The organism is Pseudomonas batumici (assembly GCF_036585405.1).
Lineage (GTDB): Bacteria > Pseudomonadota > Gammaproteobacteria > Pseudomonadales > Pseudomonadaceae > Aquipseudomonas > Aquipseudomonas batumici.
In genome coordinates this window covers 1-57,671 of record NZ_CP144470.1, presented here as the reverse complement: position 1 = coordinate 57,671, position 57,671 = coordinate 1, and the positions used below count along the sequence as shown (strand labels likewise).

General features: G+C 60.8%; 48 protein-coding genes and 4 pseudogenes (1 of these 52 running past the window's edge). 36 read left to right on the top strand and 16 right to left on the bottom strand.

Annotation, left to right across the window (positions count from 1 at the left end; genetic code table 11):
- The 8 genes from antA to NUH87_RS00225 all read left to right on the top strand — a co-directional run.
- Positions 1 to 429: the end of an anthranilate 1,2-dioxygenase large subunit gene (antA, locus tag NUH87_RS00260; protein WP_338524148.1), read on the top strand. The gene continues 975 nt to the left of window position 1, outside the view; only the last 429 of its 1,404 coding nucleotides appear in the window; the start codon falls outside the window, past its left edge; it ends in the stop codon at positions 427 to 429.
- Positions 430 to 431: 2 nt separating this feature from the next.
- Positions 432 to 923: an anthranilate 1,2-dioxygenase small subunit gene (gene antB, locus NUH87_RS00255; RefSeq protein ID WP_338524147.1), complete on the top strand. Its 492-nt coding sequence runs from the start codon at positions 432 to 434 to the stop codon at positions 921 to 923.
- Between the two features lie 18 nt (positions 924 to 941).
- Entirely contained in the window at positions 942 to 1,973 is a 1,032-nt protein-coding gene (antC, locus tag NUH87_RS00250; protein WP_338524146.1) for an anthranilate 1,2-dioxygenase electron transfer component AntC, read from the top strand.
- Between the two features lie 193 nt (positions 1,974 to 2,166).
- The gene (locus NUH87_RS00245; protein ID WP_338524145.1) at positions 2,167 to 2,988 is read left to right on the top strand and encodes a transporter substrate-binding domain-containing protein; all 822 of its coding nucleotides are present in this window, start codon (positions 2,167 to 2,169) and stop codon (positions 2,986 to 2,988) included.
- Positions 2,985 to 3,830 carry an amino acid ABC transporter permease gene (locus tag NUH87_RS00240; protein ID WP_338524144.1) on the top strand — a complete coding sequence of 282 codons (846 nt, stop codon included), beginning with the start codon at positions 2,985 to 2,987 and terminating at the stop codon, positions 3,828 to 3,830. The genes NUH87_RS00245 and NUH87_RS00240 overlap by 4 nt, the downstream gene beginning before the upstream one ends.
- 35 nt (positions 3,831 to 3,865) lie before the next feature.
- Complete coding sequence (locus NUH87_RS00235; protein WP_338524143.1) at positions 3,866 to 5,251, top strand: LLM class flavin-dependent oxidoreductase; 1,386 nt, start codon at positions 3,866 to 3,868, stop codon at positions 5,249 to 5,251.
- Between the two features lie 33 nt (positions 5,252 to 5,284).
- Positions 5,285 to 6,145, top strand: coding sequence for an AraC family transcriptional regulator (locus tag NUH87_RS00230; RefSeq protein ID WP_338524142.1), 861 nt, complete (start codon positions 5,285 to 5,287; stop codon positions 6,143 to 6,145).
- Between the two features lie 174 nt (positions 6,146 to 6,319).
- Positions 6,320 to 6,931, top strand: coding sequence for a LysE family translocator (locus NUH87_RS00225; protein ID WP_338524141.1), 612 nt, complete (start codon positions 6,320 to 6,322; stop codon positions 6,929 to 6,931).
- A 51-nt stretch (positions 6,932 to 6,982) separates the two neighbouring features.
- On the opposite strand, the gene NUH87_RS00220 is transcribed toward NUH87_RS00225, so the two are convergent.
- On the bottom strand, positions 6,983 to 7,447 hold the full coding sequence (locus NUH87_RS00220; protein WP_338524140.1) for a VOC family protein: 465 nt from the start codon (positions 7,445 to 7,447) through the stop codon (positions 6,983 to 6,985).
- 182 nt (positions 7,448 to 7,629) lie between these two features.
- Here NUH87_RS00220 and NUH87_RS00215 point away from each other — a divergent pair, with 182 nt between their 5' ends.
- The 10 genes and pseudogenes from NUH87_RS00215 (at position 7,630) to NUH87_RS00170 (ending at position 16,131) form a co-directional block, all read left to right on the top strand.
- A complete protein-coding gene (locus NUH87_RS00215; protein ID WP_338524139.1) occupies positions 7,630 to 8,001 on the top strand; it encodes a hypothetical protein in 372 nt (123 codons plus the stop codon).
- A gap of 106 nt (positions 8,002 to 8,107) precedes the next feature.
- Positions 8,108 to 8,218: pseudogene (locus NUH87_RS00210) on the top strand (LysR family transcriptional regulator); the annotation flags it as partial.
- Positions 8,219 to 8,452: 234 nt separating this feature from the next.
- Positions 8,453 to 9,334 (top strand): 4-hydroxy-tetrahydrodipicolinate synthase, encoded by an 882-nt coding sequence (dapA, locus tag NUH87_RS00205; protein WP_338524138.1) that lies wholly within the window; start codon positions 8,453 to 8,455, stop codon positions 9,332 to 9,334.
- Between the two features lie 10 nt (positions 9,335 to 9,344).
- Positions 9,345 to 10,514, top strand: coding sequence for an iron-containing alcohol dehydrogenase (locus tag NUH87_RS00200; protein WP_338524137.1), 1,170 nt, complete (start codon positions 9,345 to 9,347; stop codon positions 10,512 to 10,514).
- Positions 10,515 to 10,525: 11 nt separating this feature from the next.
- The gene (locus NUH87_RS00195) at positions 10,526 to 11,755 is read left to right on the top strand and encodes a four-carbon acid sugar kinase family protein (RefSeq protein ID WP_338524136.1); all 1,230 of its coding nucleotides are present in this window, start codon (positions 10,526 to 10,528) and stop codon (positions 11,753 to 11,755) included.
- A gap of 15 nt (positions 11,756 to 11,770) precedes the next feature.
- Complete coding sequence (gene pdxA / locus NUH87_RS00190; protein WP_040068922.1) at positions 11,771 to 12,784, top strand: 4-hydroxythreonine-4-phosphate dehydrogenase PdxA; 1,014 nt, start codon at positions 11,771 to 11,773, stop codon at positions 12,782 to 12,784.
- 63 nt (positions 12,785 to 12,847) lie between these two features.
- Positions 12,848 to 13,629, top strand: a pseudogene (locus NUH87_RS00185) (phosphoglycerate dehydrogenase); the annotation flags it as partial.
- A 36-nt stretch (positions 13,630 to 13,665) separates the two neighbouring features.
- Positions 13,666 to 13,797, top strand: a complete 132-nt coding sequence (locus NUH87_RS00180; RefSeq protein WP_338524134.1) for a hypothetical protein — start codon at positions 13,666 to 13,668, stop codon at positions 13,795 to 13,797.
- Positions 13,798 to 13,921: 124 nt separating this feature from the next.
- Positions 13,922 to 15,238 carry an MFS transporter gene (locus tag NUH87_RS00175; RefSeq protein WP_338524133.1) on the top strand — a complete coding sequence of 439 codons (1,317 nt, stop codon included), beginning with the start codon at positions 13,922 to 13,924 and terminating at the stop codon, positions 15,236 to 15,238.
- 125 nt (positions 15,239 to 15,363) lie between these two features.
- Positions 15,364 to 16,131, top strand: a complete 768-nt coding sequence (locus NUH87_RS00170) for a DeoR/GlpR family DNA-binding transcription regulator (protein ID WP_338524132.1) — start codon at positions 15,364 to 15,366, stop codon at positions 16,129 to 16,131.
- Between the two features lie 105 nt (positions 16,132 to 16,236).
- Here NUH87_RS00170 and NUH87_RS00165 read toward each other — a convergent pair whose 3' ends face one another.
- Complete coding sequence (locus tag NUH87_RS00165) at positions 16,237 to 16,833, bottom strand: TetR/AcrR family transcriptional regulator (RefSeq protein WP_338527025.1); 597 nt, start codon at positions 16,831 to 16,833, stop codon at positions 16,237 to 16,239.
- 490 nt (positions 16,834 to 17,323) lie between these two features.
- On the opposite strand from NUH87_RS00165, the gene NUH87_RS00160 reads away from it, so the two are divergent.
- A complete protein-coding gene (locus NUH87_RS00160) occupies positions 17,324 to 18,337 on the top strand; it encodes an SDR family oxidoreductase (RefSeq protein ID WP_338524131.1) in 1,014 nt (337 codons plus the stop codon).
- Between the two features lie 94 nt (positions 18,338 to 18,431).
- Positions 18,432 to 19,286, top strand: a pseudogene (locus tag NUH87_RS00155) (AMP-binding protein); the annotation flags it as partial.
- 187 nt (positions 19,287 to 19,473) lie between these two features.
- On the opposite strand, the gene NUH87_RS00150 reads toward NUH87_RS00155, so the two are convergent.
- The 3 genes from NUH87_RS00150 to NUH87_RS00140 all read right to left on the bottom strand — a co-directional run bounded on the left by NUH87_RS00150 (position 19,474) and on the right by NUH87_RS00140 (position 21,607).
- A complete protein-coding gene (locus NUH87_RS00150; RefSeq protein ID WP_338524130.1) occupies positions 19,474 to 19,992 on the bottom strand; it encodes a cupin domain-containing protein in 519 nt (172 codons plus the stop codon).
- A gap of 366 nt (positions 19,993 to 20,358) precedes the next feature.
- Positions 20,359 to 20,526 carry a metallothionein gene (locus tag NUH87_RS00145; protein ID WP_338524129.1) on the bottom strand — a complete coding sequence of 56 codons (168 nt, stop codon included), beginning with the start codon at positions 20,524 to 20,526 and terminating at the stop codon, positions 20,359 to 20,361.
- 139 nt (positions 20,527 to 20,665) lie between these two features.
- On the bottom strand, positions 20,666 to 21,607 hold the full coding sequence (locus NUH87_RS00140) for a LysR substrate-binding domain-containing protein (protein ID WP_338527022.1): 942 nt from the start codon (positions 21,605 to 21,607) through the stop codon (positions 20,666 to 20,668).
- A 336-nt stretch (positions 21,608 to 21,943) separates the two neighbouring features.
- Between NUH87_RS00140 and NUH87_RS00135 the strand changes: the two genes are divergently transcribed.
- The 5 genes from NUH87_RS00135 (at position 21,944) to NUH87_RS00115 (ending at position 27,369) form a co-directional block, all read left to right on the top strand.
- On the top strand, positions 21,944 to 23,290 hold the full coding sequence (locus tag NUH87_RS00135) for an MFS transporter (protein WP_338524128.1): 1,347 nt from the start codon (positions 21,944 to 21,946) through the stop codon (positions 23,288 to 23,290).
- A gap of 81 nt (positions 23,291 to 23,371) precedes the next feature.
- Positions 23,372 to 24,034, top strand: coding sequence for an RraA family protein (locus tag NUH87_RS00130; protein WP_338524127.1), 663 nt, complete (start codon positions 23,372 to 23,374; stop codon positions 24,032 to 24,034).
- Between the two features lie 118 nt (positions 24,035 to 24,152).
- On the top strand, positions 24,153 to 24,692 hold the full coding sequence (locus NUH87_RS00125) for a thiamine pyrophosphate-binding protein (RefSeq protein WP_338524126.1): 540 nt from the start codon (positions 24,153 to 24,155) through the stop codon (positions 24,690 to 24,692).
- Entirely contained in the window at positions 24,680 to 25,276 is a 597-nt protein-coding gene (locus tag NUH87_RS00120) for a thiamine pyrophosphate-dependent enzyme (protein WP_338524125.1), read from the top strand. Before NUH87_RS00125 ends, NUH87_RS00120 begins: the two co-directional genes overlap by 13 nt.
- A 62-nt stretch (positions 25,277 to 25,338) precedes the next feature.
- Positions 25,339 to 27,369: an amidohydrolase gene (locus NUH87_RS00115; protein WP_338524124.1), complete on the top strand. Its 2,031-nt coding sequence runs from the start codon at positions 25,339 to 25,341 to the stop codon at positions 27,367 to 27,369.
- 116 nt (positions 27,370 to 27,485) lie between these two features.
- On the opposite strand, the gene NUH87_RS00110 is transcribed toward NUH87_RS00115, so the two are convergent.
- The gene (locus NUH87_RS00110; RefSeq protein WP_338524123.1) at positions 27,486 to 28,370 is read right to left on the bottom strand and encodes a LysR substrate-binding domain-containing protein; all 885 of its coding nucleotides are present in this window, start codon (positions 28,368 to 28,370) and stop codon (positions 27,486 to 27,488) included.
- A 150-nt stretch (positions 28,371 to 28,520) separates the two neighbouring features.
- Here NUH87_RS00110 and NUH87_RS00105 point away from each other — a divergent pair, with 150 nt between their 5' ends.
- Positions 28,521 to 31,580 carry a D-2-hydroxyglutarate dehydrogenase YdiJ gene (locus NUH87_RS00105; RefSeq protein ID WP_338524122.1) on the top strand — a complete coding sequence of 1,020 codons (3,060 nt, stop codon included), beginning with the start codon at positions 28,521 to 28,523 and terminating at the stop codon, positions 31,578 to 31,580.
- On the opposite strand, the gene NUH87_RS00100 is transcribed toward NUH87_RS00105, so the two are convergent.
- The 5 genes from NUH87_RS00100 to NUH87_RS00080 form a co-directional block, all read right to left on the bottom strand.
- Positions 31,474 to 34,608 carry an efflux RND transporter permease subunit gene (locus NUH87_RS00100; protein WP_338524121.1) on the bottom strand — a complete coding sequence of 1,045 codons (3,135 nt, stop codon included), beginning with the start codon at positions 34,606 to 34,608 and terminating at the stop codon, positions 31,474 to 31,476. The two genes, NUH87_RS00105 and NUH87_RS00100, sit on opposite strands and share 107 nt — an antisense overlap.
- Positions 34,605 to 35,717 (bottom strand): efflux RND transporter periplasmic adaptor subunit, encoded by a 1,113-nt coding sequence (locus tag NUH87_RS00095; protein ID WP_338524120.1) that lies wholly within the window; start codon positions 35,715 to 35,717, stop codon positions 34,605 to 34,607. The genes NUH87_RS00100 and NUH87_RS00095 overlap by 4 nt, the downstream gene beginning before the upstream one ends.
- A 28-nt stretch (positions 35,718 to 35,745) precedes the next feature.
- Positions 35,746 to 37,254: a TolC family protein gene (locus NUH87_RS00090; protein WP_338524119.1), complete on the bottom strand. Its 1,509-nt coding sequence runs from the start codon at positions 37,252 to 37,254 to the stop codon at positions 35,746 to 35,748.
- Positions 37,255 to 37,372: 118 nt separating this feature from the next.
- Complete coding sequence (locus NUH87_RS00085) at positions 37,373 to 37,588, bottom strand: hypothetical protein (RefSeq protein ID WP_338524118.1); 216 nt, start codon at positions 37,586 to 37,588, stop codon at positions 37,373 to 37,375.
- A gap of 140 nt (positions 37,589 to 37,728) precedes the next feature.
- On the bottom strand, positions 37,729 to 40,623 hold the full coding sequence (locus NUH87_RS00080; protein WP_338524117.1) for an ATP-binding protein: 2,895 nt from the start codon (positions 40,621 to 40,623) through the stop codon (positions 37,729 to 37,731).
- Positions 40,624 to 40,803: 180 nt separating this feature from the next.
- On the opposite strand from NUH87_RS00080, the gene NUH87_RS00075 reads away from it, so the two are divergent.
- The 7 genes from NUH87_RS00075 to NUH87_RS00045 all read left to right on the top strand — a co-directional run bounded on the left by NUH87_RS00075 (position 40,804) and on the right by NUH87_RS00045 (position 49,599).
- Entirely contained in the window at positions 40,804 to 42,459 is a 1,656-nt protein-coding gene (locus NUH87_RS00075) for a bifunctional 3-(3-hydroxy-phenyl)propionate/3-hydroxycinnamic acid hydroxylase (RefSeq protein ID WP_338524116.1), read from the top strand.
- Positions 42,460 to 42,461: 2 nt separating this feature from the next.
- A complete protein-coding gene (locus NUH87_RS00070) occupies positions 42,462 to 43,148 on the top strand; it encodes a TetR/AcrR family transcriptional regulator (RefSeq protein WP_338524115.1) in 687 nt (228 codons plus the stop codon).
- Between the two features lie 174 nt (positions 43,149 to 43,322).
- Entirely contained in the window at positions 43,323 to 43,937 is a 615-nt protein-coding gene (locus NUH87_RS00065; protein WP_338524114.1) for a helix-turn-helix domain-containing protein, read from the top strand.
- Positions 43,938 to 44,023: 86 nt separating this feature from the next.
- A complete protein-coding gene (locus NUH87_RS00060) occupies positions 44,024 to 45,115 on the top strand; it encodes a VOC family protein (protein WP_338524113.1) in 1,092 nt (363 codons plus the stop codon).
- Positions 45,116 to 45,251: 136 nt separating this feature from the next.
- Positions 45,252 to 46,208 (top strand): fumarylacetoacetate hydrolase family protein, encoded by a 957-nt coding sequence (locus NUH87_RS00055; RefSeq protein ID WP_338524112.1) that lies wholly within the window; start codon positions 45,252 to 45,254, stop codon positions 46,206 to 46,208.
- The gene (locus NUH87_RS00050; RefSeq protein ID WP_338524111.1) at positions 46,208 to 48,109 is read left to right on the top strand and encodes an acyl-CoA synthetase; all 1,902 of its coding nucleotides are present in this window, start codon (positions 46,208 to 46,210) and stop codon (positions 48,107 to 48,109) included. Before NUH87_RS00055 ends, NUH87_RS00050 begins: the two co-directional genes overlap by 1 nt.
- 170 nt (positions 48,110 to 48,279) lie before the next feature.
- Entirely contained in the window at positions 48,280 to 49,599 is a 1,320-nt protein-coding gene (locus tag NUH87_RS00045) for an outer membrane protein transport protein (protein WP_422393894.1), read from the top strand.
- Positions 49,600 to 49,829: 230 nt separating this feature from the next.
- Here the strand turns inward: NUH87_RS00045 and NUH87_RS00040 are convergent, their stop codons facing one another.
- On the bottom strand, positions 49,830 to 51,188 hold the full coding sequence (locus tag NUH87_RS00040; protein ID WP_338524110.1) for an 8-oxoguanine deaminase: 1,359 nt from the start codon (positions 51,186 to 51,188) through the stop codon (positions 49,830 to 49,832).
- 327 nt (positions 51,189 to 51,515) lie between these two features.
- On the opposite strand from NUH87_RS00040, the gene NUH87_RS00035 reads away from it, so the two are divergent.
- Together NUH87_RS00035 and NUH87_RS00030 are read left to right on the top strand one after the other, a co-directional pair.
- Positions 51,516 to 53,066, top strand: a complete 1,551-nt coding sequence (locus tag NUH87_RS00035) for a nucleobase:cation symporter-2 family protein (protein WP_338524109.1) — start codon at positions 51,516 to 51,518, stop codon at positions 53,064 to 53,066.
- Between the two features lie 245 nt (positions 53,067 to 53,311).
- Complete coding sequence (locus NUH87_RS00030) at positions 53,312 to 54,172, top strand: outer membrane protein OmpK (RefSeq protein WP_338524108.1); 861 nt, start codon at positions 53,312 to 53,314, stop codon at positions 54,170 to 54,172.
- Positions 54,173 to 54,358: 186 nt separating this feature from the next.
- Here the strand turns inward: NUH87_RS00030 and NUH87_RS00025 are convergent, their stop codons facing one another.
- Complete coding sequence (locus NUH87_RS00025) at positions 54,359 to 55,255, bottom strand: aminotransferase class IV (protein ID WP_338524107.1); 897 nt, start codon at positions 55,253 to 55,255, stop codon at positions 54,359 to 54,361.
- 149 nt (positions 55,256 to 55,404) lie between these two features.
- Entirely contained in the window at positions 55,405 to 56,154 is a 750-nt protein-coding gene (locus NUH87_RS00020) for an SDR family NAD(P)-dependent oxidoreductase (protein ID WP_338524106.1), read from the bottom strand.
- 95 nt (positions 56,155 to 56,249) lie between these two features.
- On the opposite strand from NUH87_RS00020, the gene NUH87_RS00015 reads away from it, so the two are divergent.
- A complete protein-coding gene (locus NUH87_RS00015) occupies positions 56,250 to 56,594 on the top strand; it encodes a helix-turn-helix domain-containing protein (RefSeq protein ID WP_338524105.1) in 345 nt (114 codons plus the stop codon).
- On the opposite strand, the pseudogene NUH87_RS00010 reads toward NUH87_RS00015, so the two are convergent.
- Both NUH87_RS00010 and NUH87_RS00005 read right to left on the bottom strand, forming a co-directional pair.
- Positions 56,575 to 56,658, bottom strand: a pseudogene (locus tag NUH87_RS00010) (CopG family transcriptional regulator); the annotation flags it as partial. The gene NUH87_RS00015 and the pseudogene NUH87_RS00010 sit on opposite strands and share 20 nt — an antisense overlap.
- 34 nt (positions 56,659 to 56,692) lie before the next feature.
- Entirely contained in the window at positions 56,693 to 57,613 is a 921-nt protein-coding gene (locus tag NUH87_RS00005) for a LysR family transcriptional regulator (RefSeq protein ID WP_338524104.1), read from the bottom strand.
- Positions 57,614 to 57,671 lie beyond the last annotated feature (58 nt).

The following is a 57,671-nucleotide window of genomic DNA, read 5'->3' as shown; positions in this document are numbered from 1 at the left end:
GACCAGATCAGTTCGCAGTTGCGGATCATCCGTCCGCTGGCCTGGAACAAGACCGAGATCCACAGCTTCTGCCTGGGGGTCAAGGGCGAATCCGACAGCGATCGCGAAAACCGTATCCGCCAGTTCGAAGACTTCTTCAATGTCTCCGGCCTCGGTACTCCCGATGACCTGGTGGAATTCCGTGAAGCCCAGCGTGGCTTCCAGGCCCGTCTGGAGCGCTGGAGCGACATCTCGCGCGGCCATGACAAATGGGTCACAGGTCCGACCCGCAACAGTGAAACCCTGGGCATCCAACCGGCCCTGACCGGAACCGAATTCACCCACGAAGGGCTCTACGTCAACCAGCACGGCAACTGGCAGCGCTTCCTGCTCGAAGGGCTGGCGCGCAAGGCCGCCGAAGAGCAACCCCTGAAACTGCGCGAGGTGTAAGCATGAATTCGCAACTGCAATACCGTGTTGAACAATTTTGCTACCGCAAGGCCGAACTGTGCGATGCCCAGGACTGGGACGCCTACCTCGACCTGTTCAGCGAGGACAGCGAGTTCCACCTGCCGCAATGGGATTCGGAGCACGTCTACACCACTGACCCGAAGAAGGGCATGTCGTTGATCTACTACGCCAACCGGGGCGGCCTGGAGGATCGGGTATTCCGCTTGCGCACCGGCAAGGCCGCCTCGACCATCCCGATGCCGCGCACCCTGCACATGGTCAGCAATATCCGCATCGCGGCGCTGGAGAACGACGAACTGGAGGTCAGGCTCAACTGGCAGACGCTGTACTACCGCATGGCCACCTCCGAGCAATTCTACGGTTACGCCACCTACCGCATGCGGCCTGACGGCGAGAGCTGGAAGATTGCCCGCAAGCATGTGGTCCTGCTCAACGACACGATCAATTCGGTGCTCGACTTCTACCATTTGTAAGCCACGGAGTACGTTGCCATGAACCACAAGGTGGCTTTCAACTTTGCCGATGGCAAGACCGCGTTCTTCGAGGTCAAGCCCAACGAATTATTGCTCGACGCCGCCCTGCGCAACGGCGTGAACATTCCCCTGGATTGTCGCGAAGGCGTCTGCGGTACTTGCCAGGGACGCTGCGAAACAGGCCGGTATACGCAAGACTATGTCGACGACGAGCTGTTCAGCGAAAGCGACCTGGCGCAAGGCAAGATGCTGTCGTGCCAGACGCGCGTGCAGTCCGCGGCGTCCTTCTACTTCGACTTCGATTCAAGCCTGTGCAACGCCGGCGCCACCCAGCTCATGCACGCCGTCATCACCCGGGTTGAACAGGTTTCCAGCACCACCGCGATCCTGCATCTCGACGCCAGTGCCAGCGAGCGGCTGTTGGACTTCCTGCCCGGTCAATACGCGCGCCTGAAAGTACCCGGCACCGATGCCTGGCGCTCCTACTCGTTCGCCAACCGGCCCAACCCGGGCAATCAGCTGCAGTTCCTTATCCGACTGCTGCCGGATGGCGTGATGAGTAATTTTGTCCGCGAGCGTTGTGAGGTCGGGCAAGCGCTGGAGTTCGAGGCCCCACTGGGCAGTTTCTATCTCAGGCAGGTCAACAAGCCACTGGTGATGGTGGCCGGCGGCACGGGTCTGTCAGCGTTTCTCGGCATGCTCGACGAGATGGCCGACCGGGGCGGATGTGATCAACCGGTCCAGTTGTTCTATGGCGTCACCCAGGACACGGACCTGTGTGAATTGAATCGCCTGGCGGAGTATCGAACGCGCATCGAAGGTTTCGAGTATCACCTGGTGGTCAGCCAGCCGTCCTCCGCATGGCAAGGCAAGACCGGATGGATTCCCCAACACTTCGACCGCCAGACGATGAACGCCAACCCGTTCGACATCTACCTGTGCGGCCCTCCGCCCATGGTGGAAGCCGTCAAGACCTGGTTCACCGAACAGCGTATCGACGGCTTCCATATGTATTACGAGAAGTTCATCGACAGCAACTCAGGGGCCTGAGGCAAAAAAGCAGATAGCGGGCCCTGGTGTTGGCTGACACCAGGGCCTCCAAGGCATTGGCCAGCGGGCTGACAGAGGCGACTCGGGATATAGCCCGATGCAAGCTTGTTATTCTATTTAATTAGTATAAATAGATTTTATAGTACGTTTAAATCTATGCATTCTTCTTAAATAACCGCCTGAGTACTCGCCTTTGAAAAAATCAGCCCTTCTACCGCTTGGTCTCGCATTGCTTGCTACCTGCTCGACCGCACTCGCCGGCTCCACACTTGATCGAGTGACCGCGAAAGGCGAGCTTACCGGCGTCTTGATGGAGAACTATCCGCCCTTCTCCTTTCTTAACGCGCAAAACCAACTGGACGGTTTCGACGTCGATGTCGCCAAGGCCGTGGCCCAGCGCCTTGGGGTAAAACTCAAGCTGGAAACCCCGTCCTGGGACGTGATTGCCGCCGGCCGCTGGAGTGGGCGCTATGACATCTGCGTCTGCTCGATGACCCCCAGCAAAGCGCGCGCCGAAGTGTTCGACTTCCCGGTGGAGTACTACCAGTCGCCGGCGGTCATCGTGGTGAACACCCAGAACAAGGACATCACCTCGGGCAAGGACCTGTCGGGCAAGAAAGTCGGCGTGATCAGCGCCTCCACCTACGAAGCCTACTTGAACAAGGACCTGGTGATCGAGGGTGCCGAGGACAAGCCCCTGAAGTACCCATTCGATCAGGTCCAGGTGGCGCCCTATGACAATGAAACGGTGGCCTTCCAGGACCTCGCCCTGGGGAACGGCGTGCGCCTCGATGCCATGGTCACCAACCTCGTCACCGCCCGTGAACGCATTGCCCAGGACCCTCGCTTCAAGATCGTCGGCGAGACGTTGTATGCCGAACCCAACGTCGCGGCCATCGAAAAAGGCGATGGCGAATGGAACGCCAAGGTCACTCAGGTGGTTGCCCAGCTCAAGGCCGATGGCACGCTCGGCAAGATTTCGCAGAAGTGGATCGGTGCCGATATCAGCCAATGAGCACCTTCGAACCCAACCCGATACAGGTGGCCTCGGCACCCGACACCCAGCCGCGTCGCTGGCGCCATCTGCTCAGTTTCCGGGCCCGACTTTATCTGACCTGGGCGATCATGCTCGGGCTGTGCACGCTGTTTTTCATGAGCTTCGACCTGAAGTTCTCGATCATTCTGGACAAGTGGCCGAACCTGGTCGGCCTGCGCCTGGGGCCAAACGGTTTTCTGCAGGGCGCCGCACTGACGCTGTTCCTGTGCTTCTGCTCGATCTGGCTGTCACTGTTTCTGGGTTTCGTCACGGCACTGGCGCGCCTGTCATCCAGCGCGGTGGCATTCGGCGTGGCCAGTTTCTACGCCTCGTTCTTTCGCGGTACACCGCTGCTGATCCAGATATTGCTGATCTATCTGGGGCTACCGCAACTGGGTGTGGTCCCCGGGGCCATCAGCGCCGGCATTCTTGCGCTCTCCCTGAACTATGGGGCCTACCTCAGCGAGATCTTTCGTGCCGGCATCATGGCCGTGGCGCCCGGTCAGCGTGAAGCGGCAGCCGCCCTGGGCCTGCGACCCGCGGCGATCTTTGTGCGCATCGTCCTGCCGCAAGCGATGCGCACGATCATTCCGCCGACCACCAGCCAGTTCATTTCGATGCTCAAGGACTCGTCATTAGTTTCGGTCATGGGCGTCTGGGAAGTGATGTTCCTGGCGCAATCGTATGGCCGGTCGTCTTATCGCTATATCGAAATGCTCACCACCGCGGCCGTCATCTATTGGCTGCTCTCCATCGGCCTGGAGTTGATCCAGGTGCGCCTTGAGCGGCACTACGGCAAAGGCTTCAAGAACCCACGCTGAGCCCACCCCTTCAACGACTTCATTCAGGAACGAAGATGTCTGATCCAAAACCTCTATTATTTGCCCTCTACGAACAAGCCAGTGTCGGCTGCGGCGGTGCGCCGAGCCTCTGGACGCACCCGGCTGACGAGCGCCTGGCAATCAACTCGCTGGGCTACTGGTCGAACCTGGCACGCATTGCCGACCAGGCCAACCTCGACATGCTGTTCTTCGGCGATGTGCTGGGTTTCTACGACGTGTTTGGCGGCAATGCCGACGCGGCGGTGAAATGGGCGGTGGAAGCGCCGGCCAACGACCCGCTGATGATCATTCCGGCCCTGGCCGCGGTCACCGAAAATCTGGCATTCGGCGTCACGGTCACCACCAGCTACGAACACCCCTTCACCCACGCCCGGCGTTTCAGCACCCTGGATCACCTGACCAACGGCCGCGTGGGCTGGAACATCGTGACCTCCTATCTGTCCAGCGCCGCCCGTAATTTCGGCCTTGAACAGATGATCAAACACGATGACCGCTATGAACGCGCCGAAGAGTTTCTCGATGTGGTGTACAAGCTCTGGGAAGGCAGTTGGGCCAATGACGCCGTGGTGGCTGACAAGACCCGTCACCTGTATGCCCGAGGTGACCGGGTACGGCCGATCAATCATGTTGGCGAGCATTATCGAGTGGCCGGACCGCATCTGACCTCACCGTCGCCACAGCGCACTCCCCTGCTGATCCAGGCCGGCTGGTCGGGTCGTGGTCGCGAGTTTGCCGCCAAGCACGCCGAGCTGATCTTCATCGCCAAATCCAACCCTATGGAAATCCGCCAAGGCCTGGAAGATATATGGGCCAAGGCCCAGGCCCGCGGCCGTCAGCGCGAGGATGTGCGGTCCCTGACCGTGCTGCGCATTGTCACCGCCAGAACCGAGATCGAAGCCCAGCGCAAATATGACGTTCTGCAAAGCAACTACCATCTCCAGGCGCAACTGGTCAGTTACGCGGGCGATACCGGCATCGATATCAGCCGCTATGCCGACAGCGAGGCACTGTCGACCCACACCGAAGGCTTGACCTCCTATGTCATGCACCCCGATGGCAGTGGCAAGCCCTTGACCGCGGGCGATGTGAAGCAACGTTTTGCCAAGGTCACCCGCGGCAGCGACCTGATCCTGGTCGGCACCCCACAGCAGGTCGTGGATCGGATCGAAGAACACGCCCGTCTCTCCGGCACCAGCGGCTACATGATCAATCCGTTGATCAGTCCCGGCTCACTGGAGGATTTCGTGGAGTTGATCATTCCCGAACTGCGCAAGCGCGGCCTTTACAGAACCCAGCCGCACAGTGGAACCTTCCGCTCACGGCTGCGAGCGGACGGCGCCAGCCATTTGCCGGAATCCGCTTATGGAGCCTCATTCCGTTTCGGTGATACACCAGGCTGATCCTGGCACAGCGATAAACCTGCCGCTGCGATCATGCCGCTGATTAAACTTGGGAAAGATCAGGCGACTGCAGTTCGAGAGCATATGACGGGTAAACACTTCAGAGTGATTCGCTGCATAAGCGATGGCGTGGAGGCCGTGGAGGCGGAAACCGACCGGGCCTTCGGGCGCCATATGCATGAGCACTTCGGTATTGGACTGATCTCACGCGGCGCCCAGCAGTCGGCGAGCGGTCGCGGCAGGGTTGAGGCCATGGCCGGTGATGTCATCACCGTCAATCCTGGCGAGGTCCACGACGGCATCCCGATCGGAGACGGGGGCCGGCGCTGGCACATGCTGTATTTCGATCCCAAGTGGGTCTCGGCGACTTTCGAGGAGATGGCGGAGAATGCAGGTATCCCGGCTCATGAATTCGCCTTTCCGGTCATTCGCGATACCCGAGCGGCGGACTCCTTTCGAGCCCTTTACCTGGCCATGGTCGACAACGGGGGCACACCGGGCTCGTTGGAAGTGGACGAAACGCTGCTTTGTCTGTTCGATCACCTGTTGGAGCGAAAAAGCCCTGCATCGCGATCATGCAGCGCACGGATCACGCACGCGCAGGCCATGATCGACGACGACCCATTGGCATCATTGTCGCTGTCGATGCTGGCGAAAGAGACTGAACTCAGCCGGTTCCAACTCGTGCGCGCCTTTGCGCGCCAGACCGGACTCACCCCCCATGCTTATCTGTTGCAGCGGCGTATCCAGCTGGCGCGGCGCCTGATCGCTGCCGGAACTCCGCTGGCCGAAGCGGCGGCAGCCAGCGGCTTTGCCGACCAGAGCCATATGACACGACTGTTCGTGCGCAGCTTCGGTTTTTCGCCAGGGGCCTACGCGAAGAAGAGGCGCTGACGCGATCGACCAGCCGCTGCAATTTCGTTCAAGAGCGAGATCCATCCGACCGCCAGACTGATGCAGTCACTGTTGATCGGAGAACCCGCCCATGAAATCTGGCTATACCCCTTCCACTCGCTACAACTCTCCTGCCCTGCCCAGCAGAGCGCGCCACGTCGAGGTCGGAATCGAATGACACTCGAATTTCTCATCACATCACTGATCGTCGTCGCCTCGCCGGGAACCGGCGTGGTCTACACCCTGGCCGCCGGGCTCTCCCACGGGCGGCGAGCCAGTGCGGTCGCCGCCTTCGGCTGCACCCTGGGTATCCTGCCACACATGCTGGCGGCGATCACCGGCCTGGCTGCCTTGCTGCATGCCAGTGCGCTGGCGTTCGAGATCATCAAATACCTGGGGGTTGCCTACCTGATCTGGATGGCCTGGAGCACGCTTGGGGAACAGGGTGCGCTGCGGATCGAGCCGGATGCCGCGCCTCGCTCGAACGGCCAGGTGATCCTGTCCGGCATCCTGATCAACCTGCTCAACCCCAAACTCTCGATCTTCTTCCTCGCCTTCCTGCCACAGTTCGTCACGTCCGATGGCGCGTCCGCGGTACCGGGCATGCTGCAATTGAGCCTGGGGTTCATGGCGATCACCTTCGCGGTTTTCCTGCTCTATGGTGTGTTCGCCGCCTCGATGCGCCGTCATGTGCTCTCGAGCCCGGCCGTGCTGCGCTGGATGCGTCGCGGTTTCTGTGTCGCCTTCCTGGCCCTTGGGGCCAAGCTCGCCTTCATGCACACATAAACAGAAATGGATCGCCTATTGTCTGTTCGGTTTCTCCTGGGTTCTTTCTGGTCATGCGCTCGTGGAAAAGGCGTCCTGGATGAACTGCTCCAACTCACGCTCTTCGAGCAACTCGATGGAGAAGTGTCCAAAGCGCTTGGGTAGCCAGATGATCCGTACGCCACTGGGCGATTGAAGGGCTTCGCGGGAAAGAGGCCTTCCGTTCTCATCCTCCGGCTGCACGCCGACGGCGACCAACTCGTCATAAGCCACCTCGATATCGGGTGTGGAGTAGCAGTGACGGTAGATCGTGCCCTCGCCGTTGGCGTCCATGAGGTCTCGCAGGTTCCCTGCGATGGGTTGGACCAGCATCACGCGCTCTGTTCCGAACATGACAATCGCATATCGCACATGGAGACCGTCGCGCTCCCAGGTAAACGACTTCGAGATCCTGGCGCTGAAGACCTTGGCGTAGTAGGAACAGGCCACCTCAAGGTTTTCGACCAGAACATCCACATGGCTGAACTTCAAGTCCATTATTCTTACCCTGTCGGATGGACCAGCCAAGACCCGGGGCTGGTCCGATGTTTATAAAAGCTGCCTTGGCGGCAGTGCGCAGTGGCCTGGAAAAGAAAAGCAAACCCTTCATCCAGAAGCCGTTGACGCCACCTGCTTGCAGGCGCTGAATTCTCCTGTAGTCACCGCGGGGAGGACACCGTATGTCTAAGATAAAGATCTTGGCAGGAGATTTCCTTGATGGCCATGCAGAACATGAGGGGGGTTACATCATAGTAGAAACGGCTCTATACCCTTGGCCAGGGTTGAAGCTCCCCACCTCGGAAATTGCCGATATCAGGGCGGTCAGTGAGGCTTCACATCAGGGTATGCGAGGCACGATGAGCCTTAGCCTGGCAGGAGCAATGGTGCTTGGCCCGGTTGGCGCGATTGCAGGCCTGATGCTTGCCGACGAAGAGAAAGAGGTCACCTTTTCGCTGGACTTCAGAGATGGCAGATCGCTTCTTTGCGTGACCGACGGGCGTACTTATCGAGACATCGAAGCCGCTGCGGACAAGCACGCGTTCTTCAAATGACTCAGATCGCAAAGCGGCAGCAACCCTACACAGCTCAAGCCCGACTCCGCGTCGGGCTTGAGCTGTGTAGGGTTGCCTAAGCGCTGAACGGGATCTCGTCCCGGATCGCACCTATTCCCACTCGGCCTACCCACCTTTCAATGAACTGCTGAGCGGCATGCTCCGCCCTGCCCGTGTCGCCCCGCAATACGTGCTATGGCTCGGCGCCTCACTGACCGATAGCGGTGCCTGGATGAGCAGCCCACCGGCACACCCCCTGGCGCCTGGCGCCTGGCGCCAGGCGCCTGGCGCCTGGCGCCTGGCGCCTGGCAAAAAATGATCGATTCGATCAAAAACAAACAATAACGCTCACAGAAATAATTTAAGTGATTTTTTTAGTCATTTTTCACTTGCCATTTATGATCGAATCGATCACTCTCATTCCAATTACAACAAAACAAGAGCGCCCTTCATGAAATTCCACGGCATCGTTCCCGCCTTAGTCACCCCGTTTACCGCCGACCAGCGCCTGGACGAAAAAGCCTTGCGCGGCCTGGTCGAAAGCCTGATCGAAGCCGGTGTTCATGGCCTCTTCGTGCTAGGCACCAACGGCGAGTTTTTCGCCCTGTCCGACGAAGAAAAACTCGAAATCACCCGCATCACCATCGACGCCTCGGCGGGCCGCTTGCCCGTCATGGTCGGTACCGGGGCGTTCAGCACCCGCGAAGTGATTGAAATGAACAAACGCGTCGAAGGCATGGGCGCCGACGCGTTGTCCGTCATCACCCCGTACTTCAATGCCGTCAGCCAATCGGAACTGATCAAGCATTACGAGGCCATCGGTGACGCCACCTCGCTCCCGGTGATGATGTACAACATTCCAGCCAAGACCGGCATGTCCATCGGCCTCGGCGCCGTGGCCACCTTGTCCAAGCACCCACAGATCAAGGGCATCAAGGACAGCGCCGGCAACTTCGACAACCTGGTGCAGATGATCAAATACCGCAGCGACGACTTCGCGGTCTTCGCCGGTACCGACTCCCTGATCTACTGGAACCTGCTCGCCGGTGGTGACGGTGCCGTGGCCGCCACCGCCAACGCCGTGCCGCATGTGGTCATGTCCATCTGGAACAACTTCCAGGCCGGCAACCATGAGGCCGCCAAGGCCGCTCAGGAACTGCTGCGTCCGCTGCGCGATGCCTTCGCGATGGGCACCATGCCCTCGGTGCTGAAAAAAGCCACCGAACTGTTGAACGTGCCGGTCGGTCCCTGCCGCGCCCCGGTCGAGCCCCTTGATCCGGCGGCCGTTCAGAAACTCGCAGAGCTGCTGGCTGTTTATCGCCACACCGCCTGAGGGGGCTGACATGACCGCGATCCATCACTTCCAAACCGTCAAGAACATCATCCATGGCCCTGGCAGCCTGGAGCAGTTGGGCGACAAGCTGTATCTACTGGATGTTCCGCTCAAACAGGTCGTCCTGGTCACCCAGAACGCCATGCACCGTCTCGGTGTCACCGACAAGATCAAGGCGCAGTTCGCCAGGCGTGGCATCGCCGTACATATGATCGATAACGTCGAAATCGAGCCGACCCTGGAAAACATCGAACGGGTCTTTCGCGAGGACGTGGCCCCGTTTGCACCGGACGCGCTGATCGCCGTGGGCGGCGGTAGCGTGCTTGATGCGGCCAAGCTGTTCGCGGTGATGCTGACCAACGACACCCCGCTCAAGGAGATGCTCGGGATCGACAAGGTCAGCAACCCGGGCAAGCCGATGGTGCTGGTTCCGACCACCTCGGGCACAGGCTCCGAGGTCACGCCCAACGCCATCGTCACCCTCCCCGATGAAGAGCTGAAGATCGGTGTCGTCAGCCGTCACCTGTTGCCAACCCTGGTCATCCTCGACCCCTTGCTGACCCTGAGCCTGCCCAAGGCAATCACCGCCGCGACCGGCATGGATGCCTTCACCCATTCGCTGGAGTCGTTCATTTCCACCAAGGCCAATCCGCTCAGCGACACCTTTGCCCTGGAATCCATGCGGTTGATCGCCGGCAGCATCGTCGAGGCCTATCAGCAGCCCGACTCGGTACGAGCCCGTGGCGATATGCTGCTGGGGTCGATGTATGGCGGCCTGGCCCTGACCGGTGCCGGCACCGCCGCCGTGCATGCCCTGGCCTATCCGCTGGGCGGCAAGTTCCATGTCACCCATGGCGTCGCCAATGCGATGCTGTTGCCCCATGTCATGGCTTTCAACCTGGACAGCTGCGCCGCCCGTCTCAAGCGCGCCGCCTGTGTCTGTGGCGTGGCCCTGGAAAGCGATAGCGACGAAGTGGCCGCCGACAAACTGATCGAGCAGATCCACACCTGGACAGCGATCCTGAACATCCCGCAGAACCTGCGCGAATTCAACGTGGCGGAAGAACATCTGGCGGAAATGGCGGTGGCCGCGTCCAAGGTGACGCGCTTGATGGCCAACAACCCCAAGGCCCTCAGCCTCGAGGATATCCAGCAACTTTATCGGCGCCTGCTGCCATGAGCACCGCGCCCATGCCGCGCCTCCTGATCATTGCCGACGATCTCTCCGGGGCCGCTGACTGCGCCGCCGATTTCGCCGGGCGCATGGTCACTCAGGTGGTGCTCAGCCAAGTCGGGCTGGATGTCGGCGCATCGTTGGGCGCCGAGGTGATCGCCCTCGACCTCGACTCTCGGCGCCTCGATGCGCAAGCCGCCGCGGCAGCGCATCGCGAGGTGTTGGGGATGGAGCCGGCGGGCGACCTGCCGCTTTACAAAAAGATCGACTCCACCCTGCGCGGCAATATCGCCAGCGAAGTGGCCGCGTTGCAAGCCCTTCGCGGCATGGCCCTGGTTGCGCCGGCGTTCCCGCTGATGGGCAGGACGACAGTGGGCGGGGTTCAACAGCTCGATGGCGTCCCCGTCGATCAAACGGACGTCTGGCGCAATGAGCACCTCGCGGGCACGGCCAACCTGGTGGAGTTGTTGAGGGCGCAAGGTCTGCGCTGTGCGTCGCTCTCCCTTGATGCAGTACGTGATACGCAGCGACTGCAGGCAGACCTGCTCATGCATCTGGCCGACGGTGTACAAGCACTGGTTTGTGATGCGCAAACCGATACTGACCTTGCGAATATCGCCCAGGCCTCGGCGGCTCTGCATGAACGACTATTCTGGGTCGGCTCCGCCGGACTGGCCCGACACCTGCCGCAGGCGTTGGGATTTCCAGCGGTATCAACCCTGCCGAATACGTCGATCAGCGGACCGGTGTTGAGCGTGGTCGGCAGTATGTCCCGACACGCCCAGGGCCAGGCCAACTACCTGGCTGAACACAGCGATCAATTACGTGTGCGCCTTGCTCCCGCCACCTTGTGCGCGGGACCGACAGCGGCCGAATGGCAGGCCATCGCCACCTCGATCGAGACGGCCCTGCAACAGGGTCGGCAGGTACTGGTCAGTCTGCAACAGGAACACCGCGACCCCGGCCAGGCCGCGCAGTTGAGCACGGCACTGGCCCAACTGCTCCAGCCCGCCCTGCCCCACGCGGGCGCGCTGATCGCCACCGGCGGCGAAACCGCCCGCGCCATTCTCGGCGCCGCCGGTATTCAGCGCCTGGACCTTCAGGGTGACTTGGCCCCCGGCGTGGTCTTCTCCCGCGCCCGCTGGCATGGGCGTGACCTGCCCATCGTCACCAAAGCCGGCGGCTTCGGCCAGCCCAGCAGCCTCTTCGATGCCTGGCGGCAACTGACCGCCACGTCGCAACCCTAACGAAGGAAGACCCCTATGTCTGAACGTCCTGTCATCGGTATCACCATGGGCGATGCCACCGGCGTCGGTCCGGAAATCATCATGAAATGCCTGGCTCACGCCTCGCTGTACGAAACCTGCCGCCCGTTGGTGATCGGCGATGCGGCTCGACTGGCCGATGCCAACCGTATTGTCGGGGGCAGCCTGAAAGTGAACAGCATTGAACGTCCCGGTCAGGCGCGCTTTCAACACGGCGTCGTCGATTGCATCGATCTGGCGCTGATTCCTGCCGACCTGCCCTACGGCAAGCTTTCCGCCATCGCCGGCGATGCCGCATTCCGCTACATCGAGCGTACCGTGCAACTGACCGAAGCCGGCGAGCTGGACGCCATTTGCACCGCGCCGCTGAACAAGGAAGCCTTGCATGCCGGTGGCCATATTTTTCCCGGCCACACCGAACTGCTGGCGCACCTGACCGGCATCGAAGAGGTTTCGATGATGCTGATGACGCCGACGCTGCGGGTGATTCACGTCACCACCCATATCGGCATCATCGACGCCATCGCCAGGATCGAGCCCGGCCTGGTGAAGCGCACGATTGAACGTGCCCGCGAAACCCTCGTACGCGCAGGCATCGACAACCCGCTCATCGCGGTCTGTGGCATCAACCCCCATGCCGGGGAGAACGGCCTGTTCGGTTACGGCGAAGAGGCCACCAAGATCCAACCCGCCATCGACGAGCTGCGGGCACGCGGCTGGCGCGTGGAAGGACCGCTGCCGGCCGACACCCTGTTCTTCCGCGCCGGGCGCGGCGATTTCGATGCGGTGGTGGCGATGTATCACGATCAGGGTCATGGCCCGGTCAAGGTCATGGGTCTGGAAGCCGGGGTAAACGTCACCGTCGGCCTGCCAGTGATCCGCACCTCCGTCGACCACGGCACCGCCTTCGATATTGCCGGCAAAGGCATCGCCGACGAACGCAGCCTGACCGAGGCCATGCGCCAGGCCGTGGAACTGGCCGCCCACAAACGCACCAGCACAGCGGCCTGATTGCCCGCGAACACCTGAATCAGCAGAACCTTAAAGCATAAAAATAATATCGAGGACATCGCCATGAGAATCGTCTCCACCTCCCCGTCTTTTGCCAAGTATTCGACAGAGCCGCTGACGCTGCTGGGCGAGCAGGCCATCGAGTGCGTCAACCTGCCGGCCGACATCGGCGAAGACGAGTTCATCGCCCGGGCCAAGGGCGCACAGGCGGCGATTGTCGCTTTCAACAGCATCAACGCCCGCGTGCTCGATGCACTGCCGGAGCTGCGTATCGTCTGCAAGCATGGTGTCGGCGTGGACAACATCGACCTGCCCGCCGCACGTGAACGCAAGGTGTGGGTCTGCAATGTGCCGGACTCCAACAAGCACGCGGTGGCGGACTACACCTTTGCCCTGCTGCTGGCCTCCGCCCGCAAGATCGCCCAGGCCGATCAACAAACCAAGGCCGGGGAATGGCCGCGCCTGTTCGGCGCCGATGTCCACGGCAAGACCCTGGGCATCATCGGCCTGGGAAATATCGGCAAGGAAGTCGCGCGGCGCGCAGCCGGCTTCTCGATGCGGGTGATTGCCCATGATCCCTTCCCGGACCAGGCCTTTGCCGAGGCCAACGGTATCCGCCTGGTGGCGTTGAACGCGCTGTTGGGCGAGGCCGACTACGTCACCCTGCATATCGGCCTGAACGACGCCACCCACCACCTCATCGGCGCCGAACGCCTGGCCTTGATGAAGCCGCACGCCCACCTGATCAATGCCGCGCGGGGCGGCATCATCGATGAGAACGCCTTGTTTGCCGCGCTGCAAAAGGGACACCTCGGGGGGCCGCACTGGACGTGTTCGAAGAGGAGCCCGTCACCCGTCATCCCCTCTATGCCCTGCCGAACGTGATCGCCTCACCGCATATCGCCGGCTACACACCGGGCGCGCTGGACATCCTGAGCCTGACTTGCGTGCGCAACATCGTCGCGGTGCTGAAGGCCAATGCGCGTCCTGAATTCGTGGTGAACGGCCTCTAGCTCGTCCGCCCCCCGACCTGAAGCGACTGTCGGCAGCGCAATGGGCAGGCCGTCCGAGCCCTCCCCCAGGTGCGATCACGCTGTCGTCAGGTCTTGCGAAACATCCGAACCCGGAGTTGGAACCATGTACAACAATAATAAGGCTTCCTCGGTACGCTGGCTCATCGCCGGATTGATGTGGACCGCCATTGCGATCAATTACATCGACCGTGTCGTGCTTTCAGCCGCCGCCCCGATCATCAGCAAGGAATTCGCGCTGAACACCGCGGAAATGGGCCTGATCATGTCGGCGTTCTTCTGGTCTTACGCCCTGCTGCAGTTGCCGGCCGGTTGGCTGGCCGACCGCTTCGGCCAGAAGCTCACCCTCGGTGGCGCGGTCCTGTGGTGGTCGGTGGCCACCGCAATGACCGGCCTGGCCAATGGCTTCAATTCCCTGTTCGCGCTGCGCGTCGGCCTGGGCGTGGGCGAAGCGGCGGCCTATCCCAGCAACGCCGGGATCGCCTCGCGTTGGTTTCCGGACAAGGAACGCGCCACCGTCGCCGGCATCTTCGACAGCGGCTCGAAATTCGGCGGCGCGGTCGCCATGCCCTTGATCGTCTGGCTGATCGCCCTGGTGGGCTGGAAGATGACCTTCGTCCTGAGCGGCTCCATCGGGATCGTCTGGGCGCTGGTCTGGTTCGCGTTCTACAAGAACGATCCCGAACAGCACAGTGGCGTCAACGAAGCCGAACTGCGGCACATCCGCGAGGGCCAGCGCCGCAAGGAAGGCACCGGCGACAAGCCGACCCTGCGCTGGTACCACCTGTTGCGCTACCGCAATGTATGGGCCATGTGCCTGGGCTTCTTCTTCATCAACTACAACTCGTACTTCTTCATCACCTGGCTGCCCACCTACCTAGTGAAAGAACGCGGCATGGACCTGATCTCCATGGGTTTCGTCGCGGCGCTGCCGTTGCTGCTGGCCATGCTGGTGGAAGTCTTCGCCGGCTGGCTGTCCGACCGCATCTACCGTCAGGGGTGCTGGTCATTGACGCGTATTCGCAAGACCTTCCTGGTCGTCGGCCTGCTGATGGCCTCCTGCATCGGTTTCGCGGCCTTCGCCGAATCTTCCTGGCTCGCCATCGTCCTGCTGTGCATCGCCAAATCCGGCACCACGGTAGCGGCCACCCAGGTCTGGGCGATGCCCGGCGATGTCGCGCCACGGGGCATGACCTCGATGCTGGCCGGCCTGCAAAACACCGTCTCCAACATGGGCGGCGTGGTCGGTCCGATCATCACCGGATTCATCGTCGCCGCCACCAACTCATTCGTTCCGGCCCTGCTGTTTTCCGCCGGGTTGATTGTCGTCGCCATTCTCAACTATCTGTTCCTGCTGGGCGAAGTCGAACCGATCAAGGAGCAATCGGAAAATCCGCTCATTGAACCTGCCTTGAACCGTTGACCGACAAAACGCTCGGACACCTGGCAGTGTGTCCGAGCGTTTCACCCGGTAACTTTGCCGGGTGGCCTTTTACTGCCCCGTTGAAAACCGTATAAAGACGGTCGAACCCGATATCCAGGAAATCCATGAAAGTTGCCACACGCCGCGAGGCCATTCTGAATCTCGTGTTGTCCGGCACCGCGAACGTCGAGGAGCTGTGTCTGCGTTTCGGCGTATCCGAGGCGACGATGCGCCGCGACTTGACCGCGCTGGCCGAGGAAGGCCTCATCCTGCGGACCTACGGCGGTGCCGCTCATGTCGGGCTGCGCGAGCCGGAGGCCTCCGTCGAGGAGAGACGCTATCAGCACAGCCAGGAGAAGCTCGCCATCGCGCGTGCGGCACTGGTGCACGTGCGGGACAACGACACCCTGTTGCTCGATGGCGGCACCACCACCAGCGCGCTGGCGGAGCTCCTGGTGGAGCGACGCGGCTTGCATGTCATCACCAACAATATCCTGGCATTGCCGGCCTTGGCTCGGCTTGCGGATGCAAAAATCACCCTGCTGGGCGGGGAACTGCGTGCCTCCAGCATGTCGACCTTCGGCGCAGCCGCGCAGGCGACACTGGAGCATTTGAGTGCCGACAAGATTTTTCTCAGCGCCGATGGCGTCGTGGCGGAGTTGGGACTTTGCGAGGCCAGTGCCGACCAGGCTTTCCTCAAGGAAAACATGATCCGGCGAGCGGCACAGACGTTCGTGCTGGCTGACGCGACAAAACTGGGGCGCGCCCTCCAACAACATTGGTCGCCCCTCAAAGGGCCATGGACGTTGATTACCGATTCAATCGCCGACGAGTCGCTGCTGACGCCTTTCCGGGTGCACAAGATGATCACTATTGAAATAGCCGGCAGTTGAGGGTTCTGAATCCGCTCGCGTACCAGGAAGGTGGGGAATGCATCCTGGCCGAGGTCTGGGCCTCGGACATGCGAATACCGTATGCATCACCAGAATGGCAGCGCGCTATAAAGGCTCTGCTGTCTGTATGAGCGAGTTCAACACCAGCTTTATTTCAGAGGCCGGGTCTTTGTGTCCTTGCAGTATCAGACCTTCCGACAGCGCGGTGAAGGTCCTTGCAAGAGCGGCATTGGCCAGAGGAGGCTTCTTGCCTGCATGATTGAATATGATGGCAATCAACTTGCCCAAGGCTTCGCTGTTTTCCTGATGCAAATCGTAGTAATGCTTCGAGAATTCCTCATCGCGCAAGGCAATCAGTTGCAGCTCAGCATCAAGAATCGCGCAGTTGGTATTGTTCTTGAGTGTGTCGATATAAGCATTCAAGCCGTGGGTCAGCTCTTCCGATGAATACCCAGCAGCCAGGGTCGTGCTCAACCGCTCTATCTCAACCCTCTTGAACCGCTGGGTCAATTGCAGAAGCAAGTCCGACTTACTTGTAAAGTTTGAAAAAAAGGCCCCCTTGGAAAAGCCGGCCTCCTCGGAAATCGCGTTGACGCTGGCGGCGTGAAAGCCCTTGCTAATCACAAGGTCAGTGGCAGTATCAAATAACTTGTCTCTGGTTACTTGCTGACTTTCTTCTCGCCCCAATCTCTTCTTGATCACGCCTTCGGTTCCTTTGGCCAAACAAAAACACCTATCTGTAACTGGATGTGAAAAATCGGCCGCTCATAGCACAAAGCTAGCTCCAATCACCCTATATGATACTAGCGATTTTCAATAATTTTACATTTAATTTTTTAAGGAGTGCCATGTATTGGGGGGCAGAAGGAGAACTCAAGATGGCGAGTCATTGAGGTGACCTTGTGACATCCCTGGCGCCAGATGACGAGTGGCGAAAATTTATGGCGACGACCTTGAACCGCTTGGTCCGGGCGGATACGCGCTACCGACAAGGCACTAAACCGTTTGATTTCAGTGTCTTAGGCAAGACTCAGGAACCTAGATCTCACGCCAATTCAAATACCAATTGATTTTCAGATACCGAATGGTTTTTAATTGCGCCGTTGGTACGCCCAACCCCTGACAGAGCATCGAGTCGGCGACATCAATCTCGATGCAGTAGCAGGTGCCCCCTCACAGGAGCTGGATTTTAATGGAATATGCCTTTGTTACAGGCGCTACTGGCCTGCTCGGAAATAATCTGGTCCATGCGCTTTTAAAACGAAAGATCAAAGTAAAAGCGCTGGTTCGTTCCGTAGAAAAAGCCAAGAAGCAGTTCGGCAATCTGCCGGTCGAATGGGTCGAAGGCGACATGCTCAATGTCGACGCCTTCAGCCATGCCCTGCAAGGCTGCGATGCCTTGTTCCATACGGCGGCCTATTTCCGCGACAGTTACAAAGGCGGAAAGCACTGGCAGAAGCTGCATGACACCAACGTGACTGGAACCGAGCGATTATTGCAAGCCGCTTATGCCGCGGGCATTCGTCGCGCCGTCCATACCTCCTCCATTGCCGTGTTGAAGGGCAATCGGGATCAAGTGATCGATGAAACCATGTCGCGCAGTGAACAGGAGGCTGACGATTACTACTTGAGCAAAATACTGTCCGAGCAAAAAGTTCAGGCCTTTCTGTCACAGCACCCGGACATGTTCATCACCATGGTCTTGCCCGGCTGGATGTTTGGCCCCGGTGATATCGGCCCCACCTCGTCAGGACAGTTCCTGCTCGACTTTGTTGGACAGAAACTACCCGGGGTACTGCCGGGAAGCTTTTCCGTTGTAGACGCCAGGGATGTGGCGGAACATCAACTAGCGGCCATCACACGCGGCAGATCCGGAGAGCGTTATCTGGCCGCCGGTAGACATATGGACATGAAAAGCATTTTCCAGGCGCTGTCCCGCGTCAGTGGCGTAAAAGCACCGGAGCGTAAAGTGCCACTGCTCATGCTGCGTATCATTGCCTTGATCTATGAAGGCTATTACCTAATTACAAAAAAGCCGATGCTCATCAGTACCTCCACGGTCAAACTCATGGAGCAAGAGCAAGGGCGCACCCATTTCAGCCATGACAAAAGTCTGAAAGAGTTGGGGTGCGAGTTCCGCCCCGTAACTGAAACACTATTCGATACCCTGCACTGGTATCGGAAAAATAACTACATAGATAGCTGACTGGCGCTGATCTTCGTCATCTGGGTAGTGTCATACCTCCATGTATTTTCTGTTCCAACTTTGCCTCGGTCTTTCGGGCATACAGGAGCCGCGCATGAATATCGCCAACTGGCTGGACGAAGCCGGCCTTCGCTACCCGATGCGTCCGGCCCTGTTCGAGGGGCAGCGGCAAGTCGCCAACTATGAGGCCTTTGTCGCCCTGGTCCGGCACCGGGCCGCCTACCTGATCGACGAGCACGGCATTGCCCCCGGCGACCGGGTTGCGTTGTTCATGAAGAACTGCTGTGAATACCTCGAGCTGCTCTACGCCATCTGGTGGGCCGGCGCCGTGGCAGTTCCGATCAACTGCAAGCTGCACGCCGTCGAGGCCGGCTGGATCATCGATAACGCGCAAGCCCGGCTGATTTTCACCGATGGCGGCCAGGTGTTCGCGCCCGGAGCCCTGCCCCAGGCCTGTCACGAGCTGGATCGAGAGGATATGGGAGCACTCGCGTCGCTCATTTCGCCGCCAGATACGCCTTGTCCGCGCCATACCGATGACCTGGCCTGGCTGTTCTATACCCCCGATACCACCGAGCGGCCCCAAGGGGTGATGCTGAGCCACGGCAACCTGACGGCCATGTCACAGTACTGTTCACCCGATGTCGATCCAGTCGGCACCGATGAGGCGGTGGTCTACGCAGCGCCGATGTCTCACTGCGCCGGTCTCTACAGCCTGATCCATGTGCGCCGGGCCGCGCGCCATGTCGTCCCGCAATCCCGCGATTTCAACCCCGATGAACTGTTCGGGCTGGCAAACGGGTTCGGCACTATCATGCTGTTCGTCGCCCCCGCCATGTTCACGAGCATGGTCGAGCAGGCCCGCCACCGGCGCTACGACGGCGAAGGAATCAAGACCATCATCTATGGGGACACCCTCATCTACCCGACAGACCTGCGCAACGTGCTGCTCAGGAACAGCTACGGCGATCTCCTCAAGACAGAGCTGCGTCTGTGGTTGAAGGGCAGCGCTAATGACACCCGTGTTTCCTGAAGAACGGCTTCGCGGAACCGGGTTGTTGTTCACGGGATTGTCAGGAAGTACTGCAACTGATCGAACTCGCGTCGAAGGGGAGCCGCCAGCCCTAAGCCGAAGCTCAACCGGCCAGTCCCTGCATGAAGAACACGGCCTTGGCCACCTGGTCGGACTTGTTGCGCCAGGCATGGCGGGTGCCGTTCTGGATCACCACCTCGCCGCGGCGCAGCAGGCATTCCTCGCCGTCATCCAGCTCCAACCACAATTCACCTTCGATAATCACCACATAGTCGAGTGTCGGGGTGCGGTGCATGCCCGGCGCCTCGGGTTCGAAGCACTCGATCAGCCCGGGCAAGGCTTCGACCATCTCGGCAAACGCCCGTTGCGGATCCAAGGGCGCGGCCATCACCGAATCCGGCGGGAAGCTGACCATCAGCAAGGAGGAGCCGCCGGCACCCGGCAACAACGAACCGCCCTGCGTGCTCTGATCGCCATCGAGCGCCGCCTCACTGCACCAGACCTGGCTGAAACCATAGCCCGGAATATCACTGAAATCCTTGGCCCGAGGGGCGCTGGCGTCGCTGATAAACACCGACTTGCCCTGTCCGTCGTGACCGGTGACTACTCTACGAATCTGCATAGCGCCCTCTCCTGCCCTGGCGTTGGCCGGTGGTAAACCAGGCAGAGCCGCTGAGCTGGATATCGTTGTCCCTCATCCAGTGTAGGTCTCAGAAACGAGCGTGACGCGCCGGGGACATCCGGCCGCGCAGGATCTGACACTGGAGCGTCTCTGTGCGCTCGTGTCGTATTCGGGAGGAGGCTTTCATGGCGTCACCGGCGACGCACTCGCGCAGCCGGGCTGGAACGTTGCTATTCGACACGTGCAATGCATTTGCCGAAAGCAACGATTTTCGACCGATATCAAGTCCGGTTCCGCGCTGATATCCCAGCCCACTTTACGTCTGATCTGCAGTCGACGTCGGGGCACCTGCAAGCGCTTTAACTTCTACTTGGGCTTGTCCGCGCAGTGGCAGTTGGCAGAAGCCGTGCAAGGTTCGCCATGCGGGTGATGTTCGGCGCAGGCCTGGCAGCAGTAGTGCTTGCCATGACGCACGACCGCGTGCTCGCCAAGCTTGCAGTTGCAGTGTGGGCAGGCGCAGGTTTGTTCATTCATGATCGGACTCCGGTTGTCGGGTGGTCGCCATGCGTTGTGGTACAACGCGCATGAACAGTTGACTGACTCGCCCCATGATCGGCTTCCCCCCTCACCTGCGCAATGTCCTTTCGTCGTTGCCCTCAAGCCCGTATTTCGGTCAAAGCATGTATCCGGCCCAGATCCCGCGCTTGACCAGATCGGCGGCAATTTCGATAAAGGCATCCCCGACGAACCTGGCCGCCGGACTGACTCGCCTGTCCGCCGGAAAAGCCTGAACCAGTTTGCGCATGGGCACGGGATCCACCAAAGGTGCCGCGCACAGCACACCGGCTTCGACCTGTGAGTAGATCGACGCCAGCGGCAAGGCCGTCAAACCGAAACCATTGCGAACCAGATCGATCATCGCGCTGAACGAATCAGCTTCAATACGGGTCTTGAGCTTGATCCCGACGTCACGCGCACAGTTGTCCATGATTAAGCGAAGACCGTGGCGAGCACTGGGCAATATCAGTTGCTGCTCGGCCAGAGACTCGAAGGCTACCGGTGTATCCATGCGCAAGTTGGCACTGGCGGGCCCCACCAGCAGCAGGTTCTCCATCATCACCGGCACAATTCGAAGCGTGTGCAGCGGTTGAGGGTCGTAGGAAATGGCCAGCTCCAATTCACCGCGCTGAACCCAATCGAGCAAGTGGCCGCTGAAGGCCGAGGAAAACCTGACCGCCAGATTGGGATGTGCGTCGCGGATCTTGCGCACCAGCGGCACGGTGACGATCTGGGCGACTGTCGGCGTTGTACCGATGACGACCGTTCCGCGAAAAGACGATCTGCCGCCGACCACCGAACTTCGAATCGATTCCATTTCCTCCATGATTCGAGTCGCGTGAGCCAGTACCTCCCGGCCGACATCGGTAATTTCCATCCCGCGCCCGTGCCGTTCGAACAGGTAGGCACCGAGCTCTTTCTCCAACATTCTGATTTGCCGGCTGAGCGCTGGTTGCGCAATGTGAAGACGATCCGAGGCCTTGCTGAGACTGCCCAGCTCGGCCACATGAATCAAGGTTTTGAGTTGAACGACATCCATTACCGGGCCAGTCAGCATCGGGCACGGCGCGATCTGCGCCGAAAGTGATATCAGTGTAAACGCATTCATGAGCCGTGGAATGCCCCGCACACCACGTGCCGTGAGGCCTGGCGCCCTTCGGGCCGGCTGTATCCCCCAGCCCGCCGGTGCTGCGCGCCCAGCCATAGAATTTGGGCATATCAGCTAGGCCTGCTTGACGGCTTATTACCCTCCTCTCTCTGCGGTAGCGTGCAATCAATGGGACATTCCCATCAATAAAAGTGATTTGTTGGCAGGAGTATTTGTCGCTTTTTTTGCAGATTCACACTCATTAATTTGCCCGGACAACACCGATAAAAAATAAGGTCTACCCCCATGTCCATGCCCGAAGTCATCAAACCTGCTGTGCGCAGCAATTACCGCTGGGTGGTTGCGGCCCTCATTTTTCTGATCTACACCATTGCTGCCGCCGACCGGGCCAATCTGGGTGTTGCACTCCCGTTCATTCGTAAAGAGTTCGAAATGAGCAACACCGAGGCCGGTGGTTTGATGAGCTTGTTTCTGCTGGCTTATGCCTTGGTACAAATTCCGTCTGGCTTTGCCTTCGGTCGCTTCGGCGTCAGCCGGATCTTGCCTGGCGCCATGGTACTGACCTCATTGCTGACCGGCCTGGTGGGTACGGCCGGCTCGCTGCTCGCCCTTAAACTCTATCGCCTGGGCCTTGGCGTCGCTGAAGGTCCACTGCCGATCAGCATGACCACGACCATCAACCATTGGTTTCCCCCACGAGAAAAGGGCACGGCTTCCGGGATCTTCCTGTCCGCCGTCAAGTTCGGGCCGGTGATCGTACCGCCACTCTGCGCCGTGATCATTTCGGTCTGGGGCTGGCGGGAAATCTTCTACTTTTTCGCCGTGCCCGGCATCGTACTCGCGCTGGTCTGGTACTTCGTCGTCACCGACCATCCCTCCCGCAGCCGGTTCGTCAACGAAGCCGAGCTCAACTACATCACCGAAGCAACCGGCAACACTCAGACAGCTCAGCAAACGCGCCCCCAGAAAACCTCAGCCTGGATGGAAAAACTTGATCGCGTCATACGGGCTCGCCATGAAACGCCCCTGGAAACCAACAAGCAGGTGTTCACATCCTGGAACATCTGGGGCTGCGCCATCAGCTACTGCTTCCAACTGGGCGTATCCAGCGTGTTGCTGGCCTGGATTCCCACCTACCTGATGACGGTCAAACAATTCTCGATCATGAACATGGGCCTGGTGTCGGCAGCGCCATGGGTGGGGGCGGTACTCGGCAACCTGATCGGCGGATTCTGCTCGGACCGGCTGCTGGGTGGTCGGCGCAAACCCGGCATGCTGCTGTCTGCGCTGGGCACATCGGTGATGATGTACCTGCTGATCAATTCGCCTGCCGAACCGCTGCCCTACGGGTTGTTGCTCATGCTGACCGGCGTCGTCCTCAGCCTGGGCTTCTCTTCCTACATGGTCTACCCGATGGGGTTGGCCAGCAAAAAGACGTTCCCCATCTCCAACGCCATCGTGAACATGATCGGTCAGTCAGGCGCCGCGGCCACGCCTTTCATTACTGGCCTGCTACTGGACAACTATGGCTGGAGCTATGTGTTTGCCTGGCTGGCGATCGGCTCCTTCATGAGTTTCATCCTCTTGCTGACCATCTCCGAACCTCGGGCGAGATCCAGCACAGCCGGTTGAACCGCATCCAAGATAAAACCGAGCCGCTCGTTTGAGCGGCTTCTGTATGAACGATTCTGTCATCACTGCGAGGAGTTATACATGTCCCCCCAAGACCAAGAATTGGTTGCGCTGTTTGAAGGCCTGGATACACCAGGCGTGTCCGATGCCCTGGACAAACTTGGCCTGCCTGGCCAGTGCCTGGGCGTCATGCCCCTGGACAACTATCGCCAAGTGGTGGTTGGCCCGGCCTTCACCGTACGCTACGTCACCGCCAGTTGCCCGCCCGGGACGGTCGGCGATTTCATCGACGATGTGGCCGAAGGCGATGTGGTGGTCATTGACAACGACGGACGCACCGACTGCACCGTCTGGGGTGACATCATGACCCAATATGCCGGGAGCAAGCGGATTGCGGCGACCGTGATCGACGGTGTCTGCCGGGATGTCAGCAAGGCACTCGGTGACGGCTACCCGCTGTTCAGCAAAGGCCGATTCATGCGCACCGGCAAGGACCGGGTCGAAGTGGAGTCGGTCAATCAGCCGGTCTCCATCGGCCAAGCCCGCGTCTGCGCCAGGGACATCGTGGTCGCCGATGCCAACGGCGTGGTCATCGTACCCCGGGATCGAGCCCATGAAGTGGCGGCGTCTGCACGCGCCATCGAAGCGGTGGAAGCTAATATCCGTGCCTTGCTCGCTGAAGGAAAATCCCTCAGGGAAGCCAGGTCGGTGCTGGGCTATCACACCTTGCAACGCAAGTCCTGAGCATCGCGCCCAGCTATAGAAAACTGGCATATCTCAAAGACAAAAACGGTAGTCGTCGTTCGGTTCCAGCACTCCCAGAATGTGTGGAAACACAAAGCAACACGCCTGGGAGACTGGCATGTCAACAGAAGCTGAACAAACCACGGGGCAGGATTGGCAAGAGGACGTGTTCCGCGTGCTCAAGGCCCACGACGTCAAACACGTGGTCTTCGTACCGGATGCAGGCCACTCGGCGGCCATCCGCCTGTCGTATGCGGACCCGGACATCAAGGCCGTCGTCCTCACCACCGAAGAAGAAGGCATCGGCTACCTCGCCGGCGCATGGCTGGGTGGTGAGCGCGGCGCCCTCTTGATGCAGTCCAGCGGCGTGGGTAACTGCATCAACACCCTGGCGCTTCAGGTCTGCGCGGGCTTCCCGCTGTTGATGGTGGTCACCATGCGGGGTGACTGGGCCGAATTCAACGCCTGGCAGAACCCCATGGGCCAGGCCACCGAAGCCTCCCTGAACCTGATGAAGGTCATGACCTGGCGCGCGGACGATCCGAAGGATGTCGCCCCACTGCTACACGGCGCGGCAACCATGGCCTTCAACGGTGATTCTTCCTGTGCCCTGCTGCTCGGTCAGCGTCTGATTGGAGAAAAGAAATGGGTCAAGTAAGCGCCAACCACACCCTGTGCCGCCGCGAAGTGGTCAAGACCTTGCTGGCCGACCGCAAGGACGTGCTGGTGGTGACCGGCCTGGGCTCGGCGTCCTACGACGTCATGGCCGCCGGTGACAATGATCTGAACTACTACCTCTGGGCCGCCATGGGCAGTGCGATCACCGTCGGCCTGGGCTTGGCCAATGCGCAGCCGGACAAGTCGGTGGTGGTGGTCACCGGTGACGGTGAACTGCTGATGGGCTTTGGTGCCCTGGCCACCGTCGCGCTGCAGAAGCCCGCCAACCTGGCCATCGCCGTGCTCGACAACGGCCACTTCGGTGAGACCGGCATGCAGGTCAGCCATGCAGGCTTCGGCATCCAGCTCGATCAAGTCGCGAAGACCTGCGGCTTCAGCTGGACCGACGAAATCCGTGACATGGACGGCGTGCACAACCTGCGCGAGCGCTTCGCAACGCGCGACGGCGTCAAGCTCGCAACGATCAAGATCAAGGCGCAGAACCCACCACGGGTGCTGCCACCGCGTGATGGTCACTTCATCAAGAATCGCTTTCGGGCTGCGCTGGGTTTCGACCCGATCTGATTGCTCCATGGCCGAATCCGATCACGCAGGGCCGACGCCTTGCGTGAGTGTTGAGGAGAATGGTGCCTCTTGCCTCCTATCCCAGAAGTGCCTGCTACGCTTGCTCTCGCACGTCGAGTGCGCGCCCCTCAAACCACCGAAAACCTGAGGAATGCAACATGGGATCAAATGGAAATGGTCATAACTGCACCCATTGCGGCTGCGAAAACCCGGTATGGAATGCACTCAAACACACCATCGACCTGAAAGCCCTGGCGAACCAGGTGGCGAGCCAATTACCGGAGCCCGGCAGCGAATCGCTCATCTTCACCGACGGCATCATCTACCCCCTCAAAAACGGCAACGTGGATGAACGGGTCGAAGCCCTGGGCATCCATGGCGGTGATGTGGTCGCTTCGGGCACCCTCGCCGACGTCCAGGCCCGCATGCGGGCCAAGGGCATTGCCTACACGATGTATCCGCTGAAGGGCAAAACCCTGTTGCCAGGCCTGATCGAGCCACACATTCACATCGTGCAGTCCAGCGTCATGCAGGGCTGGCTGGATCTGGGGGCCATCGATGAGAAGACGCAGCAGTTGCGTGAAATCTATGACTGGAATTATCTGAAGACGACCATCGGCGATAACCTGCCTCATGACGATTCGACGTGGATTCTGGGACACATGGTCGATCCGGCGCTGATGCCGTTTACGCTCAACCCCGGCGGGCAAAACCAGCTGACAACCTTTAAATGCGACATCAACTTCAATCCGACTGAGGCTAACATCGGCAACCTGGACAGCATCGTCAGCAAAAACCCGTTGCTGATGATGAGCGCGTCCATGCACACCGTCTACCTGAACACCGCCGCGTGCAAGGCCGTGTACGACCACAACAATAAACTCAGCCAGGCGTTGCGAACGCAATATCGGACCCTCCAGGAGTTCATCGTCAAGACCGGCGGCACCCTGCAGGAACAGACCGGTGTCATGACCGCCATCCAGTCGATTCCGCTCGCGCAGGCCATGGATCTGGTCAACATCTTCAAGTACATAAAGAATTTTTTCGATCAGGCCTCCAAACGTGGCGTCACCTTGGTGTACGACGCCATGATGGATTCGCCGTCCAAGGCGATACTGGATATCTATGGCCTGACGCACCCGCGCAATCTGCGGATCGGCTTTGCGGCGGCGTACAACGGAAAGGACTTCAGCGATCTGCCGCCGTACCATCCGGTGACCAAGGAAGCCGCCAGGCACTTCTACCAGGGCGGGGTCAAATTGATCTCGGATGGTTCAAATCAGGGGCTGACGGGCTATCAGGCCCAGCCATACTGCTGCGAAACAACGCCTCCACTGGGCAACTTCAACTTCTGTGATGCTGACAACAAGACCCCGGACACCCTTCCCGATGCGTACAAGACAACCCTGGAGAAGGCTGTCGCCACGGGATGGCCGCTGATGATTCACGCCAACGGCGACCGGGCCATTCAGTTCACGCTCGACGCCTACGCCAACGCACTGGGCAAGCAAAGTGGCCTGGAGAAGCGGCATCGCATCGAACACTGCTCGCTGCTGACAAAGGAAACCCTCGATCAATTGCAAAACCTGGGCATTTCTCCCAGCTTCCTGATCGGTCACGTCGGCTACTGGGGTTATGTATTCGAAAAGGCCATTTTCGAGGACAAGGCCACCGACATGCTCGACCTGTGCAAGGACGCCCTGGACAGGGGGATGCGCATATCGTTGCACAGCGATTGCTCGGTCACGCCACTGGGCCCGTTGCGCTCGATGGAGCAGGCCGTGACCCGCAAGATGGAAGGCATACGTGGCAAGGACGGCAAGTTCGTGAAGGATGCGCGTTTGCAACCGGTGCTCAATGAAAGCCAGTGTCTGACACGGCAAGAGGCGCTCAAGGCCATTACCTATGACGCCGCCTGGCAATGCCATGCCGATCAGTGGACCGGCTCGTTGCAAGACGGTCACTTCGCCGACTTCGTGATTCTTGCGCAGAACCCGCTCGATGAGAAAGTCCCGGCGACCAAGATCCGCGAGATCCAGGTCTGCGAAACCTGGAAAGGCGGACGCAAGGTGCATTTCCTTCCTGACAACTGACCGCTGAAAGCTCGGATCGGGCCAGTGGCGATGGGCACAGGTGTGAGTGCCGTCGACCACGCCGATCCGCAGCTATTTAAGCCCTCATGGCCGGTGCAGCGCCGGCCTCCTCCGTTTCAAATCTGCTCCAGCAACCAATTGCGGAACGCCCGTAGCGAGGGCAGTGTCTCGTTGCGTGGCGGGTAGATCAGATAGTAACTGCGCTGGCTCGCGAAGGGATGACCGGGACTGAACAGCTCGCCACTGTTCAATTCGTCCTGCACCAGGATGCGTGGCACCAGGCCGATGCCGATGCCGGCGCGCACGGCCTGGATCAAGTGTGACGTCAACTCGAAGCTGGGGCCCAGGCGCATCGCCCGGTGTGGCAGGTCGTGGTGAGAAAACCATTCGCCCCAGGCGTGAGGGTTGTTGGCGACGTTCAGCAATACCTGCTCGCTGAGCCGTACAGGGCTCCAGTGCGCATGTTCCCGGGCGGCGTCTGGCGATAGGATCACCACCAGTTCCTCGGCATGCAGACGGTGGCAGATCAGCCCCGGCAGATTGTGGTTGGCCACGCCGATGGCGGCGTCGATCTCGCTGGTGTCGAAGTCGATGGCTTCGATACGCGAATGGATATGCACCAGCATGCCGGGGTGGGCGCCATAGAACGCATGCAGGCGCGGCAGCAGCCATTTCGAGCCGAAGGTGGGCAAGGTCGCCAGGCGCAAGGTCCCGACCCCGGACTGGTAGGCCAGAGCCTGCAGCGTGGCGCTGCGGATGCGCCCGAGTGCCTCGCTCACATCGCGCTGGTACAGGCGGCCGACGTCGGTCAATTGCACCTGGCGCCCTTCGCGGCGGAACAAGGTGAGCCCCAACTGCTGCTCAAGCGCCTGGACCTGGCGACTGACGGCGCTCTGGGTCAAGGACAGTTCGGCGGCGGCACGGGTGTAGCTTTCATGCCGGGCGGCGGCCTCGAAGGCCAGCAGCAACGACATCGAGGGCGTCAGGTGGCGGTAATTCATTCATAAAAGTCATTGATAGCGGCAGGATTATCCGTTTGCCCCTGACGGGAAGGTACAGGAACATTGGCTCATTCGTCATCCCGTGTCTGAGGCACTCATGCCGCAGCGACACGTTTTCCGTGAATCAGCCGATAAAGAGGCCATCCTCCGATGATCGCCCAACTGCCGACCCAGCCGCCTGCCGCCCACTACCCCGAGTTCCTCGATGCCCTGCGTGCCAGTGGCTTCCGCGGCCAGCTCAGTGCCGACTACGGCACCCGTACCGTACTGGCCACGGATAACTCCATCTACCAACGCCTGCCCCAGGCCGCCCTATTCCCCCTGGATGCCGACGACGTGGCGCGCATCGCCCGGCTGATGGCTGAACCGCGCTTCCAGCAGATCAAGCTGACTCCGCGCGGCGGCGGCACCGGCACCAACGGCCAGTCGCTGACCGATGGCATCGTCGTGGACCTGTCGCGGCACCTGAACAAGATTCTCGAGATCAACGTCCAGGAACGCTGGGTACGGGTCCAGGCCGGGGTGGTCAAGGACCAGCTCAACGCCGCCCTCAAGCCCCACGGGCTGTTCTTCGCCCCCGAGTTGTCCACCTCCAACCGCGCCACCGTCGGCGGCATGATCAACACCGACGCCAGTGGCCAGGGCAGCTGCACCTACGGCAAGACCCGCGACCATGTGCTCGAGCTGCACAGCGTGTTGCTCGGTGGCGAACGCCTGCACAGCCTGCCGATCGATGACGACACCCTCGAACAGGCCTGCGCCGCGCCCGGTCGCGCCGGCGAGGTCTACCGCGTGGCGCGCCATATCCAGGAAACCCAGGCCGAGCTGATCGAAAGCACCTTTCCCAAGCTCAATCGCTGCCTGACGGGCTACGACCTTGCGCACCTGCGCGACGAGTCGGGCCGCTTCAACCTCAACAGCGTGTTGTGCGGCGCCGAGGGATCGCTGGGCTACGTGGTCGAGGCCAAGCTCAACGTCCTGCCGATTCCCAAATACGCCGTACTGGTCAACGTTCGCTACGCCAGCTTCATGGACGCCCTGCGTGACGCCAATGCACTGATGGCGCACAAGCCGCTGTCGATCGAGACCGTCGACTCCAAGGTGCTGATGCTGGCGATGAAGGATATCGTCTGGCACAGCGTCGCCGAGTATTTCCCGGCAGAGGCCGAGCGCCCGACCCTGGGGATCAACCTGGTGGAGTTCTGCGGGGACGAACCGGCGGAGGTCAACGCCCGGGTGCAGGCGTTCGTCGCACACCTGCAGGCCGACGCCGGCGTTGAACGCCTGGGCCACACGCTGGCCGAAGGCTCCGAGGCGGTGACTCGGGTCTACACCATGCGCAAGCGCTCGGTGGGCCTGCTCGGCAATGTCGAGGGCGAGGTACGCCCGCAACCCTTCGTTGAAGACACCGCCGTGCCGCCGGAGCAACTGGCCGACTACATCACCGAGTTCCGCGCCTTGCTCGACAGCCATGGCCTGGCCTACGGCATGTTCGGCCATGTCGATGCCGGGGTGCTGCACGTGCGGCCGGCACTGGACATGAAGGACCCGGCCCAGGCTGCGCTGGTCAAGCCGATCTCCGACGCCGTGGCAGCGCTCACCCGGCGCTACGGCGGCCTGCTCTGGGGTGAGCACGGCAAGGGCCTGCGCTCGGAATACGTGCCGGAGTACTTCGGCGCGCTGTACCCGGCGCTGCAGCGCCTGAAGGGCGCTTTCGACCCCCATAACCAGCTCAACCCAGGCAAGATCTGCACCCCTCCAGACGGTGCCGAAGGGCTGATCAAGGTCAACGAGGCGCCCCTGCGTGGCGACTTCGACCGGACCATCGACGAGCGGGTCTGGCAAAGCTTCGGCAGCGCCGTGCACTGCAACGGCAACGGTGCCTGCTACAACTACGACCCCAACGACGCCATGTGCCCATCGTGGAAAGCCACCCGCGAGCGCCAGCACTCCCCCAAAGGCCGCGCTTCACTGATCCGCGAGTGGCTGCGCCTGCAAGGGGTGGCCAACGTCGACGTACTCGCCGCCGCCCGCAAGCCCGCCTCCTGGCTCAAGGGCCTGCCGGCGCGACTGCGCAACAATCGCGCGCGCCAGCAAGGGCACGAGGACTTTTCCCACGAAGTGTATGAGGCCATGGCGGGCTGCCTGGCGTGCAAATCCTGCGCGGGGCAGTGCCCGATCAAGGTCAACGTGCCGGAGTTCCGCTCGCGCTTTCTCGAGTTCTATCACGGCCGCTACCAGCGCCCACTGCGCGACTACCTGATCGGCTCACTGGAATTCACCATTCCGTACATGGCGTACGCGCCGGGCCTGTACAACGCGGTAATGGGCTCAAGATGGGTCAGCAAGCTGCTGTCGGACCAGGTCGGCATGGTCGACAGTCCCTTGATCAGCCGCTTCAACCTGCAATCCACCCTGACCCGTTGCCGCGTCGGCGTGGCCTCCGTGCCGGCCCTGCGCGAGCTGACCCCGGCCCAGCGTGAGCGCAGCATCGTCCTGGTCCAGGATGCCTTCACCCGCTACTTCGAGACGCCATTGCTGGCGACTTTCATCGACCTGGCCCATCGTCTTGGCCATCGGGTGTTCCTCGCGCCCTACAGCGCCAACGGCAAGCCGCTGCACGTGCAAGGTTTCCTCGGCGCCTTTGCCAAGGCGGCGCTGCGCAATGCCAGCCAGCTCAAGGCCCTGGCCGATTGCGGCGTGCCGCTGGTGGGCCTGGATCCGGCCATGACCCTGGTCTACCGCCAGGAGTACCCGAAGGTACCGGGGCTGGAGGATTGTCCGAAAGTGCTGCTGCCACAGGAATGGCTGATGGATGTGCTGCCTGAACAGGCCGCGGTCGAATCCGGCAGCTTCCGCCTGATGGCCCACTGCACCGAAAAAACCAACGTGCCGGCCAGTACCCGACAATGGGAGCAGGTGTTCGCACGCCTGGGCCTGAAGCTGGTCACCGAGGCAACCGGTTGCTGCGGCATGTCGGGCACCTACGGCCACGAAGCACGCAACCAGGACAACTCGCGGATCATCTTCGAGCAGTCCTGGGCGACCAAGCTGGACAAGGACGGCGAGGCACTGGCCACCGGCTACTCCTGCCGCAGTCAGGTCAAGCGTCTGGCTGACCGGCAACTGCGTCATCCGCTGGAAGTGCTGCTGCAAAAGGTTCTCCTTGAGAAACCACGGCAGAGCCCGCCGAAGGCCGACGCACCCTGAACCAGGCCGCGTACAGTGCCGGAACGAAGAAGATGGTCAATAGCGTGGCCACGGTGAGACCGCCCATGATCGCGATCGCCATCGGCCCCCAGAACACGCTGCGGGTCAACGGGATCATCGCCAGCACCGTGGCCAGCGCCGTCAGGATCACCGGACGGGTTCGATGGATTGCGGCGTCCAACACCGCATTCCACGGGTCGCGCCCTTCTTCGATCTCGATCCGCACCTGGTCAATCAGGATCACCGAGTTGCGCATGATCATGCCGCCGAGGGCGATGATGCCCAGGATCGCGACGAACCCCAGTGGCGCGTGGAACACCAATAGTGCCGGCACCACGCCGATCAGGCCCAGCGGCGCGGTCAGCACCACCATCAACATCCGTGAGAAGTCCTGCAATTGAAGCATCAGCAGCAGCAAGATGGTGAGCAGCATCAGCGGGGCCACCGCCAACAGCGCGTGGTTGGCCTTGTCGCTCTCCTCCAGCGCGCCACCCACGTCAATGCGATAGCCCGAAGGTAACGTCGCCTCGATGTCCTTGAGCATCGGCTGGATTTCCTGCGTCACCGACACGCCCTGCTCACCGTCCTTGACATCGGCCCGAACGGTGATCGCCATGTCGCGGTTACGACGCCACAGCACCGGCTCTTCAAGCTCGTAGCGTACCTGCGCGACCTCCGACAGTGGCACCACCGTTCCATTGCGGGTGTACAGGTTGATGTCCTTAAGCGTGTCGAGGTTCAGGCGCTCCTCGGGGACGGCACGGGCGACAATATCGATCAGGTCTTCATGCTCGCGCAGTTGCGACAGGGTCGCGCCGTTCATCACCGTCTGGGTGATCAGCGACACGTCGGCCGGCGTGAGACCCAACGCCCGGGCCTTGTCCTGATCCAACTCAACCTTCAGCGCGCGCACCGGGTCGTTCCAGTCGAGCTGAACGTCACGTACCTTCGCATTCGAGTTCACTACGTGCTCCACTTCACGAGCGATCTTGCGCACCACCTGCGTGTCGGGGCCAACAACGCGAAACTGTACTGGGAAACCGACCGGCGGCCCCAGTTCCAGCCGGGTAACACGCACCCAGACCTGTGGAAACTGCTGATCGACCGAGGCCATCAATCGCGAGCGGACCCGTTCGCGGGCCTCAAGGTCCTTCGTCATGACGACGAACTGGGCAAAGCCGGGATTGGGCAGTTCGGGATTGAGCGCCAGATAGAAGCGCGGCGCGCCGGCCCCGGTGTAGGCGGTATAGAACTTGACGTCCTCGTCCTTGGCCAACACCATTTCCATACGCTTGACCTGCTCGGCCGTCGCCGCGAAAGAGGAGCCTTCCTTCATACGCAGGTCGATGACCAGTTCGGGACGTGAACTGCTGGGAAAGAACTGTTGTGGCACAAACTTCAAGCCCATCAGCGCCAGGGCCAGAGCGCCAAGCGTCACGCCGATGACCGTCCAGCGACGCTGGATGGCCCGGTCGATCATCACCCGCAGCTTGCGGAACATTCGGGTGTCATACGGGTCGCCAGCATGTTGGTGCTTGCCGAAGTCCTTGGGCAGCATCTTGACCGCAAGGTAGGGCGTGAAGATGCCCGAGCAGATCCAGGAGAACACCACCGCTGCGCCGACAATCCAGAAGATGCCGCCGGCATACTCGCCCGTGGTCGATTTCGACAGGCCGATCGGCATGAACCCGGCGACGGTGATCAGCGCACCGGTCAGGCGTGGCATGGCGGTGGACTGGTAGGAAAAGGAGGCGGCCTTGACACGGTCCCAGCCCGCCTCCATCTTCACCAGCATCATCTCGATCGCAATGATCGCATCATCGACCAGCAGGCCCAGCGCGATAATCAGCGAGCCGAGGGAAATACGCTCCAGGTTCCAGCCCATCGCCAGCATCAATATCGCGACGCCACCCAGCACCAGCGGCACCGAGGTCGCGACCACAAGACCGGTACGCCAGCCCAGGCTTGCCAGGCTGACGGCAATCACGATGACCAGCGCTTCGATAAGCGAACGCCCGAAGTCCCAGACCGCGTCCTTCACCGTGGTGGGCTGGTCGGCAACCCGCTCCAGCTCGACACCATGGGGCAACTCGGACTGGATCTTCGCAACCTCCACGTCCATCGCCTTACCCAGCTCGACGACGTTGCCATCGTCGGTCATCGAGATACCGAGCATCAGCACCGGCTGGCCATTGTGGCGTACGGTGTAGGTCGGCGGATCCTCATAACCGCGCTTGATGGTGGCAAAGTCGCCCAGCTTGAGCATCCGGCCGCCCGCCGCAACAGGCACATTGCGAATATCGTCGTCGCTGGCAAACTGGCCACTCACTCGCACGACAACGCGATCCCCTTGCGTGTCGATCTGTCCCGCCGCCTGCAGGGCGTTCTGTGCCCGCAAGCTTTCGGCGATCGCCAGCGGCGTGATGCCCAGCGCGGCCAAGCGCTCGTGGGAGAACTCGACGTAGACGCGCTTGGCCTGCTCGCCGATCAGGTCCACCTTCTTGACCATCGGCACCTTCAACAGACGGCGCTTGATGTCCTCGGTCGCATTCGACAGGTCGGCGTGATCGATGCCGTCGCCCTTGACCGCATACATCAGGCCGTACACGTCACCATATTCGTCGTTGACCACCGGACCGGTCACACCGTCAGGCAGTTCCAGGCGCAAGTCGTTGAGTTTCTTGCGTGCCTGATACCAGGCCTCACGCTGGTCGGCCTTCGAGGTGCCGCCGCGCACGGTCAGCGTCATCCCGCCGTAGCCCTGCCGAGCGAAGGTGACGACCTTTTCGAAGTGGTCGATCTGCTCGAACTTCTTCTCCATGCGGTTCAGGACTTCGTCCTGTATCTGCTGGGCGGTCGCGCCCGGCCAGACGACTCCGGCGGTCATCGACGGCACCGAAAAGTTCGGGTCTTCGAGCTGGCCAAGCTTGGTGAAGCTGAACAGACCGGCCACTGCAACAATGAGAAGCAGGAACAGGACGATGGCGCGGTGACGCAGCGCCCAATCGGTGAGGTTGAAGTTGTTCATCGCGTAACCACTGCCTTCGCTTCATGGGAAACAGCACCTGGCAGTGTCACTTTCAGGCCAGGCGCCATCTTCTGTACACCGGCGGTCACGACAAGCGCACCAGCCGCCGGGCCGGAGACGAGCACCTCGTCATTGCGATAGCCCCACACCGCCACCTGCACCAGCTCGACGGTGCCGACCGATTCCTTATCCGTCGGCGTGACCACCCACAGCGCCGGCTGTCCGGCGATTTGCGTCAGCGCCGTGGCCGGCACCGCCGCCACCGAGAGCCCCGTCATCCTGCGCTCGACCTGCAAGGTGGCGGTCGCGCCGAGCGGCAATGGCTGAGCGCTCAGGAGCTTCATCCGCGCGCGGTAGGTACGCGTCTGCGGCGCCGCTTGCGGCGACAGTTCGCGCAAGCCGACCTCGAAGGTCTTGTCCGGCGCGCTGGCCAGCGAAGCCTTGAAGGCTGACTGCTTGAATGCGGCCAGTTGATCCTCCGGCACATCGACAACGATCTCGGGCATGCCAGGGTCGGCGATCGAAACCACCTCCGCCCCCGGCGTCACAACCTGTCCGACCTCGAAATGCACGGCCGTGACCACACCGCTCCACGAAGCGCGCAGCACCGAGTAGTTGAGTCGGTTACGCGCCAGCTCGAGCTTGCGTGCCTCGCCCTCGGCGTTCGCCCGGGAGGTCTCGGCACTGGTCCGCGCACGCTCGTCGTCCGCCACGCTGACCGAGCCATCGGCCTTCAGTGCGCCCAGGCGCTGGTGGTCCGAGTCAGCCTGACGGGCCTGCGCGACAGCGGCGGTCCACGACTGCCGCGCCGCTTCCACGGCCAGTCGGTAGTCGCTGTCGTCGAGCGTGGCGAGCACATCGCCCTCGTGCACGAATTGGCCAACCTCGACCTTGCGCTGGACGACCTTGCCGTCCACCCGGAAAGCCTGGCTCACTTCATGGCGCGACTGCACGGTGCCGACATAACGGTTGGCTTCGTGGGCGCCTTCATAGCGCAGTTCGACGGTACGCACGGGCCGGGGCGCCTGCACGGACGGTTGCTCCGGGCTGCACGCGCAGAGTAACGCGGCAACGGCGATAACGCCGACTGCGGCAATTGAGTTCTTCAAGACAAGTCCTCGTTGTAGGCGACGGGATTCAGGAAAGTGGGTGGACAGCGCCGGCCGTTACGGTGGCAGGCGCGGGTTCGAAGACCTGCCAGCCTCCTCCCAGCGCCTTGTAAAGCTGTACGCTGTCGAGCAGCAGGCGGGTGTTGCTGTCATTGGCGTTCAGACGCATCGTCAAACGCACGCGGTGCGCGTCCAGCAGCGGCAACAGGTCGATCTGGCCACGGTCGTAGAGCGATTGAGCGCGGCCCAATGCCGAGTCCGCCGCCGCGACAGCCGACTGCAGCGAGGCCGAGCGCTGGCGTTCATGGGAAAGGCCGACCAGCGAGTTCTCCACGTCTTCGAGCGCATGCGCGATGCCGTCCTCGGTACGCAGCAGCGCTTCGCGCTGGCCACTCTCGGCCACTTCGTTGATGGCACGGGTACGCCCGGCGTTGAACAGCGGCATCGTCAGCAGGGCCGCCACATTGGTATAGCGGGCAGCGCCCAGCCCCACACCGTTCAGCTCCAGCCCCTGGTTGCCGTAGGAGGCACCAAGGAACAGGCGCGGGAACCATTCGGCAGCGGCCTGCTGGCGGCGCGCGTTGGCCGCATCCAGTTGCGCCATCAACTCCAGCACGTCGGGTCGACGCTGCAGCAGCGTGGCCGGCTGCCCGGGCTGCGGCTGAGGTACAAGCACATCGCCGTGCGAGGGCACGATGGCGGCGGCATTGAAGGCCTGGTCACCGATCAGCACGGCGATGCGATGGCGCGACACAGCCGCCAGCGTTTCCAGTGGCGGAATCTGCGCGCGCGCGGATTCGGCGTCGGCCCGCGCACGCTCTACGTCGAAGGCGGTTGCCAGCCCCACCCGCTGGCGTGCGGTGACCAGGCGCAACGTCTCATCCTGCATCGCCGACATGGCCCGCAGCGTATCGACCTGGCGCAAGGCACCGACCAGCGTGAAGTAGTGGCTGGCAACATCGCTCATCACCAGCAGGCGCACACCGCGCACGCTGTGTTCCGCGGCCAGCGCCTGCGCCTGGGCGGCGCTCGCGCCAGCCCGCAGACGACCGCTCAGATCAAGCTCCCAGGAAACGTCCAGGCCCACACCGCCACTCTTGACGTCGGGATAGGCTGCCTTGGTGGCCGCATCGTATCCACTGCTGTGGTCGATGCCGGAGGCGGACCCGCTAACGCTCGGAAACAACCAGGAACGACTGATCGTCTCGCCGGCACGCGCGGCGCACAGGCGCTCGGAGGCGATCTTGATGTCGCGGTTCTCGCGCATTGCGCGGCGTACCAGATCCGTTAAAACCGGATCCTTGAAAGCCTCCCACCACGCGGCCTCGGGCTCCATCTCGGAGGCCGTGGCCGCGGCGAACTGGGCCGGCAGGTCCAGCGAAGGCTTGACGACGGGGGTGGAGCACCCCGTCAAGGCCAGCGCGATCGACACTGCAAGCGCCGCCGCCCAGGCAGGGCCGGCCAGGCAATCGGCAACGTGGCGGGTCGTCTGCCCAGCATGGCGGGTCAGCGAAAGAAAGGGGTGAAGTCGCGACATCGGATTGGACTCGGGTAAATTCCAGATGACGCCAGCATAGGGACCACAGCGCGCAAAGTTGTCAGCCAAGCGTCGCGATTCGGTCGCCCTGTCGAGCGTTCTTTCGGGGGATGAGGCGTCACTCGCCGGCGGTGTCCGCTGTACGCTCGGCGGCTATCGACGCAAGGTCGCCAGTGATCGAGGCCAACAGTTCTTCAGCGCAGGAAAACTCGCACTGATGGCCGGTCACCAGATTTTCGAGGCGCCCCGCAAGGGCCCCCGGTGTCGCGTCGCTACGCAGCTTCACCACATAGGTGCGGCGGTTCGGGTATTTGGATTCAGGATTCAGGACCATTGCAGAGCACCGATCAAAAAGGTTCGACGGCAGCCTAAACCGGTCCCCGGATCGAGTTGTAAGCAAAGGGTCAGAGTCCGGTCGCGACCGGTCTCGTGCAAAACACCGACGCAACCGGAGTCCGACTGCCACGGGCGCTGTCAAGCCGGAACAGCCACCTGAAGCAGCAATCGCGCACGCTTCATCGGCTCGGTTCCTTCGGCTTCCGGCAGCTGCTCGACCAGCGTTGCCAGGGCCTGACGCTCCGCGTCCGTGGCGTCGCACTCTGCGCACAGCTCGACAAGCGCGAGCAACTCCAGCCACGGCGCCCCCTGGGCACGCGCCTCCCGTACCGAGCGACGCACCGCGACACTGCTGGCATAGGGGCAACCCTGAGCCCGCGCTATCGCCGCGTCCAACAGGAACAGCTGCGGCAGATACACCCGCTCACCCAGTTCGTCCGCCACTCGAAGCGCCTCCTCCAGTTCGGCTTTCGCGGTGTCGCAGTCGCCGGCCAGCAGCATGGCCTCGGCTGCGTAGCCAAGCACCTCGCTGGTACCGGAGCGCATGCCGAGTCCGGCATGTTCTTCGAAGGCCGCGCGGATGCGACGGTAGCCATCGACCGGCGAGCCGTTGCGAGCATCGGCCCAGCCACGCCACCAACGACAGGGCGCGTGCCCCAGCGCGAGCGAGTGTTCATCGACCAGCGCCCGCATGGCGTCGGCCAATGCGGCCACACGCAGCGTGTTACCCATCCGCACCTCGATCAGCACCTCCTGCCAGGCGGCGACCAGGCTGGTCATCGGCTGGCGTAGCGCCTGCGCACGCGTCCGCGCCCGCTGCAAGCAGGATCGAGCCTGCACGAGCGAACCGGAACGCAGCAGTTCAAGGGCCAGCATGCCGAGCAACGTGACCTGGGCATCAGCCGCGAAGATCTCGCTCGCCCGGATGTCCAACGGCCCGGCGATCGCCAGGGCGCGCTCGATCCAGCCGCGGGCGGCCTGCGTGTCCCCTTGAAGATGGAACACTTCGCCGTATACGACACAGGCGGCCAACATCAATAACGGATCGTCCGATCCGGACGACAGCGCTTCGGCGCGCGCCGCCACCGCCAGTGCCTGCGCATAGTCGCCACGCAGGCTCAGCAAGTAACCGAACCCGTGCAACAGGCGTCCACGCATTGGATGTTCGGGTACCTCTGCCAGTAATGAATAGGCGCGGCCGAAGGCGTCAGCGGCTTCGTTACCGACGCCGAGGGTTTGAAACGCCGCCACGCCTTGCAGCGTGGACAAGGTGATTTCAAGCCCATCGCGTTCCGACCCGGCAGACACTTGCCGCAGCAGGATCAACGCCTGCTGAGTGAGGCCGAGCGTCGAGGCCGGGCTGAAGTGCGACAGCGCCGTCTCCGCGGCTTCGGCGTAATAGCGCAGCGCGGTCATCGGTTGCCGGGCCCGCTCGAAGTGCATCGCCAGCTCGGACGCCGCGACCGGCACACCGAGAGCCCGCTCACGCTCGAGGGCAATACCGACCTGACGATGGAGCTGAACGCGCAGTGAAAGTGGCGTACGGTCGTACAGGACCTGGCGCAAGAGCGCATGCCGGAACGCGTAAGGTAGCGCCGATGCGTCGCTACTGTCGGCGCTCCGCGACCGCGTGAGCCACATCCGCCCGCGAACCAGCGCCTCGCAGGCATGGGCCAACGAAGCGAGGTCGCGCTCGAGGACCAGCGCAAGCGTTTCCACCCGGAAATCACCTCGACATATCGCCGCCGCCGAGAGCAGGTCACGCTCTTCCCCAGCGAGCTTGGCAATATAGTGGTCGATGATGGCCGCCAGACTTTCGGGAACCGCCTGGTTTGCCAGCCGGGCCTCGACGGTGGCGTCATCGGCCGAGCCCTCCATCACTTCGCTGAGGAGCGACGACACGAACAGTGGCACGCCGTCGGTGCGATCGTGCAGCGCACGCACGAATGCTTCGTCGCGAGCGAGCGAGCACGAACGCCCAGCGACATAATCGGCGATCTCGGTTTCCGAAAACGGATCGAGCACCACCTCCTCGCATAACCGCTGCAAGCGAAGTTCGTGACGCAACGAACTGAGCGGGTGGTCAAGTGCCACCACCTCGGCGACACGAAAGCTCGCCAACCACATCAAGCGGATGCGACCGCGTCGCCGGGCGATGTAGTCGATGAGCTGGAGGGTCGCCCTGTCGCTCCAATGCAGGTCTTCGGTGACCAGCAACAAGGGGCGCTGTTCCGTGTAGCGCTCCAGCAACTCGCCCATTTCCCGCAGCATACGCTCCGGGCCGACACCGGCGAGCTCGTGTCGCAACGCATCGCGCTCCTGTGCAGTACTCAGCCATGGCAGCTGAAACAGCCAGGTCGGTGCCACGGCGCGCAAAAGCGTCGGCAGCGCCGGGTCGACGCGGCACAAACCGGCAATGGCCTCCAACACCGGCAGGTACGGTTCGCCCGTACCGAAGTGCTCCACACAATGACCGCGCGCGCAGGTGACACCGTCAAGGCCGGCAATGAAATGTTCGATCAGCGTGGTCTTGCCAATCCCCGGCTCGCCGGCGAGCCAGAGCACGGCACGCTGACCGCCCTGCGCCTGGTCCCAGGCCCGCTGCAAGCGCGAAAGCGAAGCGACACGACCGACGAACGGAGTCGGCTGCGTGTCAGCCTCCGGCGCTCTCGAAGGGGACATGGGCGTCAACGGCGTCGGGGACGGTGTGGCAATGAAGCGATAGCCGCGCCGCGACACCGTCTCGATAAATCGCGGCTGCCGGGGCGTGTCCCCCAATGCCGTGCGCAGATCGCTGATCGCGGTCTTCAACACCGACTCGCTGACGAATCGGTGCCCCCAGACCGCGTCGAGCAACGCGTCCTTGCTCAGCAGCAATCCCGGCTGGCGCGCAAGCACGCACAACAATGTGAAAGGTGTGGGCGCCAGCGCCACGGCCTCGCCATTACTCGACAAACGGGCATTGGCCTCATCGAGTTCAAAACCGACAAAGCGGATCCGGAGTGGATTCGGATGACACTGCGCACGCACCACAGGCGACTCCTACAGGCTCAGATGAAAACAGTTGGGCGTTCCATGCTGGCAAAAGAGCGACCACGCAATAATGATACATCAATCAATATTGAAACAAATCTCATTTTTGCATAACCTGATGCTGCCTGAGGATGAAACGTCGCGTTTCACGACCACAAACAACCACAACAAGGGCTCGGTATGAATAACAAGAAAGCAGGCGAACTGCCGCCAAGCGCAGTCGACGTACTGATCGTGGGCTACGGCCCGGTAGGTGCAACGCTCGCGGCACTGCTGGGACGCTACGGGATAACGACGCTGGTTCTGGACAAGAGCCATGAGATCCTGCTGATGCCCCGCGCCATCGCCCTGGACAACGAGGCGTTGCGCATCCTGCAACTCGCCGGATTGACGGAGGACGCTTTCGAGAAGATCGTGATCCCCGAAGTGCGGATGCGCTCCCCGGTCCTCGGGGATTTCGGTCGCGCCAATACCACCGGATGCATTGACGGCCACCCAAAACTGGTGACCTTCTATCAGCCCGACCTTGAGCAGGCGATGCGAGGACAGGTCTCGCAGTTCGAGTCGGTGACCAGCCTGGGAGGCTTCGAACTCGAACGCCTGATCGAGGAGCCGGGCTATGTCCTCGCCTCTGTACGGGACCAGGAGGGTCAAGTCCACTCTATTCGCGCCCGGTACCTGGTGGGTGCGGATGGCGCAAGCTCCAGGGTCAGAACCTTGATTGGCCAGGACTTCGAAGGAGAGACCTATGCCGAGGACTGGCTGATTGTCGATGCCGGCAATCGGCACCATTCAGCGATCGACCATATCGAGTTCCTTTGCAATCCAGAACGCCCCACGCCGCACATGCCCGCGCCTGGCGGAAGGGAGCGCTGGGAGTTCATGCTGCAACCGGGTGAGACGCGGGAGGAGATGGAAAATCCGGAAACCATCGCCAGGCTGATTGCGCCCTGGGTCGATCCGCAACAGCTCAAGATCGAGCGCAAGGCGGTCTATCGATTCCATGCGCGTTGCTGCAACCGCTTTAGCAAGGGACGCGTCTTTCTTGCAGGCGATGCCGCCCACATCACGCCCCCTTTCGTCGGCCAGGGTCTGGTCGCCGGGCTTCGCGATGTCGCCAACCTGGCCTGGAAACTCGCCTGGGTCCTGCGCGGCCAAGCCTCGGCGTCGGTGTTGAACTCTTATGACGAAGAACGCCGGCCGCATGCAAAGGCCATGATCGACATGGCCAAGCTCATGGGGCGCCTGGTCATGCCCAGGAACAAGCTGGCGGCCTTCTTCACCCATGGCCTGATGCGCCTGCTCGCGTTGACGCCGGCCACCCGGAAATACTTCGAGGAGCTGGACATCAAACCGAAGAACATTTTCAAGAACGGCCTTTTCGCCCCCCATCGCCGCGGCGACAAACTGGTTCGCGGAGGACTCTTTCCCCAGGCCTGGGTTCGCAGCGCCCAACAACAGGTTCACCTGAGTGACGATGCGCTCGGGGACCACCTCACCCTGATCGGATTCGGCGTGGACCCGTTGTCACTGCTGTCCCCCGATCAAGTCGGCGCCTGGAAAAAAGCCGGCGGCAACTTCCTGCACATCGGCTCATGCGGTCAGCGCCCGGAGGGCGATTGCGCCTTCATCGAGGACCTGAACCATGGCCTCCTGCCGCTGGCGGCCAAGGGCACCCTGGTCGTGGTACGTCCCGACCGCCTCATCATGCACCATGCTCCCAGCGTTGAAGCCGGCCAACTGGTTCAAACCTGCATTGACCTGATGGCGAGCCATGACTCCATTGTTGATAGCGTTTCCGTTACCATCAGCGAGCCTCCCCGATTACGAGCCTGAGAATGCCCTCCTCCGCCCCAGCAGCAGAATCAGTCGCCCCCCAAGCGCTCACGCGAGGTCACAAAAAGCGTGAGCGCACCCGGCGCGGCCTGGTGGATGCAGCACGACGCCTTATCGCGCGCAAGGAGGTGGGGGAGATCGCCCTGTTCGAGGTCGCCGCGGAGGCGGAGGTCTCCAACGGCACCATCTACAACTACTTCCGCACTCGCGACGAAGTGCTCGAGGCGGTGGGCATCGCCATGGCCACCGAGTTCTCCGACACCATCTCCACCCTGAGCGCAGAGGTGCACAGCGGCGCTCAGCGGCTGTCCATCGGTGTGCGCATGTTCATCGGTCGGGCTGCCGATGACCCCCCGTGGGCCAGTGCGCTGCTGCGCATCATTCATTTCGGCCAGGCCACGCGCTCGCGATTGGCCGCCCATGTGCTGGATGACCTGCGCGAAGGGCGCCGTGAGGGCGCTTTCGTTTTCGAAGACATAGGCATCGCCCTGGACCTGGTGCTGTCATGCACGACCGGGGCAATGCGCGCCATTGTCGAGGGGCGCATGGTGGCGGAGCACGACATCCAGGTCGCCGAAATGATCCTCAAGGCTCTGGGCGCTACACCTGCGAAAGCCAGGAAAATCGCCAGCCTGCCGCTCCCCGCCCTGGCAGCGGTCGACCAGGATCCAGACGCCCTCACAAAATGAACACCAATGTTCAAAATCTCACAGGCACGACAGCCAAAAAACCAATAATCAGCCCCTATTAACGCCCGTAGATACAGGTATCCCGATAAAAAACATTCTCCAGCTCAAAAAAGTCGTTGACCATAATTGAACACGAGTGTTCAATACATTCTCAGACGAGCCTGGAGATAAAGCGTGGAATCCCTGAATCCGGTACAACGGCGCATCCATCAAGCCGCCCTTCGCCTCTTCGCCGAGCGCGGCGCCATTGACGTGAGTATCAGCGATCTTGCACTTGAGGCTGGCGTTGCTCGCGGGACGATCTACAGCAACGTGAAAAGCATGGAGCAGCTGTTCGAAGCGGTTGCGGCCCATCTCAGCGCTGAAATGCACGAACGGGTCAACAAAAGTTTCGAGACCCTCACCCACCCTGCTCACCGCCTTGCCAACGGCATCCGCTTCTTCATCCGGCGCACGCATGAGGAGCCGCAGTGGGGCACCTTCATTCATCGATTCGCGATGAGTAACGCCTCGCTACGCGAGATGTTCGCCAGCCAGGCCACGAAGGACTTGTTGGAGGGGCTTGCCAGCGGGTGCTACAGCTTCCGAGAAGAGCAACTGCTCTCGGTCATTACGCTGATCTCCAGCAGTGTACTGGGCGCGATGTTCCTGGTGCTGGAAGGTCATAGAACCTGGCGCGATGCGAGCGCCGATACTGCGGAATTCGTGCTCCGGGCACTGGGAGTGCCCGCACAGGAGGCTGGAAGATTGGCGACTGAGGAACTGCCCGCGCTCCTCGCGCTCGACTAGCCCTTCACTGCCGAGATGGTTTTCACCCCTGCTATGCATGGGGCGGGGCGCGGCTTTGCCCGAAAAAAGTTCGGAGAGGAAAAACAATGAATAATAGTACCGCAGTACCTCGACTGAAGACGCTGCAACCTGCCCGGCACCCTGCCCCGACAGTCAAGGCCCAACGTCTTACCCACCTCATCTTCGAGCGACCGGACCTTGATGACGCGGCACGCTTTCTGAGCGACTTCGGCCTGACCATCAGTCACCAGGATGCCGATACGCTTTATCTCCGGGCAGCCGACCCCACACCCTACTGCTACCGCATTCATCGGGGCGCCCAGGCACGCTTTCTCGGCTTCGGACTGGAAGTTCGCAGCGAGGCTGATCTGGATCGCCTGGCCGAGACCGAGGGGGCTTCGTCCGTCGAGCCCATCACGCATCCGGGTATCGGCAAACAGGTCCGGCTGCGGGATCCCTCCGGATTCATTGTGGAAGCCATCCATGGACAGTCCGCCAGCGATCCCCTGCCGCACAGGTCCGCTCTTGCGTTCAATCTCGCGGACAAGCAGCCACGCATCAACAAGGCTCAGCGGCCCCCGGTAGCCCCCCCGGAAGTACTGCGCCTCGGCCATGTCGTCATCGAGGTTGCCGATTACCAAGCCACCTGCGCCTGGTATACGCAGCATTTCGGACTGATTCCCAGCGATATACAGGTTCTCCCGGATGGCACCCCCATCGTCACGTTCATGCGCCTGGACCGCGGCGAGATTCCGACGGACCACCACACCCTCGCCATTGCCCAGGGGTTCACGGCGACCTACAGCCACAGCGCCTATGAGCTGGTCGATGCCGATGCCGTGGGCATGGGTCAGCGCGTCCTGCGGGAGCAAGGCTGGCAGCACTCATGGGGCATCGGCCGGCACATCCTGGGTAGCCAGATCTTCGACTACTGGCAGGACCCGTGGGGTGACAAGCACGAGCACTACTGTGACGGCGACCTCTTCACCGCCACGCAGCCCACCGGCATTCATGCGGTCAGCCGCGAGGCCATGGCGCAATGGGGGCAACGCATGCCCAAGAGCTTCACGCAGCCAAAGCTGACGCTGGTCAATCTGCGCGCGCTGATTCGCAATCTGCGACACAGCCCGGACTTGACGCTACGCAAGCTCATGACGCTTTTCCGCCTGTTCGGATAAGACCGTCTGCCCGGTGCGCTGCGCGTGCAGCCGGTGCGCTGGAGCAAGCTGCGCGTGCGCCCCCCTGCCCCAGATTGGCCCAGTACAACAACTCCGCCCGACAAAACGGGCGAACGATGCTTCAGGAGTGCCTTCAATGCCCGCTGTCCATATTGTCCGCTTCGAATATCAAGATGCCGTCCGCTGGGGGGTCATACGTCAGAACCTGATCACGCCGATTCCAGGAGACTTTGCCACGACCGGCGAGTTCATCGGCCAGAACAGTATCGACGACCTGCTTCAACTGAAGGGCGTCGAGCTGGCCGAGAACGAAGTCAAACTGCTGTCCCCGGTAACCCGTAATCAGCAGTTCGTTTGCCAGGGCGCCAACTACCGCCAGCACATGATCGAGTCGGGCATGGACCCCGATGCGAAGAACTTCAACATGATCTTCACCAAAGCGACGAGCTGCCTGGTGGCGGCGGACAGCGACTTGATCAAGCCGCGCAATGTGCGCTTCCTGGACTACGAAATCGAACTGGGCCTGGTGATGAAACGCGCGATCACCGGCCCCGTTTCCGTCACCGACGACAACCTGCATGAGTTCGTCGCCGGCGTCGTCATCGTCAACGACTACTCGGCCCGTGACATCCAGATTCCCCAGATGCAGTTCTACAAAGGCAAGAGCTTCCGTACCTTTGGCCCGGTCGGCCCCTACCTCTGCCTGCTGGGCCCCCAGGACATGCATTACCTGAAGGCGCTGCAACTGCGCCTGACAGTCAACGGCCAGGTGCGCCAAAGCGACAGTACCGCCAACCTGGTCTACGGCCCCGCGGAAACCCTGACAGAGCTTTCATCCGTCCAGGATCTTGCCCCAGGCGACCTGCTTGCCACCGGCACGCCGGCTGGCTGCGCGCTGAGCGTCCCCTCCCCTGGCAAGCAACGTATCGCGGCCCTGCTACCGGAAGCCAGCAAGTGGAAAATGTTCCTCAAGGTCCAGGAGAAGCGCTCTCAATATCTCAAGCCAGGTGACAGGGTCGAGGCACATATTCGTAGCACCGACGGCTTGATCGACCTGGGCGTCCAGCGCAACCGGGTAGTGGGAGAACTCTGATGACCGTGCAGAGCCTGGCAGACATCAGCAACCTCGAACAAATGCCACTTTCGCAGCGAGGTTTGGCGCCGAGCACCTATGAAGCCTTGCGCCGTGCCGCAGAACGCAATCCTCAAGCGCCAGCGCTGAGCTTCTTTCCTGACGCTACCCACTTCACGCGTACCTTCGAATGGAACTATGCCCAGCTCTTCGCGCAAATCACCCGCGCGGCGAATGCCTTCCACGACCTGGGCATCGTCCCGGGAGAAGTCCTCGCGTTCATCCTGCCCAATCTGCCAGAGACCCATTTCACCATCTGGGGTGGTGAAGCGGCGGGCATTGTCATGGCAATCAACCCACTGCTGGAAGCGAAGCAGATCGCCAGCTTGCTGCGCTCGGCCAAAGCCTCCGTGCTGGTGACGCTGGCGCCGAGCCTGGATAACACCCTGTGGGCCAAGTTGGCCGACCCGTTGAACGACCTGCCCGGAATCAGACACATCGTCTGGGTCAGCACAGAGCCCTATGCCAGCGAGCTTGAACGCGACACCCTCAGAACCTTGGCGCAGAAGGAACGAGCCCTTCACAGCCATACCGTGATCCACGACTTGCACACGCTGATGGCGGCCCAGCCAGAGACTCACCTCAAGAGCGCTAGGCAAATCCGCCCTGAAGAACGCTCTTCCTACTTCTGTACCGGGGGCACCACCGGGCTACCCAAGATTGCCGCACGCACCCATGGCTCGGAAGTGTTCAACGCCTGGTCCATGGCGACACATTTACAGCCACGCAGCAACGGCCAGGTCATCTTTTGCGGCCTGCCGCTCTTCCATGTCAACGGACAACTGGTCACGGGACTGATGCCCTGGACCCAGGGTGATCATGTCATCCTGGGTACGGCACAGGGCTACCGGGATCCCGGGGTCATCCCGAACTTCTGGGCAATGGTCGAGCATTTCGGTATCAATTTCTTTTCCGGCGTGCCCACTGTTTATGCGGCACTGCTGAAAAACGATCCGCGCGATCATGATCTGTCCAGCCTGCGCTATGCACTGTGTGGCGCTGCCCCCATGCCGGTAGAGCTATTTCGAGAGTTCGAGCGCCAGACCGGGGTACGGGTCCTCGAAGGTTACGGACTCACAGAGGGCGCCTGTGTTTCCTGCGTCAATCCTCCCCATGGCGAGCGACGTATTGGCTCCGTTGGGATACGCCTGGCGTACCAGGACATGCGCGTGGTGCTGTTGAATGATGCCGGAGAGTATCTGCGCGACGCGAGCATCGACGAAGTCGGCGTGATCACGATCACCGGTCCCAACCTGTTCGACGGTTATCTGGAGGAGAACCACAACCAGGGACTGTGGATCGATATCGACAACCGACGCTGGCTGAATACGGGCGACCTGGGCCGCCAGGATACGCAGGGCTACTTCTGGCTGACCGGGCGCAAAAAGGAATTGATCATTCGCGGCGGGCACAATATCGACCCCAAGCAAATCGAGGAGGCCTTGCAGGCACACCCTGCGATTGCACTGGCTGCCGCCATTGGTAGTCCTGACGCCCATTCCGGGGAGGTACCCGTCGCCTATGTCCAATTGAAGCCCGGACAATTCTGCAGCTCCGAAGAACTGTTGGCGTTCGCCAAACTCAGCATCAGCGAGCGCGCCGCCATCCCCAAACGCATTGAAATACTGGAGGCGCTCCCCCTGACCGCGGTAGGCAAGATATTCAAACCCGCCCTGCAGCAACGAGAGGTCGCCAGCGCCGTGCGGCAGGAGATCGAACACCTTGGACTCTCCGGCATTGCAGTCGACGTCGTGCAAGACAATAACCGAGGACTTTTGGTTCGCATCCGAGCCGGAACTCACCAGAAAGTGCTTGCCCCTCTCCTGGGGTGTTACAGCTTTCAAGTTGACTGGGTTGACTGAAAACAAGTCCAACTCTGCAATCCCGAGTAATACCCCCTGACACTGAGCTGCCAGGGTTTATCAAGCAATAGATCAAATCCGACTTCCACCCAGAAGTGCACGGAAAGGCGAAGCCTTGCCTGCGTCATCTGCCTGATGCAATCGACAAAAACAATAACGAGGTAAACATCATGAATCAGAAGCGTCGCGTAGCACCTTGTCTGGGCACTCATCAAACGCCCATTAGTTGGCTCAAACTGGTTTATACCGTTGCCATGATCGGCACGTCGACAACGGCACTGGCCAATGGCATTACGCTCAATGAACAAAGCACCAGCAGTGCCGGGACCGCCTATGCGGGACGCTCGTCATCCGCGCTGGACGCCAGCACGATATACGGGAATCCCGCGGGACTGACCAAGTTGCCTCGCAGCGAACTGAGCGGCGGGATCTCGGTCCTCTCGATCAAGGACAACATCAGCGACGTCCAGAGCAATGCCACAGGAACGAGCAGGGGCAACTCCGTCCCCTTGGCCGCCGTTCCCTTCGCCTATTTTTCAACACCCCTTGACGACCGTTTCTCGGCGGGCCTGGGGCTCTATGTTCCGTTCGGCCTGGTCAACAATTATGAGAGCAGCTTCCAAGGCCGCTATTTTGGCGCCTATAGCAAGACCGAGGCGATCACCCTGCAACCTACCCTCGCCTTCCGAGTCAATGATTACATCTCTATTGGTGGCGGCCCGACGCTGAACCGCTTCGATGCAAAGCTCCAGAACAATCTGGCCACCGGCGCCTTGAACAACGGCAAAGAGACATTGGTCACCATCAAGGGAGATGACACGGCCATTGGTTATAACCTTGGCGTCCTGTTTGACTTGAACGATACAACCCGCTGGGGCGTGACTTATCATTCGAAGGTCAGCTATGACCTCAAAGGACAAACCGAGGTTGCCGATGCACCCGCAGCGCTCGGCCTGAACGGAAAATATAACGCCACGATAGCGCTTGATACGCCTGAATCACTGGACACCTCCATTACCCATCATTTCAATGATCGCTGGAGCGGATACCTGAGCACCGTCTGGACACGCTGGAGCCGTCTCGAGAAGTTCGAGGCCATCAATAGCGGTGTTTCCGCGGCTGGGCAGAGTTTCGGCCTAGGCAGTGTCGGTGAGACACTGAACTGGCACGACACCTGGGCTGGCGCGGTCGGTACATCCTATCAACTTGACCGGCAGTGGTTGCTGCGCGCCGGTTACTCCTACGACCCCTCCCCCGTTCAAAATGCGGACCGCAGCGTGCGAATCCCGGTTGGCAACCGCAACACCTTGACCCTGGGCGCAGGTTATTCGCCGAATGCCGATATAACCATAGACGTTGCTTATGCTTATATCTGGGACTCCACCGCCTCGGTAAGACAGTCGAATAACTCAGGCCTTCAACCGAGCTATAGTGCCGAATACGATAACAGTGCCAATGAGTTGTCGGTGCAGTTGACCTATCGCTACTGATCGACAATAGCTCTGTTTTTTACCTGTCGGTGTTTCTCGGCCATCAGGCCCGCGTCGAGGGATTGCGCAGCTATCTGGCGGCGCAATCCCTCGACGCGGGTGTCAAACCATCATCAGAAAATGCTCACTTCAGGCTCCTTGCCATGAACATAGGTGGTGTGTGGCGATTCTGCGAGTATTGAGTGGTCAAGTCCATGCAATGGCAAGGACTTGACCACGATGGCATCCGGTCAGACGCCGGCGATCAACTGCCGCGCCGCCTGACTGTGATCGGCAATCAAACCTTTCAGATCCAGTCCTTCGACTTGCCCGTCGATCACTCGCCATTTGCCGCCGACCATCACCCGATCCGCGCGGTCAGCGCCACACAGCAGCAGCGCCGAGATCGGGTCATGGCTGCCGGAGAAGCGCAGTTCATCGAGTTTGAACAATGCCAGGTCCGCCTGTTTGCCCACCGCCAGTTCGCCGATATCGCTGCGACCGAGCAGCTTCGCCGAACCCTGGGTCGCCCATCCGAGCACCCGCTCCGGGGTGATTTTCTCCGCGCCATAACGCAGCCGTTGCAGGTACAACGCCTGGCGGGTTTCGAGGATCATGTTCGAGGCATCATTGGATGCCGAACCATCGACGCCCAATCCCAGCGGTGCGCCGGCAGCAGTCAGCTCCAGCGTAGGACAGATGCCCGACGCCAGGCGCATGTTTGAGCTCGGGCAATGGCAAATACCGGTGCCCGCCGCGCCGAGACGGGCGATTTCGTCGGGGTTGAAGTGAATGCCGTGGGCCAGCCAGGTGCGCGGGCCGAGCCAGCCGACGCTATCCAGATAATCCACGGTGCGCAGACCGAAGCGTTGCAGGCAGAAGTCTTCTTCGTCGAGGGTTTCGGCCAGGTGGGTGTGCAGGCGCACATCGAGCTTGTTCGCCAGCTCGGCGCTGGCCGACATGATTTGCGGCGTGACCGAGAACGGCGAGCAAGGTGCCAATGCAATCTGGATTTGTGCACCTTCGCCACGTTCGTGGTATTCGGCGATCAGGCGCTGGCTGTCGGCGAGAATCACCTCCCCTTGCTGCACGGTTTGCTGTGGCGGCAGGCCTCCATCCTTTTCGCCGAGGCTCATCGAGCCCCGGGTCAACATGGCGCGCATGCCGAGCTCACGGACGCTATCGACCTGCACGTCGATGGCGTTTTCCAGCCCCTCGGGAAACAAGTAATGGTGGTCGGCGGCAGTGGTGCACCCCGACAGCAAGAGTTCGGCCAAGGCAACTTTGGTCGCCAGCGCGAGTTTTTCCGGTGTCAGTCGGGCCCAGACCGGGTAGAGGGTTTTCAGCCAGGGGAACAGCGGCTGATTGACCACCGGTGCCCAGGCGCGGGTCAGGGTTTGATAGAAGTGATGGTGGGTGTTGATCAGCCCCGGCAAGAGCACGTGCTCGCGGGCATCGAAGACCTGTCCACAGGGCGTCACGGGTGATTGGCCTTGCTTGAGCACTTCGACGATCAAGCCGTCTTGCAGTACCAGGCCGCCACGGGCATCGAGGTCGTTAGCCGTGAAGATTGCGAGGGGATTTTTTAACCAGGTACGGGTCGCAGGCATTTGCCGGCTCCTCTGAAAGTTGGGTTCAGGTTCGCCAGCTCAGTGTTGCCCTGTCTGCTGATCCAGGGTCGCCGCGGGGGACGAGTGCGAAGTTTCGATCAAAAGCGCTTTTCAGGCAAGTGTCGCTCCCTCAAGAGCAGATCAAGCGATCTGCTCTTTTTTTGGATGGGCTGTAGCGGCGTCGGGGCGCGTAATAGGCAGCTTGAACGGGGCCGAGGTGGATGCTTGTCGATCCTGCGACTCACAAATTGTATACAATCATATGGACATTTGTCTTGAGCATTGAATACAGTGTGCGCATAACAAAAAACCAGGGAATCCCCCACGATGAAAACGCCCTCCGCTTCACACCAACGGCCCGAGGATGAAAACCTCGGGGTCGGCGCGAATATGGTTTACGGCCTGCAACACGTTCTGACCATGTATGGCGGTATCGTTGCAGTCCCCCTGATCATCGGCCAGGCGGCCGGGCTTTCTCCGGCAGATATTGGTCTGTTGATTGCGGCATCGCTGTTTGCGGGGGGCCTGGCGACATTACTGCAAACCCTCGGCCTGCCGTTTTTCGGTTGTCAGTTGCCGCTGGTGCAAGGTGTTTCGTTTTCGGGTGTCGCGACCATGGTGGCGATTGTCAGCAGCGCTGGTGAGGGCGGATTTCAGTCAATTCTGGGAGCGGTGATCGCCGCCTCTTTGATCGGTTTGTTGATCACGCCGGTGTTCTCCCGAATTACCAAGTTCTTCCCACCCTTGGTCACCGGCATCGTGATCACCACCATCGGCCTGACGCTGATGCCGGTGGCCGCGCGCTGGGCCATGGGTGGCAACAGTCACGCCGAGAGCTTCGGCAGCATGGCGAACATCGGGCTGGCGGCATTGACGCTGAGCCTGGTGCTGATGCTGAGCAAGATCGGCAGTGCCACGATCTCCCGTTTGTCGATCCTGCTGGCCATGGTGATCGGCACCGTGATCGCGGCGTTCCTCGGCATGGCAGACTTTTCAACGGTCACTCAAGGGCCGATGCTTGGCTTCCCGACACCGTTCCACTTCGGCATGCCGACCTTTCACTTCGCCGCGATTCTGTCGATGTGCATCGTGATCATGGTGACACTGGTGGAAACCTCCGCAGACATCCTGGCGGTCGGTGAAATCATCGGCACCAAGGTGGACTCCAAGCGTCTGGGCAATGGTCTGCGGGCCGACATGCTGTCGAGCATGATCGCGCCGATCTTCGGCTCCTTCACGCAAAGTGCCTTCGCCCAGAACGTCGGGCTGGTGGCGGTAACCGGGATCAAAAGTCGGTACGTGGTGGCCACGGGCGGTGTGTTCCTGGTAGTGCTCGGCCTGTTGCCGGTAATGGGGCGAGTGATCGCCGCCGTGCCGACTCCCGTCCTCGGCGGCGCCGGTATCGTGCTGTTCGGCACGGTGGCGGCGAGTGGTATCCGTGCGCTGTCCAAAGTCGATTACCGCAATAACGTGAACCTGATCATCGTCGCTACTTCCATCGGCTTCGGCATGATCCCCATCGCGGCCCCCAACTTCTACGATCACTTCCCCAGTTGGTTCGCGACCATCTTCCACTCCGGCATCAGCTCGTCGGCCATCATGGCGATCATGCTCAACTTTCTCTTCAACCACTTCACCGCCGGCAACTCGGACCAGCAGTCGGTATTTGCCGCCGGCACCGAGCGGACCTTGCGCTTCCAGGACTTGGCGGCGCTGCGTGAAGGCGACTACTTCGCCGACGGCAAACTGCACGACTGCGACGGAAAAGAGATTGCCCTGGTGAGCGACGTGGCGGAGGTGCACCACTCCCATCACCCAACCGATGCGCAAGCAACAAGTACCACCGATAGCACTCGTGCCAGCATTGATTCAGCCTGAATACGGTCACGCACCGCTCGATAGTTTGAACACGATACAGCGAGCCCGTGAGGCAATGGCCTTGCGGGCATAAGAAACCTTGATTACGAAACAGCACACTCGCTGTGACAGGGGTGAGTGCGCTCTGAAATCGAGTAGGGAATGGGGCCCCAACCTGCTCAGACTATTTGTACAGCTGCGAGATCACCTCGGCACCTATAAAAACAGTCCTGTTAGCCGACAGGGACGACCACTCAAGGAAATAGATGATGCAGAGCCGCAAGTTGCTTGTCCGCCAGACGTTGACCATCAGTGCCCTGTTGTTGAGTGCGGCCACTTCAGTACAGGCGGCTGATTGGAGCGACAACGCTATTAGTTACTGGTATGGCACCCGCTTCGCGGAGCCGGGTATCGATGGCCCAATAGCCAAGAACATCGTCGAGTTCACTCATGTTGACGGGTACAAATACGGCAGCAACTTCCTTGACGTACAGGTGCTCTTTTCCGATAAAAAAGATCCGGCCGACGGTGGCGGCAACGGCGCTACCGAAGTGTATGCGATATATCGCCATCAACTTTCACTCAACAAAATTTCCGGCAAGGACTTCAAGTGGGGCCCCGTCAGGGACTGGTCACTCTCGGGCGGCTTCGACTGGAACACCAAAAACACTGCTTTCGCGCCGGCAAAACGCATGCTCGTCATCGGTCCGACTATCAATTTCGATGTCCCGGGTTTCTGGGACTTGAGTGTGATGTACCGCTCCGAGCGCAACCACAATGGCTTGTCGTCCGCCCAGGAGCACGATGTCCGCTTCAACGACACTTATTACCTGGAAACCGCCTGGGGCATTCCATTCCAGCTCGGTTCGGTACCGCTCAAATTCAAGGGCTTTGCCAACTTCATCCCCCCCAAGGGTAAGGACGGCTTCGGTAACGACACCGTAAGCGAGACGCTTGTACACGCCAGCTTGCTAGTGGACGTGGGCAAGCTCACTTTCGGCAAGAAAGATACCTTCTTTGCCGGGGTGGGTTACGAATATTGGAAGAACAAGTTCGGTAACAACTCTGCCTACACACCTGGCACCGAGGCCAACACGCCGTTTCTCAACCTGGAGTGGCATCTGTAAGCCTCCAATCAGAAGGCACACTGCCTGACACAAACCATTTTGTGTTCCCCGCGTGAGCGAGGATGAGCGGCAGCGGCTTCAAAGGATTTCGTACAGAGCCTAAAACTGGAAACAACAGGGCAAAAAAAGCCACTCATCTGAGTGGCTTTTTTCTGATTTCCGCTTACTGACGCCGCGGTTCCTATTTCAGTAAGCAGGAGTGGAATATCGAGGATCAGAATGGGCTTTCCAGTACGCATCGATCATTGTTTGGGTGGTCGGTCCAATCGCGCCGTCACCTACGAACATTCCATCCACCTGCGTGACCGGCATGATGCCCCCGGCGGTGCTGGTAATAAAAATTTCCTGGGCGTTACGCAGTTCTTGTACCGTTAACTCACGCTCAGCAACTTCGATACCCTTTTCGTGAGCGAGGTCGATGGTAGTCCTACGCGTAATTCCCATGAGAATGCCCTTCGCGGGTGTGACCAATTTGCCTTTGACGAGCGCGAAAATGTTAAACCCTGGCCCTTCCACTACGTTCCCTTTGCCATCGACCAGCACCGCTGTGTCTTGATCGCGCTCATAGGCGGCAAATAACCCTCTGGTCAGGTCCATCCAGTGGTAGTTTTTGATTGTCGGGTCCACGGCGGCCGGATCGATTCGCTGGACGTCGGAGATGTGCAGCTTCAAGCCCTCGGCACGCTGTCGTTCATTGGCGATCCAGGAAAATGGTACTGCAAAGGCAAAGAACTGATTGACGCAGTCACGCGGGTCCCGTGAGCCGGGCTTGGGAACACCTCGTGTGCAGACCATTTCTACGTAGGCATGGTGGAGGCCGCTAAGTCGGACGCAGCGAATCAAGATGTCCTTCAACTGGTTGGCGTTATAGTTGATGTTCATCTGCAACCGAGCCATGCCGCTCTCAAATCTCTTAATGTGGTCGTCTAGTCGGAAAAATGCTCCGTCATAGACATGCACCACATCATAGGTTGCGTCCGAATGGAGCAGCCCCCAATCAAGTACTGAGATCTTGGCTTCACTGATGGGAACGATTTTTTCGTCGATAAAGGCCACACCTGACAAGTAGGCGTTCTGGGTCATAAAAGCGCTCCTGAATGCAGCGATGTAAGCGTTTCAGATTGAGATGGGTACCGAGTGACCTTCTTTCACTTCATATCAGGCGCTGGTTCAGGCCTAAGGGGACCAGCATACCCATCCCATGACAGCTGGACTCCATGCAGGTGCTTGCGTCAGATCTGTGCCGACCCGCCATCAACAAACAGTTCACTGCCGTTCACGAAAGAACTCTCGTCTGAGGCCAGGAACAATGCGGCATTGGCAGTCTCTTCTGGGCGTGCCAGGCGGCCCAGCGGAGTGGTGCTTTCGACGAACTGAATCATTTCCCGGTTAGCCTGTTCATCGGTCGCCAGATCGTGCCATCCGGGAGTCGATGTGGCGCCGGGCACCAGTACGTTGACGCGAATCTTGCGCGGCGCCAAATCCAAGATCCAGTTACGAGCGAAGTTACGAATCGCTGCCTTTGAAGCCCCGTAGACGCTGAAAGCTGGCGTGCCGGTGATCTGTGTGGTCGAGCCGGTCAAAATTACCGAAGCCCCGTCCTTGAGCAGCGGAAGGGCCTTCTGCACAGTGAACAGGGTGCCCTTTACGTTGGTAGCAAACGTGGAATCGAATTGCTCTTCGGTGATTTGCCCGAGCGGCGCGAAGCTTCCACCGCCTGCGTTGGCAAACAACACGTCGATGGAGCCAGCCTCACGTTTCACGATCTCATACAGGCGATCCAGATCCGCCAGATTGGAGACATCGGCCTGGATTCCTCGAGCCTTACTGCCAACTTCAGCCACTGCCGCGTCCAACTCTTTTTGTCGCCGACCGCACATGAACACCGTCGCGCCTTCGGCTGCAAAACGCTTGGCTGTCGCCAGGCCGATCCCACTATTGGCGCCGGTGATGACAGCGATCTTTCCAGTCAACTTGCTCATTTCGTTCTCCGGTTTTTTTGAACTCCGGTCGAGTCTGCACTGATACATTCTGTTATGGTAGTACCTACCTAAAGGTGCGTACCAGGATTATGACTATGAGCTCGATAGAAAAAGATTGCGGCTTGGAAGTGGCGTTGTCGGTGGTCGGCGGCAAATGGAAACCCATCGTACTGTTCCACCTCAACGGAGGCCCGCGCCGGTATGGTGAACTTAAACGTCTGGTGACCGGCATCAGCGAAAAGGTATTGATCCAGCAACTGCGTGAACTGGCTAGGGACGGGATCATCCAGCGACGTGACTATCAGGAGGTGCCGCCTCGGGTTGACTATGAAATCACTGAGTTTGGGCAGTCACTCTCAGCCGCATTGGTGCCGCTCTGTGATTGGGGCACAGCCAATCGTGCCCGGGTACAGGAGTTATTGCGAGCGCCTCTTGCTTGAAGCCTTCCCGGGCCTCTTCACGTTCCACATACTGAGAGAGGGCTTCACGCACGATCCACGCCGAGCGCCCGCCACTGCTGGATGCGGTGCTTCAACTCCTACCTTGCGGGCTGCACGCAGCTTGCGGCAAGCCTCTCACAACGCTCCTGCAAAAAACTTCGCAACTGCGTGATCACCGGCGTCAGTCGGGAACGATGGGCGCAAATAAGATGCAGGGGCGAAGGTTCGCAATAACTGCTGGGGAATACATCGACAAGCCGTCCAGCGAGCAAGTCGGGGATCAGGTCCAGACGAGATTTGTAAACCAGTCCCTTCCCCGCGATCGCCCAGCGGCGAACAGCATCGGCATCATCACTGATGCGGTCACCGGAAACGGCCACTGTTCTTTCCCCCTCGGGCAGGGTGAAACGCCATCGCTCGTGCACCTGCTCACTCCACACGAAACGCAGGCAGTTGTGCTGACGCAGGTCATCGACACTCTTCGGCAGGCCATGCCGTTTCAGGTATTCCGGAGAGGCACACAATGCGCGGCGATTGTTCTCGACCAACGGCAAGGCGACCAACGATGAATCGGCCAGCGCGCCGTAGCGTACGACGGCGTCGAGGGGCTGGCGCATCAAGTCGGCTGCGCGATCACTCATCCGCACATACAGCGAAAGCCTGGGATGCTGGTGTTGAAATTCATCCATCCAGGCCAGCATCAGATTCCGGCCGAAATCGGAAGGCACCGACAGCCTGAGAGGCCCCGACAGCTCACAATGGTCGTACGCCAACGCCGCGCGCCCCTGCCGTTGCGCCTCCAGCAAGGCCAGTGCGTGGGGTAAAAACCGTTCACCATCTTCGGACAATTGCAGGCTACGCGTCGATCGCGTGAACAAGCGCGTGTTCAATTCCTTTTCCAGCCGCTGCACGGCAGCACTGGCCAGGCCCGGTGAAATGTTCAACTGACGTGCTGCCTCAGAGAAGCTCACAGACTCAACTGATCGAGCGAAAATTTCCACATCATCCAATCGAATCATTTTCTTGAAATCGCAGAAAGTGTTATAGGCAGAGACCTATTTTTCCTCAGATACAGGA

Coding starts and splice junctions, on each gene's coding strand:
- antB (WP_338524147.1), top strand. CDS start 432: ATGAATTCGCAACTGCAATACCGTGTTGAACAATTTTGCTACCGCAAG.
- antC (WP_338524146.1), top strand. CDS start 942: ATGAACCACAAGGTGGCTTTCAACTTTGCCGATGGCAAGACCGCGTTC.
- NUH87_RS00240 (WP_338524144.1), top strand. CDS start 2,985: ATGAGCACCTTCGAACCCAACCCGATACAGGTGGCCTCGGCACCCGAC.
- NUH87_RS00235 (WP_338524143.1), top strand. CDS start 3,866: ATGTCTGATCCAAAACCTCTATTATTTGCCCTCTACGAACAAGCCAGT.
- NUH87_RS00230 (WP_338524142.1), top strand. CDS start 5,285: ATGCCGCTGATTAAACTTGGGAAAGATCAGGCGACTGCAGTTCGAGAG.
- NUH87_RS00225 (WP_338524141.1), top strand. CDS start 6,320: ATGACACTCGAATTTCTCATCACATCACTGATCGTCGTCGCCTCGCCG.
- NUH87_RS00220 (WP_338524140.1), bottom strand. CDS start 7,447: ATGGACTTGAAGTTCAGCCATGTGGATGTTCTGGTCGAAAACCTTGAG.
- NUH87_RS00215 (WP_338524139.1), top strand. CDS start 7,630: ATGTCTAAGATAAAGATCTTGGCAGGAGATTTCCTTGATGGCCATGCA.
- dapA (WP_338524138.1), top strand. CDS start 8,453: ATGAAATTCCACGGCATCGTTCCCGCCTTAGTCACCCCGTTTACCGCC.
- NUH87_RS00200 (WP_338524137.1), top strand. CDS start 9,345: ATGACCGCGATCCATCACTTCCAAACCGTCAAGAACATCATCCATGGC.
- NUH87_RS00195 (WP_338524136.1), top strand. CDS start 10,526: ATGCCGCGCCTCCTGATCATTGCCGACGATCTCTCCGGGGCCGCTGAC.
- pdxA (WP_040068922.1), top strand. CDS start 11,771: ATGTCTGAACGTCCTGTCATCGGTATCACCATGGGCGATGCCACCGGC.
- NUH87_RS00175 (WP_338524133.1), top strand. CDS start 13,922: ATGTACAACAATAATAAGGCTTCCTCGGTACGCTGGCTCATCGCCGGA.
- NUH87_RS00170 (WP_338524132.1), top strand. CDS start 15,364: ATGAAAGTTGCCACACGCCGCGAGGCCATTCTGAATCTCGTGTTGTCC.
- NUH87_RS00160 (WP_338524131.1), top strand. CDS start 17,324: ATGGAATATGCCTTTGTTACAGGCGCTACTGGCCTGCTCGGAAATAAT.
- NUH87_RS00150 (WP_338524130.1), bottom strand. CDS start 19,992: ATGCAGATTCGTAGAGTAGTCACCGGTCACGACGGACAGGGCAAGTCG.
- NUH87_RS00145 (WP_338524129.1), bottom strand. CDS start 20,526: ATGAATGAACAAACCTGCGCCTGCCCACACTGCAACTGCAAGCTTGGC.
- NUH87_RS00140 (WP_338527022.1), bottom strand. CDS start 21,607: ATGCTGACTGGCCCGGTAATGGATGTCGTTCAACTCAAAACCTTGATT.
- NUH87_RS00135 (WP_338524128.1), top strand. CDS start 21,944: ATGTCCATGCCCGAAGTCATCAAACCTGCTGTGCGCAGCAATTACCGC.
- NUH87_RS00130 (WP_338524127.1), top strand. CDS start 23,372: ATGTCCCCCCAAGACCAAGAATTGGTTGCGCTGTTTGAAGGCCTGGAT.
- NUH87_RS00125 (WP_338524126.1), top strand. CDS start 24,153: ATGTCAACAGAAGCTGAACAAACCACGGGGCAGGATTGGCAAGAGGAC.
- NUH87_RS00120 (WP_338524125.1), top strand. CDS start 24,680: ATGGGTCAAGTAAGCGCCAACCACACCCTGTGCCGCCGCGAAGTGGTC.
- NUH87_RS00110 (WP_338524123.1), bottom strand. CDS start 28,370: ATGAATTACCGCCACCTGACGCCCTCGATGTCGTTGCTGCTGGCCTTC.
- NUH87_RS00105 (WP_338524122.1), top strand. CDS start 28,521: ATGATCGCCCAACTGCCGACCCAGCCGCCTGCCGCCCACTACCCCGAG.
- NUH87_RS00100 (WP_338524121.1), bottom strand. CDS start 34,608: ATGAACAACTTCAACCTCACCGATTGGGCGCTGCGTCACCGCGCCATC.
- NUH87_RS00090 (WP_338524119.1), bottom strand. CDS start 37,254: ATGTCGCGACTTCACCCCTTTCTTTCGCTGACCCGCCATGCTGGGCAG.
- NUH87_RS00085 (WP_338524118.1), bottom strand. CDS start 37,588: ATGGTCCTGAATCCTGAATCCAAATACCCGAACCGCCGCACCTATGTG.
- NUH87_RS00075 (WP_338524116.1), top strand. CDS start 40,804: ATGAATAACAAGAAAGCAGGCGAACTGCCGCCAAGCGCAGTCGACGTA.
- NUH87_RS00070 (WP_338524115.1), top strand. CDS start 42,462: ATGCCCTCCTCCGCCCCAGCAGCAGAATCAGTCGCCCCCCAAGCGCTC.
- NUH87_RS00060 (WP_338524113.1), top strand. CDS start 44,024: ATGAATAATAGTACCGCAGTACCTCGACTGAAGACGCTGCAACCTGCC.
- NUH87_RS00055 (WP_338524112.1), top strand. CDS start 45,252: ATGCCCGCTGTCCATATTGTCCGCTTCGAATATCAAGATGCCGTCCGC.
- NUH87_RS00050 (WP_338524111.1), top strand. CDS start 46,208: ATGACCGTGCAGAGCCTGGCAGACATCAGCAACCTCGAACAAATGCCA.
- NUH87_RS00045 (WP_422393894.1), top strand. CDS start 48,280: ATGAATCAGAAGCGTCGCGTAGCACCTTGTCTGGGCACTCATCAAACG.
- NUH87_RS00040 (WP_338524110.1), bottom strand. CDS start 51,188: ATGCCTGCGACCCGTACCTGGTTAAAAAATCCCCTCGCAATCTTCACG.
- NUH87_RS00035 (WP_338524109.1), top strand. CDS start 51,516: ATGAAAACGCCCTCCGCTTCACACCAACGGCCCGAGGATGAAAACCTC.
- NUH87_RS00030 (WP_338524108.1), top strand. CDS start 53,312: ATGATGCAGAGCCGCAAGTTGCTTGTCCGCCAGACGTTGACCATCAGT.
- NUH87_RS00025 (WP_338524107.1), bottom strand. CDS start 55,255: ATGACCCAGAACGCCTACTTGTCAGGTGTGGCCTTTATCGACGAAAAA.
- NUH87_RS00020 (WP_338524106.1), bottom strand. CDS start 56,154: ATGAGCAAGTTGACTGGAAAGATCGCTGTCATCACCGGCGCCAATAGT.
- NUH87_RS00015 (WP_338524105.1), top strand. CDS start 56,250: ATGAGCTCGATAGAAAAAGATTGCGGCTTGGAAGTGGCGTTGTCGGTG.
- NUH87_RS00005 (WP_338524104.1), bottom strand. CDS start 57,613: ATGATTCGATTGGATGATGTGGAAATTTTCGCTCGATCAGTTGAGTCT.